The 55,465-nt window shown below is 57.5% G+C and carries 55 protein-coding genes, 1 tRNA gene and 1 pseudogene (1 of these 57 only partly in view); 12 read left to right on the top strand and 45 right to left on the bottom strand.

The window, feature by feature from the left end:
• The 3 genes from AUC43_RS15380 to AUC43_RS15370 form a co-directional block, all read right to left on the bottom strand.
• On the bottom strand, positions 1–651 hold the 5' portion of the coding sequence (locus tag AUC43_RS15380) for a VRR-NUC domain-containing protein (protein ID WP_068195564.1). Its footprint begins 96 nt before the window's first position; the window shows 651 of its 747 coding nt (coding positions 1–651); the start codon lies at positions 649–651; the stop codon falls past the left edge of the window.
• Between the two features lie 190 nt (positions 652–841).
• On the bottom strand, positions 842–1,216 hold the full coding sequence (locus AUC43_RS15375) for a hypothetical protein (RefSeq protein ID WP_068195562.1): 375 nt from the start codon (positions 1,214–1,216) through the stop codon (positions 842–844).
• Positions 1,217–1,218: 2 nt separating this feature from the next.
• A complete protein-coding gene (locus AUC43_RS15370) occupies positions 1,219–1,719 on the bottom strand; it encodes a hypothetical protein (RefSeq protein ID WP_199243459.1) in 501 nt (166 codons plus the stop codon).
• Between the two features lie 116 nt (positions 1,720–1,835).
• On the opposite strand from AUC43_RS15370, the gene AUC43_RS15365 reads away from it, so the two are divergent.
• Positions 1,836–2,021: a hypothetical protein gene (locus tag AUC43_RS15365; protein ID WP_068195556.1), complete on the top strand. Its 186-nt coding sequence runs from the start codon at positions 1,836–1,838 to the stop codon at positions 2,019–2,021.
• A gap of 39 nt (positions 2,022–2,060) precedes the next feature.
• Here the strand turns inward: AUC43_RS15365 and AUC43_RS15360 are convergent, their stop codons facing one another.
• The 20 genes from AUC43_RS15360 to AUC43_RS15265 all read right to left on the bottom strand — a co-directional run bounded on the left by AUC43_RS15360 (position 2,061) and on the right by AUC43_RS15265 (position 25,274).
• The gene (locus AUC43_RS15360) at positions 2,061–3,239 is read right to left on the bottom strand and encodes a hypothetical protein (protein WP_068195553.1); all 1,179 of its coding nucleotides are present in this window, start codon (positions 3,237–3,239) and stop codon (positions 2,061–2,063) included.
• A gap of 40 nt (positions 3,240–3,279) precedes the next feature.
• Entirely contained in the window at positions 3,280–3,837 is a 558-nt protein-coding gene (locus AUC43_RS15355) for a hypothetical protein (protein WP_068195549.1), read from the bottom strand.
• Positions 3,838–3,846: 9 nt separating this feature from the next.
• Positions 3,847–8,394, bottom strand: coding sequence for a beta strand repeat-containing protein (locus tag AUC43_RS15350; protein WP_068195546.1), 4,548 nt, complete (start codon positions 8,392–8,394; stop codon positions 3,847–3,849).
• 102 nt (positions 8,395–8,496) lie between these two features.
• Positions 8,497–12,141 (bottom strand): hypothetical protein, encoded by a 3,645-nt coding sequence (locus AUC43_RS15345; RefSeq protein ID WP_068195544.1) that lies wholly within the window; start codon positions 12,139–12,141, stop codon positions 8,497–8,499.
• Positions 12,142–12,237: 96 nt separating this feature from the next.
• Positions 12,238–15,498, bottom strand: coding sequence for a tape measure protein (locus AUC43_RS15340; protein WP_068195542.1), 3,261 nt, complete (start codon positions 15,496–15,498; stop codon positions 12,238–12,240).
• Positions 15,499–15,515: 17 nt separating this feature from the next.
• The gene (locus AUC43_RS15335) at positions 15,516–15,749 is read right to left on the bottom strand and encodes a hypothetical protein (RefSeq protein ID WP_068195540.1); all 234 of its coding nucleotides are present in this window, start codon (positions 15,747–15,749) and stop codon (positions 15,516–15,518) included.
• 125 nt (positions 15,750–15,874) lie between these two features.
• Positions 15,875–16,222 carry a hypothetical protein gene (locus AUC43_RS15330; protein WP_068195537.1) on the bottom strand — a complete coding sequence of 116 codons (348 nt, stop codon included), beginning with the start codon at positions 16,220–16,222 and terminating at the stop codon, positions 15,875–15,877.
• A gap of 34 nt (positions 16,223–16,256) precedes the next feature.
• Entirely contained in the window at positions 16,257–16,676 is a 420-nt protein-coding gene (locus tag AUC43_RS15325) for a hypothetical protein (protein WP_068195534.1), read from the bottom strand.
• Positions 16,677–16,681: 5 nt separating this feature from the next.
• Positions 16,682–17,128 (bottom strand): tail completion protein gp17, encoded by a 447-nt coding sequence (gene gp17, locus AUC43_RS15320; RefSeq protein WP_068195530.1) that lies wholly within the window; start codon positions 17,126–17,128, stop codon positions 16,682–16,684.
• Between the two features lie 3 nt (positions 17,129–17,131).
• A complete protein-coding gene (locus AUC43_RS15315) occupies positions 17,132–17,476 on the bottom strand; it encodes an HK97-gp10 family putative phage morphogenesis protein (RefSeq protein WP_068195527.1) in 345 nt (114 codons plus the stop codon).
• Positions 17,466–17,792 carry a phage head closure protein gene (locus AUC43_RS15310; RefSeq protein WP_068195524.1) on the bottom strand — a complete coding sequence of 109 codons (327 nt, stop codon included), beginning with the start codon at positions 17,790–17,792 and terminating at the stop codon, positions 17,466–17,468. Before AUC43_RS15310 ends, AUC43_RS15315 begins: the two co-directional genes overlap by 11 nt.
• Positions 17,793–17,794: 2 nt before the next feature.
• Positions 17,795–18,298: a head-tail connector protein gene (locus AUC43_RS15305; RefSeq protein WP_068195518.1), complete on the bottom strand. Its 504-nt coding sequence runs from the start codon at positions 18,296–18,298 to the stop codon at positions 17,795–17,797.
• A 78-nt stretch (positions 18,299–18,376) separates the two neighbouring features.
• The gene (locus AUC43_RS15300; RefSeq protein WP_068195515.1) at positions 18,377–18,592 is read right to left on the bottom strand and encodes a hypothetical protein; all 216 of its coding nucleotides are present in this window, start codon (positions 18,590–18,592) and stop codon (positions 18,377–18,379) included.
• 10 nt (positions 18,593–18,602) lie between these two features.
• Positions 18,603–19,745 carry a phage major capsid protein gene (locus tag AUC43_RS15295; protein WP_068195512.1) on the bottom strand — a complete coding sequence of 381 codons (1,143 nt, stop codon included), beginning with the start codon at positions 19,743–19,745 and terminating at the stop codon, positions 18,603–18,605.
• A gap of 12 nt (positions 19,746–19,757) precedes the next feature.
• Complete coding sequence (locus AUC43_RS15290) at positions 19,758–20,486, bottom strand: HK97 family phage prohead protease (RefSeq protein WP_068195508.1); 729 nt, start codon at positions 20,484–20,486, stop codon at positions 19,758–19,760.
• Positions 20,487–20,590: 104 nt separating this feature from the next.
• On the bottom strand, positions 20,591–21,352 hold the full coding sequence (locus AUC43_RS15285; RefSeq protein WP_068195505.1) for a phage minor head protein: 762 nt from the start codon (positions 21,350–21,352) through the stop codon (positions 20,591–20,593).
• A gap of 16 nt (positions 21,353–21,368) precedes the next feature.
• Positions 21,369–22,673 (bottom strand): phage portal protein, encoded by a 1,305-nt coding sequence (locus AUC43_RS15280; protein WP_068195502.1) that lies wholly within the window; start codon positions 22,671–22,673, stop codon positions 21,369–21,371.
• A gap of 125 nt (positions 22,674–22,798) precedes the next feature.
• Positions 22,799–23,251 (bottom strand): hypothetical protein, encoded by a 453-nt coding sequence (locus tag AUC43_RS15275; protein ID WP_068195499.1) that lies wholly within the window; start codon positions 23,249–23,251, stop codon positions 22,799–22,801.
• A gap of 77 nt (positions 23,252–23,328) precedes the next feature.
• A complete protein-coding gene (gene terL / locus AUC43_RS15270) occupies positions 23,329–24,780 on the bottom strand; it encodes a phage terminase large subunit (RefSeq protein WP_068195496.1) in 1,452 nt (483 codons plus the stop codon).
• Positions 24,780–25,274, bottom strand: a complete 495-nt coding sequence (locus AUC43_RS15265; protein ID WP_068195493.1) for a terminase small subunit-like protein — start codon at positions 25,272–25,274, stop codon at positions 24,780–24,782. The genes terL and AUC43_RS15265 overlap by 1 nt, the downstream gene beginning before the upstream one ends.
• 372 nt (positions 25,275–25,646) lie before the next feature.
• Here AUC43_RS15265 and AUC43_RS15260 point away from each other — a divergent pair, with 372 nt between their 5' ends.
• Both AUC43_RS15260 and AUC43_RS15255 read left to right on the top strand, forming a co-directional pair.
• Positions 25,647–26,132 (top strand): hypothetical protein, encoded by a 486-nt coding sequence (locus AUC43_RS15260; RefSeq protein WP_157781115.1) that lies wholly within the window; start codon positions 25,647–25,649, stop codon positions 26,130–26,132.
• Between the two features lie 63 nt (positions 26,133–26,195).
• Positions 26,196–26,711 (top strand): hypothetical protein, encoded by a 516-nt coding sequence (locus tag AUC43_RS15255; RefSeq protein WP_157781114.1) that lies wholly within the window; start codon positions 26,196–26,198, stop codon positions 26,709–26,711.
• Between the two features lie 66 nt (positions 26,712–26,777).
• Here the strand turns inward: AUC43_RS15255 and AUC43_RS15250 are convergent, their stop codons facing one another.
• The 8 genes from AUC43_RS15250 to AUC43_RS15215 all read right to left on the bottom strand — a co-directional run bounded on the left by AUC43_RS15250 (position 26,778) and on the right by AUC43_RS15215 (position 33,041).
• The gene (locus tag AUC43_RS15250) at positions 26,778–27,005 is read right to left on the bottom strand and encodes a hypothetical protein (protein ID WP_068195481.1); all 228 of its coding nucleotides are present in this window, start codon (positions 27,003–27,005) and stop codon (positions 26,778–26,780) included.
• Positions 27,006–27,118: 113 nt separating this feature from the next.
• Positions 27,119–28,165, bottom strand: coding sequence for a hypothetical protein (locus tag AUC43_RS15245; RefSeq protein WP_157781113.1), 1,047 nt, complete (start codon positions 28,163–28,165; stop codon positions 27,119–27,121).
• 199 nt (positions 28,166–28,364) lie between these two features.
• Positions 28,365–28,871, bottom strand: a complete 507-nt coding sequence (locus AUC43_RS15240) for a hypothetical protein (protein WP_068195476.1) — start codon at positions 28,869–28,871, stop codon at positions 28,365–28,367.
• A gap of 18 nt (positions 28,872–28,889) precedes the next feature.
• Positions 28,890–29,510: a hypothetical protein gene (locus tag AUC43_RS15235; RefSeq protein ID WP_068195473.1), complete on the bottom strand. Its 621-nt coding sequence runs from the start codon at positions 29,508–29,510 to the stop codon at positions 28,890–28,892.
• Positions 29,511–29,759: 249 nt separating this feature from the next.
• Complete coding sequence (locus tag AUC43_RS15230; protein WP_157781112.1) at positions 29,760–31,211, bottom strand: hypothetical protein; 1,452 nt, start codon at positions 31,209–31,211, stop codon at positions 29,760–29,762.
• Positions 31,212–31,693: 482 nt separating this feature from the next.
• Positions 31,694–32,338 carry an HNH endonuclease gene (locus AUC43_RS15225; RefSeq protein ID WP_157781111.1) on the bottom strand — a complete coding sequence of 215 codons (645 nt, stop codon included), beginning with the start codon at positions 32,336–32,338 and terminating at the stop codon, positions 31,694–31,696.
• Between the two features lie 56 nt (positions 32,339–32,394).
• Positions 32,395–32,775 carry a hypothetical protein gene (locus tag AUC43_RS15220; protein ID WP_068195465.1) on the bottom strand — a complete coding sequence of 127 codons (381 nt, stop codon included), beginning with the start codon at positions 32,773–32,775 and terminating at the stop codon, positions 32,395–32,397.
• A gap of 53 nt (positions 32,776–32,828) precedes the next feature.
• Positions 32,829–33,041 (bottom strand): hypothetical protein, encoded by a 213-nt coding sequence (locus tag AUC43_RS15215; protein WP_157781110.1) that lies wholly within the window; start codon positions 33,039–33,041, stop codon positions 32,829–32,831.
• 53 nt (positions 33,042–33,094) lie between these two features.
• Between AUC43_RS15215 and AUC43_RS21615 the strand changes: the two are divergent.
• Positions 33,095–33,864: pseudogene (locus tag AUC43_RS21615) on the top strand (IS5 family transposase).
• Here the strand turns inward: AUC43_RS21615 and AUC43_RS21045 are convergent.
• The 8 genes from AUC43_RS21045 to AUC43_RS20155 all read right to left on the bottom strand — a co-directional run bounded on the left by AUC43_RS21045 (position 33,861) and on the right by AUC43_RS20155 (position 40,619).
• Positions 33,861–34,037, bottom strand: a complete 177-nt coding sequence (locus tag AUC43_RS21045) for a hypothetical protein (RefSeq protein ID WP_157781109.1) — start codon at positions 34,035–34,037, stop codon at positions 33,861–33,863. The pseudogene AUC43_RS21615 and the gene AUC43_RS21045 overlap by 4 nt on opposite strands.
• 18 nt (positions 34,038–34,055) lie before the next feature.
• Entirely contained in the window at positions 34,056–35,111 is a 1,056-nt protein-coding gene (locus AUC43_RS15200) for a hypothetical protein (protein ID WP_157781108.1), read from the bottom strand.
• Between the two features lie 445 nt (positions 35,112–35,556).
• Positions 35,557–35,907, bottom strand: coding sequence for a hypothetical protein (locus AUC43_RS15195; RefSeq protein WP_068195456.1), 351 nt, complete (start codon positions 35,905–35,907; stop codon positions 35,557–35,559).
• Positions 35,908–36,502: 595 nt separating this feature from the next.
• Complete coding sequence (locus AUC43_RS20160) at positions 36,503–36,652, bottom strand: Arm DNA-binding domain-containing protein (RefSeq protein WP_082685119.1); 150 nt, start codon at positions 36,650–36,652, stop codon at positions 36,503–36,505.
• Positions 36,653–37,789 (bottom strand): hypothetical protein, encoded by a 1,137-nt coding sequence (locus AUC43_RS21040; protein ID WP_157781107.1) that lies wholly within the window; start codon positions 37,787–37,789, stop codon positions 36,653–36,655. It lies immediately after the preceding gene.
• A gap of 131 nt (positions 37,790–37,920) precedes the next feature.
• Positions 37,921–39,363, bottom strand: a complete 1,443-nt coding sequence (locus tag AUC43_RS15185) for a hypothetical protein (protein WP_068195450.1) — start codon at positions 39,361–39,363, stop codon at positions 37,921–37,923.
• A complete protein-coding gene (locus tag AUC43_RS15180; protein ID WP_068195447.1) occupies positions 39,360–39,641 on the bottom strand; it encodes a hypothetical protein in 282 nt (93 codons plus the stop codon). Before AUC43_RS15180 ends, AUC43_RS15185 begins: the two co-directional genes overlap by 4 nt.
• Positions 39,642–39,845: 204 nt before the next feature.
• On the bottom strand, positions 39,846–40,619 hold the full coding sequence (locus tag AUC43_RS20155; RefSeq protein WP_157781106.1) for an abortive infection system antitoxin AbiGi family protein: 774 nt from the start codon (positions 40,617–40,619) through the stop codon (positions 39,846–39,848).
• Positions 40,620–41,111: 492 nt separating this feature from the next.
• Here AUC43_RS20155 and AUC43_RS15170 point away from each other — a divergent pair, with 492 nt between their 5' ends.
• Positions 41,112–41,855 carry a helix-turn-helix domain-containing protein gene (locus tag AUC43_RS15170; RefSeq protein ID WP_199243458.1) on the top strand — a complete coding sequence of 248 codons (744 nt, stop codon included), beginning with the start codon at positions 41,112–41,114 and terminating at the stop codon, positions 41,853–41,855.
• 136 nt (positions 41,856–41,991) lie between these two features.
• On the opposite strand, the gene AUC43_RS15165 is transcribed toward AUC43_RS15170, so the two are convergent.
• Positions 41,992–42,065 (bottom strand) — tRNA-Asp (locus tag AUC43_RS15165).
• A 305-nt stretch (positions 42,066–42,370) separates the two neighbouring features.
• On the opposite strand from AUC43_RS15165, the gene AUC43_RS15160 reads away from it, so the two are divergent.
• From AUC43_RS15160 to AUC43_RS15140, 5 genes are all read left to right on the top strand, one after another.
• On the top strand, positions 42,371–43,318 hold the full coding sequence (locus AUC43_RS15160) for an acetyl-CoA carboxylase carboxyltransferase subunit alpha (RefSeq protein WP_068195438.1): 948 nt from the start codon (positions 42,371–42,373) through the stop codon (positions 43,316–43,318).
• A 114-nt stretch (positions 43,319–43,432) separates the two neighbouring features.
• Positions 43,433–44,281, top strand: coding sequence for an MBL fold metallo-hydrolase (locus AUC43_RS15155; protein WP_068195436.1), 849 nt, complete (start codon positions 43,433–43,435; stop codon positions 44,279–44,281).
• A 110-nt stretch (positions 44,282–44,391) separates the two neighbouring features.
• On the top strand, positions 44,392–45,156 hold the full coding sequence (locus tag AUC43_RS15150; protein WP_068195434.1) for a patatin-like phospholipase family protein: 765 nt from the start codon (positions 44,392–44,394) through the stop codon (positions 45,154–45,156).
• A 108-nt stretch (positions 45,157–45,264) separates the two neighbouring features.
• On the top strand, positions 45,265–45,837 hold the full coding sequence (locus tag AUC43_RS15145) for a 1-acyl-sn-glycerol-3-phosphate acyltransferase (protein ID WP_068195430.1): 573 nt from the start codon (positions 45,265–45,267) through the stop codon (positions 45,835–45,837).
• A gap of 38 nt (positions 45,838–45,875) precedes the next feature.
• Complete coding sequence (locus AUC43_RS15140) at positions 45,876–46,430, top strand: hypothetical protein (protein WP_068195426.1); 555 nt, start codon at positions 45,876–45,878, stop codon at positions 46,428–46,430.
• A 6-nt stretch (positions 46,431–46,436) separates the two neighbouring features.
• Here AUC43_RS15140 and AUC43_RS15135 read toward each other — a convergent pair whose 3' ends face one another.
• The 3 genes from AUC43_RS15135 to AUC43_RS21610 all read right to left on the bottom strand — a co-directional run bounded on the left by AUC43_RS15135 (position 46,437) and on the right by AUC43_RS21610 (position 49,856).
• The gene (locus tag AUC43_RS15135) at positions 46,437–47,099 is read right to left on the bottom strand and encodes a DUF4159 domain-containing protein (protein WP_068198726.1); all 663 of its coding nucleotides are present in this window, start codon (positions 47,097–47,099) and stop codon (positions 46,437–46,439) included.
• A 148-nt stretch (positions 47,100–47,247) separates the two neighbouring features.
• Complete coding sequence (locus AUC43_RS15130) at positions 47,248–47,634, bottom strand: response regulator (RefSeq protein WP_068195423.1); 387 nt, start codon at positions 47,632–47,634, stop codon at positions 47,248–47,250.
• A gap of 2 nt (positions 47,635–47,636) precedes the next feature.
• Positions 47,637–49,856 carry a sensor histidine kinase gene (locus AUC43_RS21610; protein ID WP_068195420.1) on the bottom strand — a complete coding sequence of 740 codons (2,220 nt, stop codon included), beginning with the start codon at positions 49,854–49,856 and terminating at the stop codon, positions 47,637–47,639.
• A gap of 256 nt (positions 49,857–50,112) precedes the next feature.
• On the opposite strand from AUC43_RS21610, the gene AUC43_RS15120 reads away from it, so the two are divergent.
• Positions 50,113–51,588, top strand: a complete 1,476-nt coding sequence (locus AUC43_RS15120; RefSeq protein WP_233254023.1) for a sensor histidine kinase — start codon at positions 50,113–50,115, stop codon at positions 51,586–51,588.
• A 79-nt stretch (positions 51,589–51,667) separates the two neighbouring features.
• On the opposite strand, the gene AUC43_RS15115 is transcribed toward AUC43_RS15120, so the two are convergent.
• On the bottom strand, positions 51,668–52,384 hold the full coding sequence (locus AUC43_RS15115) for a 16S rRNA (uracil(1498)-N(3))-methyltransferase (protein ID WP_233254022.1): 717 nt from the start codon (positions 52,382–52,384) through the stop codon (positions 51,668–51,670).
• Positions 52,385–52,499: 115 nt separating this feature from the next.
• On the opposite strand from AUC43_RS15115, the gene AUC43_RS15110 reads away from it, so the two are divergent.
• On the top strand, positions 52,500–53,594 hold the full coding sequence (locus AUC43_RS15110; RefSeq protein ID WP_068195416.1) for an SDR family oxidoreductase: 1,095 nt from the start codon (positions 52,500–52,502) through the stop codon (positions 53,592–53,594).
• Between the two features lie 109 nt (positions 53,595–53,703).
• On the opposite strand, the gene pckA is transcribed toward AUC43_RS15110, so the two are convergent.
• Positions 53,704–55,338 (bottom strand): phosphoenolpyruvate carboxykinase (ATP), encoded by a 1,635-nt coding sequence (gene pckA, locus AUC43_RS15105; protein ID WP_068195413.1) that lies wholly within the window; start codon positions 55,336–55,338, stop codon positions 53,704–53,706.
• Between the last annotated feature and the right edge of the window lie 127 nt (positions 55,339–55,465).

The following is a 55,465-nucleotide window of genomic DNA, read 5'->3' as shown; positions in this document are numbered from 1 at the left end:
GACTTGTGAGTCCCGGAGGGTATTGCCCTTGATTTTGAATTCGACCCACGTAGCGGAGCCGTTTGGCCCCAGGATGCAGCAATCCGCCACGCCGGCCACCACGCCGCTTTTTACATGCCTGGCCCAGGTCGGGTGGGCCAACTCGACGGGAATGCTGAACATGAGCAGGTCGGGCCGTACACGCCGCAGGTAATCCACGCAAACCGCTTGCAGTTCGTATTCCGACCATTTCGATTCCGGGACGACCGCGTGGTTGGCCAGGCCCCGGGGGATGTTGACGACCTCGGCCGACACAAACTCTTCCAGCTCTTTGGAATAGACCGACTGCACCACCACGTTCTTGTGGTCGGGGTGCTTCAGGTCCAGGGCCGTTAAGGGCAGCAGCTCCACGTTCAGCCCCAGGTTATCTACTACGGCATAGGAGAGGGCCGCGTGGGCTTTGGCCGCGGCATCAAAAAGGGTATTCCAGACTTCTACTGTAAAAGTGACGTGGAACGGTTTGACGTTGGCAACTGCGGTAGTAATGAGCTGGGTTTGACCATTGGCGGTCAGCAGCACCCCGAAGCGATGGTTGGTAATCGTGGCGCCGGAAACGGTGCGGCGGAGCAGGGACGTGAGCTTTTTCTTATCGGCTGCAGGGACGGTGGGCAAAGTGAACGGTGGGCGGTGTTTACCTATTTATTATTTTCAGGAACAAGTAAAAGGTGGTAGGGTAGTACAGCGCTTGACCAAAACGGGGATGGCAAATGGCTGATTTAGCGCACGCCGTGAATACCCGACCTGCGCCGGCCGACTACTTAAGGAAAGGCTCTCTGTCACTGGAGGGCCTTTTTAGTAGCGGTTACTGGTCCGCCAGCTCTCCTTCGGTGGGGGTAGTAAGCTGGGTGACATTGGCAGGGGAGACCGGAGGGGCCGCGACCACGGGCTCCGACGGGGCGACCGCGGTGCCCTCCTGGAGCAGGGGAGCGCCCGTGCTGTCCGCTGTTTTCCGTTGCAGCCAGGCTTCGCCGATCCGCAGGCCCGCAATGCCAAAGGCCAGGCTCCAGGCCAGCACTGCCGGGTCCAGTCGGATGACTACGCCCATGAAATCACCAACGACGGCAGCGGTCGCGAAACAACAGCCCAGTACGAACACCACGGCCCGCATGACCGCGTTCGAGCTATACTTTTTCTTGTCGTTGGTTAAGACGTCTTCCCAAAACTTACTAGCATTCATGCCTACTTGTCGCGGCGTTCTTTTAGGAGGTAAAGCACCTCGTTGAACTGGGCCTTGCTCTCGGATTTCATTTCAGAAATCTTGGCGTCCATCGTCGTGATGAGGGCGTTCTGCACCTCCTGACGCGTCTTCACGCCGTTGATTTCCACCACCAGCGTGTCCACCTGGCTGACCTTGTGCTCCATCACGCGGAACCGCACGTCCATGGCGTCCATGTTCTTCTCGCGTTCCAGTTGGGCGGCCATGTGCTTATTGGTGTTGTTGTGAATCTCTTCTTCCATCTTTTTCAGCCGAGCCAATAGGTCGGCTTTTTCTTTGACCGTCGTGTCTTCCTGAAGCTTGTGAGCGGCCGTCTTTTTATCCAGGTGGATTTTGTACACGGTCAGAATCGCGCCGGTAAAGAGGGTAATCACCAGCCAGAGTTCTTTGAGCAATCCGGCCAGGATGGGGAATTGCATGGCCGTGGCCGTTGCAGTGGCGAGGAGTAGGGTAGGGAAGAGCAAGGGTGGAGCACCATCTTTTTGGCGGTAAGGCTATGGTATGTATTCACCGAAGCGGATTGAAAAAAGACGCTTGGCTGCCCGGAAACAGGGCGATATATAGCGGAAAGCCTTCTGTTATGAAGTTCCTCAAACGCCTCAGCCCTTTCTTCGTGCTGCTGCTCCTGCTACTGGTGCCGCCGCTTGTCGATTACCGCTTCACGGGTGGCTTTGGCCCGCTCACGTACACCTGCGAGAGCATCGGGGCCCTGGCCGTATTTGCCCTTATTATCCGTGGCATTGCCAACCAGGCCAAGGACAAGTAAAACAAAAGACCACTCCAATCGGAGTGGTCTTTTTTCAGCTTAAGCCAGGGACGTTTCCAGGTTGCCCGCGTCGCTGATGGTGAGTTTGTAGCGGGTGCCGTTGGGCGACTTCAGAATGAAGGACCCGGAGGCTTCGATGTTTCCCTCGACCTGCAACCGTTCCGTGGGGGCGCTGGGGCCGATGCCGACGTTGTAGGTATCCCCACCGGCCCCGCCCAGGCACATGACGCCGTTGGCCGTGGGAACGACGTTGTTGCCCAGGGCCACGGTGTTGTTGAGCACCGACCGGGGGCCGGCCATGTAGCCGAAGGCGATGTTGCGGATGCCGCTTATAAAACTGGTGCCCACGTAGCGGCCGATCAGCAGGTTGTCGTCGCCCGTGGTGTGATTGAGGCAGGCGTTCTGGCCGATGAAGATGCCCCCGGCCGGGTTGCTCTTGTACCCCGCCCCGGTGCCGATGAACACGCTGCCGAAGCCGCCCGTGGTGCCCGCGCCCGCGTTGTTGCCCAGGTTCGTGCAATAGCCGCCCGGGGTGTAGGCGCCCACGCCCAGGGCCACGCTGACCCCGGTGGGCTTGTCGTATTTCAGCGCCAGGCCGTTGGTGACCGCGTCCACGGAAGGGGCCGCCGTGGCGCTGGCCGGGCTCAGGCTGTTCTGTATGCTGCCCCCGCCGGTCACGAGCTGCGCGTTGCGCAGGTAGGTCACGTTTTGCGGGGAAGTGGGCGGGGTGAAGTTGGTGCAGTCAATCAGCGTCACCCCGGCATGGTTGGCGGTGAGCGTATTGCCCGAGCCGCCGTCAATGACGCAATTGGAGCCGGCGATGCTGTTGTTGCTGCCCGTGCCCAGGATGCGGGAATCGCTGGTGTACAGGCCGGAAATGCTGTTGTTGCTGCCCGTGCCGGAAATCAGGTTGCGCTGGCCCACGGGGGTCGCAATCACGTTGCCGCTGCCCGTGGAATGGAGGAAGCAGGTGGCGCCGCCCGATACGTCGTTGGTGTTGTTGGCGAGGCCCAGCACCAGCGTGCCGCTGCCGCCGCTGCCGGTCTTGAGGTAAGCGCTGGAAAGCGTGCCGTCGCCCTGTACGGCCAGCCCGGCGCCGATTTTCACCACGCCGGTTTTGGCAGTGGTGGCGATCGGCAGGCTCCCTGCCGGTTCGGCGGGCGTGGTGACGGTCAAGGCCGGGAGGCTGTAGCTCTCATTGGCTTGGAGGTTCTTCATGAAGAAGGCGGGGGTTCTTTTTTGAGGGTACTGCTGCGGCTTAAAAGAAGCAGAAGAAGGCCCCGGTGTTTTTCACGTTGTAATTGACCGTGATGGCGATGTTGCGCACCCCGATGATGACCTTGGCCGTGTTGCTGGCGCCGGTGTTGGGCTGAACGTAGAGGTAATAATTCATGACCGTGGCCGGGTCGGTGTAGAGGCCGGTGGGCGTCCACGTGTTGGACGCCGTCGTGAGGAAGGTGGCGTTGGCGGCTGCCAGACCGGTGACGTTGCTGAAGCCCTGCAAGGAGGTCAAGCCATCGGCCGAAATGGCGCTGGCCCCCACGGAAGAGGAAGCCCCGGTGGTGTAGGTCGGTACGTGGTACTGGAACGTCAGGGTGACGCTGGTCATCGTGGCCCCGGCCGGCACCCCCAAGGACACGTGGTCGGTGGTGAGCTTGAAGAAGGTGGTGCCGTTGGTCAGTGCCCGGCCCGAGCGTTGCACGCCGGGGTTGGTGCCGTCCACGACCTGGGTGATGCCGGTGCTGCTGTTGCTGACGAAAACCCAGGGCGCGATGGCCGTGGTCCCGACAAAATGGTTACTGGTAATACTGGGCATAAGGAGCGATTACAGGTTTTGGGTGATGGCCACGCAGTCCCAGAACCCCGTGCCGGCGTTCCAGGTGAAGCCGTAATAATCCGTCTTGCTGAGGGCCTGGGTCATGGCCGGGGCGGTGCCGCCGGGGAAGCGGAAGGCCGACGACCACGTGACCGAATACAGGGACCCCGCGCCTTGCTGGGCGATGCGGAAGATGACCTTCTGGCCGTCGTTCTTGAACGTAGTGTTGTCGTTGATCAGGATGCTGCCCGCCAGCAAGTAGCCGAACTGGTCCTGGTTGTCCATCGAGGCCGTCAGGGTGCCCGAAACGCCCACGTAATTGGTGCGGGGCAGGACCCGGTACACCCCGATGGTGCCGTCGGGGTTGGCGATGAGGTTCTGCCCGATCTTGACGCCGCCGAGCGTGTCCGGGGTGGCCAACGGTAAGGTGTAGGCCGTGCCCCCGGTGCCGTTGGTGGCCAGAGTGCCGTCGGGCTGAACGAGGAGGCCGTTGCCCACTTTGATGCCGCCCAGGGTGGTCGTGGTGGCCGGGACAATGGATCCTCCCGAAGCGTTCAGCGTGCCGTCCGCGGCGACGGTCAAATTGGTGCCGGGCTTGATGGCGCCCAGGCTCGTGGTCGTGGCGATGGGCAGCAAGGACGCATAAATCTGGGCGCTGGCGTCCAATTGGGGAATGCCCCCGGCCACGTTCTTCATCAGGTTGATGCGCCCGTCCGCGGCCGTATTGAAGTCCGTAACCTGGGAAGCCGTGTGGGTGTGGCCCACGTCGGATTTGTTGGCCAAGCTGGCAATGGCGTCGTCGGCTTTCTTCTCCAATTTGCCCAGGGCCAACGGGGTGGTGTCCGTGGTGGCGATGGCCGTCTGGGTGGCTGCCTTCGAATACGTGCCCAGGGTCACGGCGCGAATCGTGGCCGTGATGTTGGTGATGAAGTTGGTCACCTTGTTCCAGGCCGCCAGCATGGTGTCGGCGGCCACGGGGGTGCCGCTCGTGGTGGTCACCAGTCCGGTCAGTGCCGTGTTGAGCACGCGGGTCGTGGTGAAGTACTGGTTGGTGCCTTCGCCGATGGCCGTGGTGGTCGTGGTCGGACCCAGCTTGCCGTTGAACGTAGTCCAGTCGGCCGAGGTCAGGTAACCCGAGACCGTGCCGGAGGCCGCCGATAAAGCGTTCTGCTTGCCGTTAAAAGTCGTCCAGTCCGTCGAGGTCAAGTAGCCGTTGGTGGTGCCGTTGGCGGCCGCCAGCGTGTTTTGCTTGCTGTTGAACGTCGTCCAGTCCGTGTTGCTCAGGTAGCCCGACGCCGTGGTGGTGGCCACGGGCAGCGAGAAGACCCCGGTGCCGGTGTTGTAGGTGAGGGCACTGCCCGCCGTTGCCGAAACCGAAGCGCGGGCGCGGGCATCCGTGTAGTACTTGTTCGTGGTGCCTTCAGTCAGCGCATCGGTGTTGACGATGGCGTTCTGCTTGTTGTTGAAGGTATTCCAGTTGGCCGACGTCAGGTAGCCCGAGACCGTGCCGGAAGCGGCGGGCATCGTGTTGCTGATGATGGTGCTGCCCGGGGTCGTGGTGGTGTCCAAGCCGATGTTGGTTCCGGCAGCTACCGTGGTCAGGCCGTTGAGCTTGTTCTTCTCTGCCGTCGTGTAGTCGTTGGTGGACAGGCCCATGCCCGCTACCTTGTCCACTTTGGTGGTCAGGGCGTTGGTGTTGCTGGTGATCTGGTTTTGTAGGCCGGTGTCCTGGGCATCGACATAGCTCTTGTCGGCTTTGGTAGCCAAGCCGTTGGTGTTGCTCGTGATTTGGTTTTGGAGCGCCGAATCCTGGCTGTCCACATACGTCTTGTCGGCTTTGGCAGCCAGACCGGCGTTCACGGCGTCCACGCTCGGCGGCACGGTGGCGCTGGCCGGAGACAATCCATTCTGCGCGGCTTCGCCACCGGTGCCACCGGCATAGGTGACACTGCCTTTCTTGTAGTTGCGCACCCATACCAGCGTACCCAGGTCGCCGGGCATGTACTCGTAGTCGTAGGTCTGGTACGTGAAGCGCATGCCGCTCACCGAGCCGGTAACGGCCGTGGTCAACTCGTTGGAATCGTTGAACGTGCCCTGCACCACGGCTTCGCGGAGGGCCTGCGACACGTTGTAGACATCCACTGCGGCGGTGTTTTGCAACGCAGTGAGCTGGCTTTGCAGGGCCGCGTCGGCGGTGTCCACGTAGCTCTTGGTTACGTCGGCGTTAGTGAGGCCCGCCAGCTTGGTCTTTTCTGCGGTGGTATAATCGTTCGTGCTGAGGCCTTTTCCGGCCACGGCATCCACTTTCAGGGCGAGGCCCGCCGTGGTCGCGTCGACGGAAGGCGCCAGCGAGGTACTGGCCGGGGTCAAGGCGTTCTGTACTTTGCCAACGGTGGAAGGCTTGCTGCCGCCCTGGTAGGAGCCGACCCAGTTGGTGGACGCGCTGCTGCGGTGCACCAGCATCAGGGTTTCCCCGGGGCTCAGGAGCGCCGTGCTCACGCTGGTGTTGTTCACCAAAATGGTGTTGGGGGCCGTCGTGGCAATGGTCAAATCGCCCGTGCCGATGTTTTCCACCCAAAAGGTCTGGTAGGTCGAACCCGATAGCTGCGGCAAGGTGAGCGTGTGCCCGCCCGTGCCGGTGTACATCTGGTGCTGGCCCGTGTTGTCGTGGGTCTTCGAGGCGTTGAAGTCCGTGGTGCGCAAGTCCATGCGGCCGCTCATGCGCAGCGTGTTGCCCGAGTTCAACCACAAGGTGGCCGATCCGCTCAGGTTGAGGTCACCGCTGAAGGTCTTGCTGCCCGTGAGGGTTTCGGTGCCCGCCAGGTGAACCACGGCGTTGTCGGCCGCCTTGGCGTTGATGTTCGTTTGCAAGGTGGCGGTGGCGGCATCGACGTACGCCTTGTTCACGTCGGCGTTGGCCAACCCGGCCAGTTTGATCTTTTCCGTCGTCGTGTAATCCTCGGTGCTGAGCTGCTTGCCCGCCACCTTGTCCACCTTGCCGCTCAAGCCACCGGTCACCGCGTCCACGGTGGGAGCGAGGGTGGTGCTGGCGGGCGTCAGGCTGTTCTGGTTAGCAGGCGCATTGTTCAGCCCAGCCAGCTTGGTCTGCTCGGCGGTGGTGTAATCGTTCGTGGACAGCCCTTTTCCGGCTATTTTATCCACTTTCAGCGCCAGGCCGGTGTTTACGGCGTCCACGGTCGGGGATACCGTTGCCGAAGCCGGGGCCAAGCTGTTTTGATTGGGCACGTCGCTCACCAGCCCGGCCAGCTTGGCTTTCTCCGCGCTGGTGTAGTCCTCGGTGCTGAGTTGCTTGCCGGTCACCTTGTCCACTTTCAGCACGTTTTGGCTGTCCACGTACGTCTTATCCGCCTTGGGTACCAGGGCGTCGGCCGTGGCCTTGATGCTGGGAACGCTGGTGGTGCTGTTGCTGCCCAGGGTCTGCTCGACCACGGTCGCGGGGCCGCTGCCACCGCCGAGTTGCAGCCAGTACACGTTGGTCGCGGTGGGCGCCGCGGTGCTGTTGGCGATGTTCTGCTTGGCGATGTACACGTTGCCCGCGTTGGTCACGAACTGGCCCTTTACATAACTACCGGGCACGTAGTCCGGGGCCGTGCTGACCAGCGCGTTCAGGCGGTTGTTCAGCTCGGTGTAGTGCGCCTGCTCAGTAGTCGTGAGGGCGTCGAGGGCATTCTCTGTGCCCAGGACACGGGCGGTCAGGGCGGTGTCGTCGTAGCTTACGCCGCCACCGCTGTTAAGCGGCTGCCAGTAGTCCAGATCCGGGAAGTTGTCGTAGGTGCCGGCCTGGTTGACGAAATCGCCGATCACCAGGTCCTGCTTGGCGCGGTACTGCGTGCCGTTGAACACCACCACCTGGTCCTTCTTGTAGGAACCGGGCAGGAAGTCGCGGACAACCGACGTGGCGCCCGCGTTGATCTCCTGCCAGTTGGCATCGGTGTTCAAGCCGGTCGGTGCCGGAATCTGGGAAGGGGTGAACGTGGCTTTCACCAGCTCCTGCTTGGCCGTGAACAGGCGCAACTGGCCGTTGAGGGTGTACTTGACGGTGGCGTCCTGCGCGTACGAGAAGGCAAAGGGGCTGAAGTCCACGATGCCCTGCACCTGCGCGTCGATGGAGCCCACGGGCACCCACTTGGCGCCGATCTTCTGGCCGGTGAAATCGCCGTCGCGCCACACCTGCAAGGGGGCGCCGGGGGTGCCGTCGTAGACCAGGAGGTATTCGGTCGAGGGGTGGGGGAACTCCACGCGGCAGGTGGTGAACAGGCACAAAAAGTCCGGGTTCAGGCCCACCAGGGTCTCGTCGCCCGGGGAATAGTTGACCGCGGTCGCATCGTAGCAGCGGGCCGTCTTGATGGCCACTTTGGCGTTGTTGCCGCCGGGCAGGTTGTTGGCCACGGTCTGCACCACCGTCGGGAAGGATACCTTGAAGCTCTGGTCCGTGCCGCTGCCGGATTCGACCTCGAAGATTTTGTTGATTAGGTCCGCCTCCTGCGTCAGCGCCAGGAGGTCTTTGATACGGTACTTGTTCAGCGATACGGGCATGGAAAAGGGGGCTGTTGTCCCTTATATATCCCGCCCCAATAGCGCAGAAAGGCACGGTCCACCGAAGCGAACCGTGCCTTTTATCTGGATCCGGCCAGCCGGTTAGGGCTGGGCCGTGCGAAAGCCTTCCGCGCCGTTTACTACGCTGATGCGGTAGCCCAACCGGCCGTTTTTGTAGCCGATACGGGCATCGTCCGGGACGTCGGGCTGGGCGTTGCCGTAGTAGCCATCGCCGAGCTTGCGCACCGTGATGCGGGCCGTGCCCATCCGCTCGTTCTTGAAGCAGCTCAGCACCAAAAACTTGCCTTCCAGGTCTTCGGGCATGTCCAGCATCAGGCCGATGCGCAGGAAGTGGATACCAGGACCGGCCACTTCGCCGGTTACCTCGCTGGAAGGCACCGAGCGTAGGGCCATGCGGTCCTGGGCCGCGTTGTCCAGCAGGGGCGCCGTGTTGGGATAGCCGGGGCGCTTCCAGGCCGTGGTGGCCGTGAAGTCTGCGAGCGAAACGGCGTGGCGCCAGGCGTACACGTCCATTTTCTTTGGCGCCATGGCTTTGCTGTTGAAGGCGGGCAGCAAGGGCAGGTCGGCATGGGCCAGCTCGACGTCGTCCAGTCGGATGCCGGTGGTGATGCCTTCGTTGTTCTCAACTTCCACGAAATCCTGCTTCACGTCGCTCCAGTCTACCAACCCTGGCTGGATGGCCAGGGCCACGTAGCTCACGCTCAGGGTGCTGGCCAGGCTGGCCACATCGGTCGCCACGGGCTTGATCAGGCGTACCCGCACCGATGTACCGGGCAGGCCCATTGGCAGGTTCAGGGTGTGCTTCTTCCACTTGTCCTTGCTGGAAATCAGTACAGGCAGCAAAGGACCCACGGGAGCCCCGTCGCAGACCACCTGGAAGTTCAGGGTCGCCGTCAGCTCGGCCGGGTTCTGGGTCGTGGGCGTGAGCTGGGCCTTGAACTCGACTACCATGCCGTCCTCATCCTGGCCCTCGAGGTGAGGGGCAGCCGGTGACAACAGGTAATTGCTTGGGCTCAGGGTAGTCGAGTAACCGGCAAACTGTACCGCATACTCTTTAGCCTTTTCGCCCTTGGCGCGTGTTACCCCCGGCGTGCCCTGGGTGCTCCAGTACAGGGGGCGGGTGTTGGCGGCGTCCCACTCCGCAAACTCGCCGTTGCGCAGTAGGTTGGCTTCGAGCTTGAGGTCAATCGTGGCTTTCAGAATCTGGGCCGCGGCCACCGTGGTACGGCTTTGGGTGCTGTTAATCCAGTACAGCTCGCGGGGTCCGGTGGCGTCCTGATCCGGGAGGATGCGCAGGGGCGGCATTGTGGTATCCATGCCCGTTAACAACGTACCAGCCGGGGAGAAGACCCGCGTGGCAAACACGTCGTGCACCTCGTTGAGGGCGATGATGCGCCAGGATCCATCGGCCTGAAACAGCTGGGCGTTGAACACGCGCAGGATGGCATCAAGTACCGTGCGGCAGTCAATGATGTCCTCGTCCTTAATGACTTCGCCGTCCTTTTGGTCGTAGGTGCTGCGGTTCACGTAGGCCTCCAGGTATGGATCGCCGTTGGCCGTCATCAACTCGTCGCGCAGGTTGTTGCCGCAGTAGAGGGGTAGGTTGACGTCGCAGAAGCTCAGGCACTTCAGCAGGATGCTGAGCATGCTTGTGCGGCCCACCTGGCGCTCGCGGCGGTGGTTGATGAACTTGGTGTTCTTGAGCTGGCCCAGGCCGTCGGTGGCCGTGAGGGTTACGGTCTGACCGGGACTTAAAAGGGCCTCCTGGTAGGTGGTGGCGTCGATGTAGCCGCGGAAGTGTAGCTTGCCGCCGCGGTAGTAGTCGATGCGGTGGTTACGGTCATCCTTCAGAATGGTGTCCACGAACTGCTGGGCCACTTCCGTGCGCACGTTGAATTGCAGGTTCGCACCCACTGCTTCGGGCAGGTAACCGGCCGGGTCGCCGCCGTGGTCCCAGGACAGGATTACGGGCGTATCGGTGCCGCACACGTCGGTTACGGGGCCGGTCCAGTCGCGCTCAAAGAACTGAATCTCCAGCGGCTCGGCATCGACGTCGTCAAAGGTGAGTTTCCAGCGCGCCTGGTAGCGGTCCTCGATGTCGAATTCCACGCTGGCGTAGCGGTTGTTGGCGTCGGTGATGTCCACCGCGTAGCGCCCGGGCGATAAGCGTTCGTAAATGCCCGTGGTGTTGTCCTGCACGTAGCCGGTGCGCACGCCGTTGCGCAAATGGTACTGGATGGGCATACTCGGGCTGGTGGCCAGGATGGCCACGCTGCCGTTCTCGGCCCCGCGCTCGTCGATGTCGTTCTTGATGACGTCAAGCACCACCAGGTCGCCGAGCTGGGTTTCCACACCGGGCGTGGTGTCGTCAAACAGCACGAAGTCGAACCCGTCCACGCGCTGGAAGTCGGTGCTGGTGGGCACGTACATCAGCTGCTGGGGATTAAACAGGTGGTAGCGCACGGTGCGCGCCAGGGTGCCGATGGTGTACTGGTCGATGGCTTGTTGTTCGGGGATGGCGTAGTAAAACGTGTCGTAGTTGTTCACCTTTTCCCAGAGGTCGGGGCGGGTGGGCGGCGCGTCCATGAGGTGGTTGGTGAAGTACTTGCTCTCGATGCGCTTCTTGGCGCGGTAGAAGCTGTCCCAGCCGTAGCGGGTCACGCTGTTTTCCTCGTAGTACCACCAGCCGCCCGAGGTAGCGGGGGTGCGGTAGCCGGTGAAGTAGGGCTCGGACACGGGCACCCCGGCAAAGCCTGCCCCAGTGGTGTAGTAAATGGTGCCCCCGTAAAAGGTGCCCACGTTTTCCCACTCGGCGGTGCTCTGCCCGTAGCGGTTGGGCGCGGGCACGGCGTTGGTGGGCGGGAAGTCGGCGGGCTTCAGGTCCCGCGTGGCGCGGAAGAACGCCTGCTGCCAGTTAGTGCTCACGCCCTGGTTGGAGTACCAGACGATGTCGCCCTTTTGGTAGGTGGCTTGCTGGTAAAAATTAGGGTAGGTGATGGGTACGCCAGTGACCTGGTAAGGCACCTTGGTGGCCTTGCTCCAGGCCCAGCCTTGAAGCTGGAAGGGCGTGCCCTTGGCGAAGCCGTTACCCGTCAGCTCGTACTTAAACCAGTCATAGTGCTGGCCGCTGCCGGTGCCCGGGGCGCTGCCGACCGCGACCACAACCGGGGCAGTGGTGAAGCGGCAGTTGTTGTTGTCCTGGATGGCAAAGGCATAAGTGCCCGGGGCCACGTTGTCGTAGTTGACAATGTAGGTGGCCGGGGTGATGCCAGGAGCGCTGTACAGGGTATTGGTGGTAGGGCTGCCGAGTGTGGCGTTGTACACCACAATCGGGGGATAGGTGGTGGTGACGTCGAGGCGAATCTTGCCGTCGGTGCTGGTGGGGGTCGTGGTGGGCGTGGCCGACACGTAAGGGCTGTTCAGGTCGCAGGTGAAGTCACAGGCCGAGTCGGCTACTTCCTCGGTGCTTTGCCAGTTCAGGAACTGGATGTCGATGAACTTGATGATGCGGCGCACGCCTGCTCCGTTGCTATCCAGGGTGCAGAAGCTCTCGAGCTGGGTGCCCGCGGGCATGGTGAACACGCTGCACGAAATGGCGGGCTCGGTGACCGTGGTAATGGGGTCGAGACCGCGTGCCAGCAGGCCGGTGGTGTAGTAAATCGACGTCTTGGAGTACGAGTTGTCCGGCTGGAGGTCGCAGGTCGTCTTGATGAGGGTTTTCGCCATAAACTGTGGGGGTTGTGGCTTATATATCCCCGGCCGAAGGCAATGAAAAAGGCCCTCTCGGGTAGGAGAGAGCCTTGTTCTGAAGCATAAAGCGTATTAGCGGTTTTGCGTGAGGCGGTAGTTATCTACCCGCATGACCGAGCGCAAAGCAGCGCCTTCGGCCCGCAACTCTACCGGGGCAAAAGTGACGGTGATGTTCACGTTCTGCTTGTCCTTGCTGGACGTACCAGATCCAGGGGTCGCCGACGCCGACGTTTGGGGTGTGCTGGCCTTGCTGCTGCTGGGTGCGGCTGCCGAACCAATGGCACTCATGATGGTGCCGCCCAAGTAGAGGGCACCACCGGCTGCCAGCTCCAGGCCACCGGCCGTGACCATTGCGGGGTTGGCCGTAGCCAGGCCCATCGCGACGTGACCAGCGCCGAGCAACAGGAGTTGCTTACCGAAGTCCTTCATGAAGTTGCCCACGATGCCGAGGGTCTTCGAGAAGATGCTGGCCAGTCCATCCGTGAGGGACATCTGACCGGTAATGATGCCGCCAATGCCGCCAAGGATGACGGTGGCGATTTCACCGAGTGATTCACTCGCCTGCTGGGCCGCTCCGGCGTAGACGTCGGTCAAATCCAGCTGGCCTTTTAAGCCCGCCACCGCGTCCTGGGCCTGCTTGATACGTACATCATCAGCACCGTCCTTTTGAAGGTCGTGGACAGCGTCCTGGGCCTTGCGAATTCGTTCTTCCAGCTCGTCCTGGGCCTTGCCGCTGGCCAAGTCCTTAAAATTGGTGCTGGCCTTGCTGCCCGTGCCGCCGTTGAGCGATTCGAGCAAATCGTCCGTATCCGCGTCACGCTTGGCCTGGGCGGCGGCTTTGCGGGCCTTCTCCAGTTCAGCGGTCAGTTCCTTCGCGTGCTGGCGCTCGGCCAACAGGAACTCGTCGTTTTCCCCGGCACCTGCTTTTTGCAGGGACTCCACGCCGTTGAGCGAAGCACGAAGCTGGGATTCCAGCACCTTTACCCGCTCTTTCGCATCGTCGGCCGTCATGCCCAGGGCCAGGATGGCTTCGCCGTTGGCCTTGATGGTGGCTTCGGTGTTCTCGAAGATGCCTTTCAGTTTCGCGGTTTCCTGGAAGCGCTCGCTGGCAATGGTGAGCAGCTGATACTCTTCCATCGCCTTTTTGAACTTGGGCGAATCCTCCACCTTGCCGGTCTTATCCAGCTGAATCAGCTTGTCGAGGTAGGTTTTGTACACCTGGGCCTTTGCGGCACCCACGTCGAAGGTCTCGCCCTGAATCTTGTACTCCAGGTTCATCTGACGCAGGCCGTCGCGGAACGCCTCGTTGGCGCGGGCCAGCTCGGAAATCTCTTTTGCCTTCTTTTTGGCGTCGGACTTGGAGCCTACGCCCAACTCGTCAATGGCCTTGATTTGCTTGTCAATGGAGGCCACATCGAGGTTGATTTCCGCAATGCGGGCATCGCCTTTCCTGGTGATGCTGGCCTTGAGGGCCGCAATCTCCTGCAGCAGCACTTTTTTAGTATCCGGGTTGAGCCGGACGTCCAAAAGCTGGGTTTCCCTTTTGGTAATCTCCTTGGTGATTTTCGACACTTCGGCCTTGTTGGTCACGGTGCTGCCGGTGGCTTTGCGGTCCACCAAATCACGCTCGGCCAGCAACGCTTTCTTGCGTTCCTCCAGGCCCTCGCGGGTCAGCTTGTTCTCTACTTCTTTCTTCTGGTTGAGCGCATCCTGGCTCTTGTTGAGCTTTTGAGCGTAGCCTTCGCGCACCACAAAGTTGTCGTCCAGGCTCTGCTGGGTAATGCCCAGGCGCTTGGCCATGTCGTTGCGCTTTTGCAGCTCCTCTTCCAGGATGGTGCCCAGGGTGGCTTGCTGCTTGCGGTAAGCCGCTTCTTCCTCCTGGCCCACTTTAATCAGTGCCGGCTTGGTGCCGTTGGCGCCGCCCGTGTAAAAACCACCAAACTTCTTGATTTGGTTGAGGCGGTCCACGTAAAACTTCACTGCGTCGGCCGCCTCGCGCACCTTCTTGTTTTGCTCGGGCAGGGCCGCGATGGCGTCGTCCACCACCACTTGCTGCTTGGCTTTTTGCAGGGCAACCAGCTTGGTTCGGCTCAACTCAATGGCGTTGCCGTATTTGTCAAACGCCGTGGCGGCACCCGGCAGGAGCGCGGCCAGCTGCTTGACGGTCCCGGCCAGGGTCTCTTGCTCGGCAGATGTGAGCTTGCTCTTGGCCGTCAGGTCGTCGTAGGTCTTCAGCAAGGGCGTTAGCTGGGCGTCCAGGTCGTCGGCCGCCTTCGCGCTCTTGTTGAATTTGTCTTCTACCGTTTCGTAGGTCGCGATGAAGTACACTGCGGCCGCTGTAACCGCGGCAATGGCGATTCCAACTGGACCCAAACTGGTAACTAACAGTTTTCCAACCGATGCGAAGGCTTCAAAGCCTTTGATGGCAATCGGCAGTGCCTGTCCCAATGCCCCAACCGTCAGCAATACGGGACCGGTGGCCGCCGCTACACCACCCAATCCCAGGATGGTCTTCTGCGTGGCCGGGTCGAGCTGGCTGAACGAATCGGCCATGCCCGTGAGGGTGTTGCCCAGGCGCTCGGCGACGCTTTCCAGGTTGAACGACTTGTTGAGGGAATCCCCCAGCTTGGCCAGGGCAATGGTGCCCGAATCGCTCAGGTTTTCCAGCGCGTTCTTGATGCCGCCGGTTACTTTCGGGAGCTTGGCCAGCTCCCCGGTCAGGTCAGTTATGAAGTCCTGGGCGCTCTTGCCTTGCTTTTGCAGGGAAGCCGAAATGGCTTCGGAATCGACGGTGCCGTAGAGGCGCTGCAAAGCACTGGCCGCGGCAGGTGCTGCTTCAATAATGGGACGCAGGTCCTGGGCCAGTAGCTTTCCCTTAGCGCTCAATTGCGCCAGCTGCACGGTTACCCGGTCCAGCTCGTTCTTGCCGCCGCCCGTGGTGGCAATCGCGTTGCCAAAGGCCATGAGCGCCTTGCGGGCCTCCTCGGCGCTGAAGCCCACGGCCTGCAAGCGGATGGAGCCCTGTTCGGCTTCCTTGATGCCCAGACCCGGGAGCTTCGCCACTTCCTGGAGCTTCTTGAGTTCCAGGCCTACGTCGCCCGCGCCTTTATAGACCGCGGCAAAGCCCTTCTCGAGGGCCTGCAAGTCACCGGCTGTTTTAATGGCGGCACCGGCCAGCAAACTCAGTGGCAGGGTGACGTATTTGCTCAGACTTTCGCCCGTTTCCTTCGCGTAGCTGCTGAGGCGGCCCAGGCCTTTTTCGGCCTGCTTGATGCCGTATTCGAAGTCGTCAATCTTGCAATCAATCGCAACCTTTAGGTATTCTAAATCCACACATTGTCATGCGATTTTTATATCCGACCCTTGGCTTTCATTTCTTCAAAAAAGGCCAGGTCAGCGGCTAGCTTGGCTTTGGCTTCGCCCTCCAGGTCGTCGGTCGGCAGGGTGATGTATTTCCGGTAGTCCACCGGCTTCTCATTCATGTTGTTGTACACCTCGCAGGCAATGCGGCGGGTCCGGTCCCACTCATGCCATTGCCGCTGGTTGTAGCCGTTGACGCGGCGTTGGTACTCGTTCCACGTCATGAGCCAGAAGTCTTCTGCGCGTATCCCAACCTCACCACAGGCATAATCCAAAAGAGCGCACCAGGTGCCAGCGTAGTCGTCTGGTTCTGGTGCGCTCTGGTCGGTTGTTGTGGTGACTACGCAGCCTACTTTTTTGGCGTATCGCGGCGCATTTCCGCCATGACGACGAATAGTTTGGCTACCTCGTCGGGGCTGGCCATGTCGGCCCAGAAGGTTACCTTGACGGGCGTGAAATCAATCGGCTCGTCGTGGAAGGTGGCATAGGCTACCAATGCCGAATACAGCAAATCGCACACGAACTGGTTGTTGGCCATGCTGTTCGTGAAGTTGAACTTGTTCAGCTCCTCAAAGTAGTCGTCCAGCTTAATGCCGCGGGTATCGCAAAACACCTTGGACTGGTACGTGCCGATGTGGAAGCCGCGGTCTTTGCCACCAATGGTCATGGTGCCAAAGCCTCTCTCTTTAATCTCCATTAGATAAATACAGGGGGTTATTTATCCGTGAGGATTAGGCGCCAAGCAGCAAGGGCTCAGCACCTACGAGGTTGGCCGTCCAGGTAACAGCACCGGAACCCTCGGGAACCGAGATGTCCACGTTGCTCAGGTAAGCCTTCGAGGAGAAGATGAAACCATCCACGCCGCCCAGCTCATACTCCACGTCCACGAGGGTCTTCTCGCGCAGGGAGGTGTACATCTCACGCAGGGTCACGTTCGAAGCGACTTCGGCGGTAGGGAACGTGCGCACGATGGCGGTCAGCGAACCGTCCCACGACTCCATGCCGGGCACCTGCTTCTTGAAACCGCCCGTAGCGGAGCAGACGACGCCGGTCATTTCGACTTTGGTCGAGAACGACGCGCTCTGGGCGCAGCCAAAGACCTTGTCGTTGATTTTGATTACAACATTCGTTGCGAGGATTTCACTAGCCATGTGTGCTATTCATCTCTATTTTTTTCTTGATAGACTCTCATCTTCAAGGTTATATATCTCAGCACTTCGACCGAGTTTTGGGTAAAGCGGCTGAGTTTCCGGGTCTGGGAAACCTGGATGGGGTGCATCTGGAAGCCGTCGGTCAGCGGGAGGTACTGGTCATCCAATGCGGCCATGATTTGGCCCTGGATGTCGAGACCGGGGAGGTCCGAAACCTGTCCGGCCACCTCGAAAGCCGTCAGCACGGTAAGCTGAAACACGCTTTCCCAGTGCTTGCAGGCCACATTGCCATTCAGGGGCACCGTGGATATTTGGTCAAGCACCACGTAAGGCGCGCCAGCAGTTGGGGGCACGTTGGCGTACACCGAAACCGGGTTGCCGTTGAAGGTCAGGCCCGCGGTGCTCAGGGTCCCGTAGAGGGCTTTTTGGAGGACTAAATCGACACTTGGCACGCGTTAGAATCTGAATTTTAGGGCCTCCTTGAGGTTGGCCAGGAACGCGGCCTTGTTCTTGTGGTAGGCCGGGTAGAGGAAGGGCTGCGGCTTGTTGCGGCCGTTGCCGAATTCCACCCATTTGGCGTAGTTGACGCTCACCGTGACGCTGCCCGCGAGCCGCCCACTCAGGTTGGCGTGGATGGAGCCACGAAGCAGGCCGGTATCGACCGGGGCCAGGTCCTTGGCATCAGACTCAATCTGGAGCAAAGAGGCCGCCACGGTCTGCTGTACCCGCTTGGAAGCGCCCGTGGCGTACACCCGGAGCTTGCCCAGGAAGCTTTCGGCGCCCTCGAGCTTAACTGTCACACTCAACGCCGTAGAGGTAGATTTCTGTGGTCCGCTCGTTGCTCACGATACTGGTGACGCTGATGTGCTTGCCGTTGCACTCCATGCGGGTGCTGTTGCTCAGGCTGCTGGCGTAGCGGATGGTCACCTTGTAAGGCTGGCGAGGGACGATTTTGCCGCTGATAAGGTCTTCCTTGGCCGGTAGGGCCTGGACTCTTGCCCAAAGGGTGAGGCTGGTTTCGGGGCCTGCGGGCAACTGACCCCCGGCACCGTCGGAGACCGTAGCACCCGGGGTGTAGAAAGTGACCCGCTCGCGGTATTTTCCTGCGTTACTCAAGGCTACGAATTGATGATTTTGTAGGGCGCCAGCAGGCTTTTGAAGCCGATGCTCAGTTCCTGGTTACCAATAGAGGTGCTGTGCTCGCGGTTCTCGTAGAGGTCAGCCGCGATCTTGGCAATGGCCACTTTCACGGAAGCGGGCACGTCGCTGGGGTCGATGGTGACCTGGTAGCGCACGGTGTAAGTGGGCAGGTTGTCGTAGTCGATGGGGTAGTCGCGGTTGACGATGATGCCCTTCTGGTATTCCACCCAGTACCAGTAAGCCTGCGCCACTTGTTCGGCGCTGGTGTAGTAGCCGGTAACGGAAAGGATGTCTTCGGCCGGAATGGTGCTGGACACGTTCACCGGGAAGGTCTTCTCGGCCACCTTGCTCACGAAATGGCGGTTGCAGTAGGCTTCGGCCTTCTCCCGGGCGGCGGCGATGAACAGCTCAAGCACCGCGTCTTCGATGTCATTCGAGAGGCGGGCGTAGGTTTTGAAAAAGGCGAGGGTAACGGGTTCCATGCCTTATATACCCCGTTTCAGCAGCAACCTTTTGGGCAGTAAAAAGCCCCGCACCTTAATGGGTGTGGGGCTTTGGGTTTACTTGGTTTCCAGCTTTAGGCGCTTGGGCTTGGTGCTGCGCTTGGTAGGAGGAACTTCGGCAACTTGCGTTACCTCCGTTCCCCCCGCTTCAGCGACCAGGCCCGCCTTCAGCAATTCGTCCGCCAGGTGCTGGCTGACTTCCTTGCGTTCTCCTGGGAGCCACAGTTCCCGATTACTCAGGAAGGTGGTCAGGGCAATGACGGTCTTCGTCATGGCTTAGCGCTTACGCTTTGTTGAGGCTGGTAATGGCCGATGCGAACGAGCCCTTGATGAAGGCCTCGGGGCGGTTGACCAACTGCACGTGGCGCGACTCAAGCACGACGAGGATCATGTTGTGCATGGCGTCGTCTTCGTTCTGGTCGTACACGCGCAGGGTCAGGCCGTCGCGGGTGTAGAGCTTGGCGCCGCGGTCGAACGAGCCCACCAGGAACTGGCCGGTGGGCATGGCGTCCATCTCGACAATCTTCACGCGGCCAATGGTGGACAGCGTGCCGGAGAGGATGGTCGGCAGCAGGTAGTTGCCGTTGGCGTCCTTTTGCAGCTCCAGGTCGGCCACGTCCACGGGGTTCATCACCACGTGCGAGGGGGTGTAGAGCGCAATGCGGGCCTGGGCAATGGCCACGCGAATGACGTCGATCTTCTGGGCATTTGAGATGGTGGACGCGAAATAGCCGGCGTCGAAGGACTTGGCCAGGGGCATGATGCCCTGCAGGTCGTTGCCGGTGCCCGAGCCCAGCAGGGACTGCTCGTCGAGGTACTCGTTGTGCAGGCGCACCATTTCGCTCTGCACGAGGCTCACGAACGTGGTGGCGTCCTTGGTGGCCTCTTCCGAGAACTTGGCGGTGACGGCTATCTTCTTGACGGTCGCGTCGATCAGCTCGGTGGTGAGCGAGAACTTCGGCTTCAGGCCGCCTTCGGCCACCATCTGGGGGCCGCCCTCGTAGCCCGTGATGCGGACGTAGGAAAGGCTGGGGGTATTGATGGTGCCCCCGGCGACGATGTCGCTGATGGAGGTCGGCGCCGCGGGGGCCGCCTGGTAGCCCAGCTCGGTCTTGCCCACGAAATTGGCGCCGGCGGCGGTGAACATGTTCACGGCTGCTTTCTCATCCAATTGGAAAGTGACCGTCTTGCGCTCGGCCAGGTTCTTCAGGTCTTCCGACTTGGCTTCGACCACCGCCAGGAATGACGAGGCGGTCTCGCGCTTCTCGGCGCCAATCTTGGCGTTCTTCTGCTCGGCCGCAATGGCGTCGAGCGAGGCCTGTACCGCTAGCAGGTCGGCGGCATGCTTGGCCTCGAGCGAGGCGAGGTCGGTCTTTACAACATTGGCAACTTCTTGTAGTTGTGCTTTGAATTCATTGATTTCCACGGTTAGGGTGAATCACTTTTTATAAGCGTCTTGGAAGACGCGGAGCGCATTGAATTCCAGCTTCACCTGCACCGGCTCGACCACCAGCGCCTGAGTGGCTTGCACCGGCTCGGCTGGAAGAGGGAGTGATGGGGACAGTAAATCCGAAATCGCCTGCTGTATTTGCAGCGCCTTGATTTCCAGAAGCGCGCACGTTTCGTCCGAGATATTCCCGTGGCGAAGCGATTTTTGTAGGAGGGTGAGCTGCTTGAAGAGCTCGGCCTGCTGGTCGGCCGGGGTCAGGGACTTGATGCCCACGATGCCCGCGTTCTCGTTGGCGCCCCAGGTCACGGTGCTGTACTCGTAGAGCTTGATTTCCTGCAGGGTGCGCGTGCCGGTCGATTCGTCGCGGCTGGACTTCACGGCCGTGTAGCCGATGGAGTTCTCGGTAAGCACCCCATCGGCTACCAGCGTGAGCAGGTCGCGGCCGAGCTGGGTGTCGCTGATGATGGAGGTTACCAACAGGCCCTTCATGTCTTCCACGATGGACTCGGGGCGGCCCACTACCTGTTCGGTGTTGTGGTGCATCAGGTGCTTGATGCGGGCCCGATTCTCTTGAATCGTCTTCGCGAAGGCACCCGGCTTGATGACGTCCTGGTAAGAATCCAGGGAATTGAAGTCCGCCGCGTACAGCACGATGCGGCGCCCCGTCGTATCGACGTCGGTGATGATTCCGGTGGCAGCCTTTTTGGTTTCGAACATGGGGGGAGGTGGTGTTTTGCTGCTTTATATATTCAGCGCTTCCCCTCGCTTTTTGCCATAAAAAAACCCGCTTTTACGCGAGGTTCTGCTTGATGCTTTGGTGGTTATAAGTCCAATGAGCCGGTGCGTAGTGCGCCTTTTGGCTTGTAGCCGATGGCACACCGGCAGTTGATGCGCTCCCGCGCGCTGAGGGCCGGATCTGCTGGAAAACGGCAGGGCTCCCCGCCAATCAGAAAGGGCTGGTTGATGTCCACCTGCTGCCCACCAGCCGCCAAATGCGTGGGGCGGGTCCTGGCGTCGGCCGTGGTAATCCAGTACTTGTCGAGGGCCAAGCCAGTCGAGAGGGCGCCAACGTAGGAACCCGCCGACGAGGCACCAATCAGCTCGGTTCTCGCGATTCTACGAGCTCTTTTGGTGTTGAACTCGGTGATCTGGCTGCGCATGCTGCGGGCCGTATCGGCAATGCTCTTGCCAGTAGCCGCAGCCTCTTTGAGCACCTGGCGCACCTCTTTTCTCGTCGTTTCGGCGATTTTGACGATGGCCTTGGACGATTCGAGGGCGATAAAATTCTTTGCACGCCGCAGCCAATCCGTGACCGGTAGGCCAGTAGCCGCTTTTTGCTCCCGGACGAGGTGGCGGTACTCAAAACGCGCTTCCTGGACCATCACGGTCAGGTAGAGCTCGTGCAGTACCGCCTTCAGGTGCTTGGTGCTGACGCTGGCCGCGATTAATTCGGGCATCGCGCCCGCGGCCGCCAGGGCCAGGGCTCTTTCCAGGTCACGTAGCAGGGCCAGCCGGATACGGCGGGTGTACCGGTCCTCCAGCGCATCGATGCGCTGGAAGCGGTCAGTAAGATGTTGGTTCAAGCAGGGGAGGGGTGCGTTATTCTTCCGGCACGGCAGCGTCTCCCGTGGCGTAGGCATCGGCCGGGGTCTGGTCCTGCTCGTCAATGGTGGACACGTAGCCAATGGCCGCACTTCTCAGGAATCCGTCGCCGCCGTCGATGCTCTGGTAGCCCGCCAGCTTGCGCTTCTCGTTGACGGTGAGGAAGTCGGCGCTGTTGGCCGCGGTGATTAGGGCCGTGGTGTTGGGCTTTAGTACCTCCACGCCGGACAAGTCCAGATCGATGTACACCTGGTCTTTGTAGGCACCGCCAAACTTGTAGTTCAGGCCTTCCTGGAGCAACCGCAGGTGGGGAATCAGGCAGTTGTTGTACAAGGCCTTCTGCGCCTCGGCCACGTTGTTGTAGGTGTTCGATTTGGTGCCGCTGAGCAGAATGTCCGGGTAGTTCAACAGGTCAGCCACCATGCCTTTGTCGGCCTGGATGGAGTTCAGTACATCCAGTTCTGCCGGGCTTAGGCCGAGCTGCGCGGTGCCGATCTTGCTGGGCACGTAGGTGGCCTGGGAGCCGCGGCGGTTGAGCTTGGCGTAGAGGTCGCGTTCCTGGGCTTCGGTCAAATCGCCTTCCACCTCTTCGCTGGCGTTGAAGAACACCGTCTTGGGGCCCCCGTTAGCCAGTTGCTGGATGCGTTCGCGCATGGCGTAGTCCAGGCTGGTCAACGCCAGGAGGCCAGTGCTCAGCGGGCTGAGGCCGTAGTTCTTTTTTTCAGGGTTAAAGGTTTTCAGGTGCAGTACTTCTTCGGCCGAAAACGTGTCGTAGCCGCCGTCCTGGCGCAGCAAGCGGTAGCCCTGGACCGGAGACATCCAGTTCACGCCAGGTACTACTTCCGTGTGCTTAGGCATCAGCCACAATTGGGTGATCTGGCCGTAATTCAACCCGGACGCGTTAGTGCGGGCCAGAATGAAGGCATTGCCGGTGCTGATAAAGGTGCCCAGGTAGTCGGTGACAAAATCACCCCACGTTTGGGTGGGGTTGGGGCGGTACAGCACGTTGCCCAAGGGGTGGTTTGGGACTTTTTCCGCGGTCTCGTCTTTGCTCAGCTTGTACACATTCCACGGAATGGACCGAGAGGCAATCAGAATCGCGTTGAGGATGGTCGCGAAAACAATGTTGAGCTGCGCGTCGTTGCGGCCCAGGTTGATGGCCGGGGCGGCGTTGAGTACACTAAAGCTGACCGGATTGGTCCGGCCGATGCCATCCACGCCCACCAGGGCTTTTTGTTCAACAGCGAAAGGCGCTGCGTCCTGTGTGATGAACAGGTTCTTTAGGTTGGTCAGGATAGACATTCATGCCGTCGTAATTTTTGGTAGCCTGACTATATATGGACTGGCGTCAAGGCATAAAAAAACCGCCTCAGTAACTGAGGCGGCTCTGGTAGGGGCTATTAATTAGGTGATAAAAGAGAGCGTTCTTAGGCCTCTTCAATGTGAATCGATTTAATATCAATACGCAATGATTCTCTTATCAATTCGGTCTGTTCAGAAAATGTCCCATTGCTTATAGCTTTGTTGAAATAAGCAGCACTTTCACTTGGTAGCACGTAGACAGTTCCCTCAATTGGGTCCATCTCCCTACGAGCCCATCGATTTGGAGCATTCCCGGCTAACTGTAAAAACTGGGATTCTGTAAGTGTTTCGGTGCTGTGCTGTAAGGCAAGCAGGAGAAATTGTTGGTACTGTTTAGGATATGCTAACAAAGCTTTTAGAAGGACTTCTTCATGACGGGCGCTCTCCATCCAGTGTTCGTCACTAAGCAAATCCTCTGTGAAATTTTGATTACGCCCCCATACGCGGCGCAAAAAGTCAGGGGTGATTTCAACATCCTGCTCTACTTCAGCTTCGAATACCAATCGTATTTTTTTCATGCCGCCAAATTACATGGCAGCCGAATCTGAAGCTACTCTTTGGCACGCGGCAAGCACGTTTACTAGTTATCGTTGTTTTAGTACACCCGCATTTTGCGCTTGGCCTTGTTGGTGAGGCCCATCACGCGGGCTAAGCACTGGGTGAGCGTATCGACCCGGTCATCGTGCGCCGCGTTGGGGAAGCCGGTCAGCTCCGTGAGGAAGGGGACCACCCAACTGCCGTCGATCAGCTTGACTTTGTTCTGGTAGATGTAAGGCAGCACGTTGTGGGCCCGCTGCACCTTGTCGGTACTCGGGGCGGGCGCTTCCTCAACCAGCACTTTGCCCCGCTTTTGCATGGACTGGAAGACGCTTTTGCCGTTGGCCTTGGGCTCGATGTAGAGGGTGCTGCCGCTGGTGTAGCCGTTGCGGCCCAGGAACACGGGCAGGTAGTCCAGCAGCGTTTCGTATTCCATCCAGTCGCAGTAGGACTCGCGGATGTAGGTGATACCGTCGATGGTGCACGAAGCCAAAAGCGCCGTGGGGTCGTTGCTGGTGTTTTCGGTCAGGGCCGTGTCGGCATCGTAATTCCACAGCACGTTCTGGCCCTTCGTCACGGCTTGGAATTGCTCCCACGTGATGATTTCGAAGTTGGGCTTCTTGAAGATGCCGGTGCTGTCATCGGCTGGGTTCTGCATGACCTGGGCCGCGAAGGCATAGGGTCCCAGCTCGACCTTATAGGAGTCGATGACCGCATCGTTAAAGCGGTTCGGGTCCAGCAGGCCGCCGTTGGCGTCGTAGTAGGGCAGGGCCGACTGCGGCTGTACCAGGTGGCGATTGTCTGCTGTCACACGCGCCGGCAAGCAGATGTGCTGGAGCTTCTTCTTGGCCAACAGGTAGCCGCTGGGGTCGTCCAGGTGCAAACGCTGCATGACCGTAATCGTCACCGTGCGGCTCTTGTCGGTCTTTCGCGAGGAAAGAGTCGTCGAGATGTAATCGTTGGCGCTGGTGCGTTTTAAGAGGCTATTGGCCTGCTTCGCGCTCAGCGGGTCGTCGTTGATGATGAAGTCACTGTGCAGGCCCGTGGCCGTGCCGCCCGTCGAGCTGGTGTAATACACGCCTTTCTCCTGGTTGGCGAACTTGCTCTTGCCGTCGTTGTCGCGGTCAAAGACGATGCGCTTGGGGTAGGCCTTTTGAAACCGCTGCGACTTGAGGCACTCGCGCACCTTGCCCGCGTTCTTGATGCTGATTTCCCGTGAATAGCTGGTGCCGAGAATCTTGGCGCTAGGAGTACGTAAGGTTATCCAGGCTTCGAGCAACTGGAGGATGGTGGACTTGCTCAGGCCGAACACGATGTTGATCAAGACATCGTCCTGGGCCTCCTTGCGCTCCCAGCGTTCCACCACGCCTTGCAGGAAGTCACAGAGGAATTGAATGTGCCAGTTGAGCTGTAATTCGGCCGCTTCAATCTCGGGCCAGTAGGTACAGAAGAACGTGAAGAAGTTGCGGCGGCAGTCCTCGGCGACAATCGCCTCTTGCACGCTGCGCATTATTCATTTGGGTCCTTTTTTGGGGGCGTCGCGGCCGCAATGAGCTTCTTGTAAGTGGCGTACTCTTCGTCGGTGAACTGCGACAAGTCCAACTCATGGGCCGATTCGGCTTCGCGGGGCTCGGGGCGCTCACCAAACTTCTTCGGCTCCTGAATTTTCAACAGCCACTGGCGCAACTTCAGCTGCTCCCGAACCTTGGCAATCTCCACCACGTCGCACTCGTCCACGATGTCCTTCAGCTCGTCAAAGATTACCAGCATCTGGACCTTATAAGCGGCCTCGTACTGGCGAAGAAACTCGGGGTAGGTGGTCATCCAATTGAGGATGGTGCGGCGGGAAGGCAGGTCGTCGTCTTGACAGATTTTGCGCAGGGAATTGCCCTCGGCCACCAAATCACAGATTTGCCGGGCCAGTTCGGGGGTGTAGAGCGTGGGGCGTCCGCCCGCGTGCTTGGGTTTGGGTGCCTGGTTGTACAGGTCTTCAAAAGCATCCATTCAATAGGTGGTAAAAGCCTTTTGGAGCGCTTTACCACCTGTATTTATTGGATTGGAATAGACATAAAAAAGCCCTGTCAGTATCTCTGACAGGGCTTTTGTGCTAGTTAATTGGTTTTGCTGCTGCGCTGCACCACGGGCAACTTGTTGAGTTGTTCTGCGCCAAAGTCCACGGCGGGATGGTGGTGATGGCCATCTACGCCAACGACCCGTTGACCGCCTACCAACTGATCGACGAAGTAGTCAGCGCCTCAGTGTGATTTTACGGTGCTCCTTTTTTTCTTAAAAAGCTCATATGAATATGAGGTTTTTTTTATGAGTAGTCAGCTACATTAGCAACACATTCCTTCAATCTCCAAAATAGATACAGCCATGCTGAACGCAGAGATCCGCACGAATAAAAAAGGCAGAAGAGTAATAAAAATATTTGGTAGTGCAGGCGGAAAAACGACTTTAATGAAGTCCGGAGAATACAAATGCGTTTTTGAGAGCGGAGACGAATTAGTGCCCAATCCCGAGGGAGGTTGGAAATTAGTTTATAACGAGAATGAAATAGATCTTCCTGTCGGCAGTAGATGGAAAATTGTATTTACTGACGGCACGAAACTGTTTTCATTGCCTTATAAGAAAGTCGCGGTAGGGGAGTGGGCAAGAATCGATGGCACAGGCTTTTTGAAAGGCGATCTTGTGGTCTACATGGGTGGTGGGTTAAGCAAGCCTATTGGAATGCTTAATGTAGAAAAAGCACTACTGAAAAGGCAGTTCAATACTACAGTCCAAAAAAGAGATGATTACGACGATGAAGATAACGTGATGCGTGCCTTAAGCAGTGGCAATGGTGACAGGCTTGGGTTCTAATTGTGTACTCTAATTGTGATTAAATCAAAGTATTAACAACCCAGCTAAAAAAACTAATACAGCATGAATGACGCAAATATTATCAACATAGACAAAAAGGGCCGAAGAGTACTTAAAGTCAATGGTGATGCCCGGGGCCAAATGGTTCTAATAGAATCCGGGAAATACAAAAAAGTCTTTACAAGCGGCGATGAACTGGTTCCCACTCCTGAGGGAGGATGGAAATTAGTTGACAATCAAAACGAGGTTGACTTACCTGAGGGGAGTAAATGGAAAATCGTATTTACTGACGGCTCTAAAATATTTCCTGTGCCCTATAAGTCCATAACAGAAGGCCAGTGGGTCCTTTTGATGGGGTCTGGTCTTTTAACAGGAGAAATTATGGTCCATGATGGCGGCAGCCTATTTGTACCAGGCGGCTTTTTTGAAATGAAACCAAAACATGTTAAAAACCGAAAGAAGGCGTTTGATGCATTACCGAAGCTGCGCAAAGCGTATAAAATCGATGATGACGATGACGATGAAGACAAAACCATGCGTTCATTTGACAGCGGTGATGGCGATAATTATGGGTTTTAGAACTGAGAATAAGTGCAATAAGCCCTGCCCTCACCGGCAGGGCTTATTGTAATGTCTTTATAGCGGTTAGGCTACGTAGGTTTTGCCCTCGCAGAGTTCAGAAGAGCGCGTGTAATCCCACAGAAAAGCGTCGTCGTCGATGCTGTGGTAGAAAGCTTCGGCCTCGTCGTAGCGCAGGAATTTCTTCGCTTTTTCCTCCGGGGCAGAACCTTCGGTACGTTCGGTATACCTAACCGTAAACTTACCCTCGTTGTAGTCTGGGGCGCCTTGGCCACCGTAATTGCTGGTCGGCATAATTGAAATGGGTTTGTAACGCCAAAGTAAAACCGTCCACACTTAAACGCGGATTCAACGAGTGCACAAAAGCCCGGCCGCTCAAGGCAGGGCTTTTGTTGTGGTGAAAGAAACTAACGCGGCAGTACGGTTACAATCACATTGTTTTCCAGGTGTACGCGATGGGTATTGCTGACCATGTACCGGCCGCTGCTGCTGGTCTGGTAAGTCTGCAACAGCTCCGGGTCGTCCGAGCCAATCACTTGCCGCTTCATCTGTTCGATGTCCATGCCCATCACCCGCTCGAAGTAGCGAACCAATGCGTGGTCGGTCACCGCCGGTAACTTCGGCGTCAGCTCCTCTACTTTCTGCTCCAGCTGCGCCAGTTCCGTGTGGAGGTGGCTTAACCGGGAAGTAATCAGGGAGCGCCGCTGGTCTATGGCAGACTGTTCTTCCCGCAAGGCTTCTTTCTCTTTTGCGTGCTCGTCCCTCATGGCCACCACCTGTTTTAGGGTTAAGCCGTCCAGGGCCAACCCGTTCCGTGGCTCTTTGGGCGCAGGCACCGGTTCCAGGACGCAGAGGGACTTAAGCTGGGGATTGTCGGCTAATGACGTGCTGGCCGGAACGACATGAGCTTTGTTGGCCGAATCGTAGTACGCCTGCAAGCTTTTGTACACGATTTCCTGTACGCAAGGAAAATCGTTGTAGAGCTTGTTGATGTTAACCAGCAACTTCATGCCTGCCTCGTCACAGCTTTCCACGAGCTTGCGGCGCATCCATTCCACGTAGGAGGGTTCTGTTTGCAGCACGTGGGCCAGCGTGCGGCCCTGGTATTTGCGAAAGGTCACGTAGACGTTTTTGGCAATGTCCAACGCCCGCTGGAATTCTGCGGTGTCCTCGGGCTCCATTACTTCCGGCGTTTCAGGGTCGGCTTCCTCTACTACTTCCACCTTTACCACTTCGGAAGCGGATACTGCACCCGGAGGCGTTACGGGTTGACCACTTGGTTCCAGGCTTTCCTCTAACGTCAGTCCGCTTTTAATGCGCTGGAAGTAGCGCTGGTAGTATTTCTTTACTTCCGCGGGGGTAGCATCGGGGTGGTGCAGCTTTACTATTTTGTTGAGGTTTAGATTTTCACCTTCGTAGAAGTAAAGATTCTTTTGATATTCTGGTGCTCTCATGATGTGGGGGTTAAAGGCGTATAAGCCCTTGTGATTAGTAGAAATTACATGGATTATAAGGCCAATCCAGGGATTGGTTTGGCCGTAAAGACTTCAAAGTGATGCCGTTATTCGTTTTGGTGTTGGGCATGAAAAAACCCAGTCGTGGTGACCGGGTTTTTCAATGATTTACTACCCAAAGGCACGTAAGACAACTTGCTTACTTAGCCAACAGGAGCTGGCAGTTGCGATAGTAGCGGATGCCCTGCACCACTTCCCGGCCTTCGCGCAGCTCGACAATGGCGCCGTGCACGTATTGCAAGAGGTCTTCGGCTTTCTGGGCGTAGGGCTCGCCCACGGTGACCATGCCCCGAAACCGGGAAATGTCCTCGTCCAGGTTCTCGATCAGGTCGTCCTCTACCCGCTGCACAAAGGCTTCCACGGCCATGAACTTGCTGTCCTCGCGGTTCAGGTAGAACTGCATGATTTGGTTGAGGCTGCGGTTCGCAATGAATCGGTCCACCTCTTCCTCGTACACCGGCAGCGATTCCCGCAGCGACGCGAGGGCCAGCGCGTTCTGGTCGGCCAGTTGTTCGGGCGTCAGCTCCGTGCTGGTGTAGTACAGGGCGCCGGTCACCAGCTCGTACTTGTGCTGCTTGGGCACCAGCTTGCGGGTGTTGTAATCGGTCACGGCTTCTTCCAGGCCGTCAAAATATGAATCTTCCATATGGGGGTTGGGGGGTGGTTATTTGGCAAGCGGTCGCAAAAACAGCTTGTTGAGGTAGGTCTTTTGAAAGCTCTCGTGCACGTGGATCATCGAGGTGGCTTCCAGCACAAAGTCGTGGTCGTTGGGCCGCTGGTGGTAGAGGTCGATGGCGAGGGCGGTCTTGACGCTCCACTCATTCACGACGATGGCCTTGCGGGGCGCCCAACGCAGCTCGTGCTGGTCGTTCGTGACAGTGTACTTGGCGTTTTTAACCCCGCTGGCGTGGTTCACAAAGTTTTCCATCGACGTCATGAAATCTTGCACCCCAGCATGAGCAGCTTGTGTCAGTTCTGGGTCTTCAAACCGCGGCACCCAGATGCTGATCACGTCGTTGGCCAGCGTCATCAAGTTCAGGTCGCCCAACGCCTTGTCGCGGCGCAACACCTCGTCGTTGAACTCCAGCTCGTGGTATTCGATGGGATGCGGAAAACCCAGCTCGTCGCGTTCCTCGGCGGTGTAGAAGTCGTTTTCACCCAGCAGGTCGCGTTTGGTTTCTTCGAGCTCGTCGGCGTATTCGGCCTCGGGCAAGAGTTCTTCCATCGTCTTGAACATGTGCTGGACCCAGGTAATCGGGTCCTGGGTGATGGTTACCTTTTGCAAGGGAGGTTTAGAGGCAGCAGCCTTTTTGGGGGCCTTGTTTGTCGCTTTGCGACGGGTTTTACTCTTGGGCATGATGAAGGTGGTTGTTTTAATTTTTTTGTAAAAGTTGTATCACAGAATCAGCTGAAAGACTGGCCATTAGGGCTTATAATCCCCGACTCTGGTGGACACACTGGTGCCATTCGCATAGCTGGTGCCAGCGAAGGGGGAGCAGGTACGGAAAGTGTTCTATAAAGGAGGGTATCCTTCCTATCCCTTGACCCTCGGTTCGGTTTGGGCTCCCGATTCCTGGACAACCTCGAGGAACAGCTCTTTGGCGAACGCGAGGTCGGCCTGTTTCACCAGTGCCCCGTCGTAAATGGGCACGATGTCGTTGATGCCGTTCTCCAGGCACTTGATCAGAAAGGCTTGCATGATGCTGGACTCGATGCGCTGCATGAGCAAGGCCAGGTTGGAGTGGGCTCCTTCTTTCTTGCTGTTGTTGCAAGTCAGTCGGGTCTTCTTAATGGCTGCGAAAAACTGCCATACCGATGGCCACTCGGCTTTGAATGCATCGTTGAGGATGCTGAAATTCTCAGGCAGTTTAGCGGTCTTGCCGTTCTTCATGACAGTGCCTTCCTGCTTGGCGAAAATCACGCGGAAGAACAGGATCTTGGATAGGCTGCGGTCATCGATTTCGACGTCCTGGGCATCGCTGTCCTCGTAATTATACTCAGCGTCAAGGGCGATGATCTGGGCTCGCCAGTCGTCGCCTATATGCTCCACAAGCAACTCCATCCAACGCTCGTACACCGTGCCGTTGGCGCAGAGCAACCGGTAGGCGTTGAAATCCGCGGCCTTGGTGTAGGCACTGTTCAGGATGTGCTTTACTTCCTCGTAGGCTTCGGGCACATATTTCTTGACCAGTGCCTCGTCCACGATGGAAGTGATCCAGGGCTGGCTGTTGACGATGTCGAGCTCGGCCATTACCTCGTTGCAGCCGGGAAAGCGCAAGAGCTGGCGCAGCTCTTTCTTGAGGCTTGTGTACTGGCTGTGAAAGCGGCGGCCGAAGTTGCAAGCGAAGTAGTACTCGGTTTCTCTTGACTTAATGGCTTCGAGTTGGGCGTCGAATTCGTACTTGTCCTTGTACTTGGGGTTGTTGTGGAGCGCATCCAGAATGGCCCGGGCCTCGGGCGCGTCGTTGACCACCTCGATGTGGCGCATGAGTGGGGCCAGCACGTTGTAGGGAGCGGGGAGGCGGCTGAGCATCTCCTCGAACTTGAATTGCTTGTACGCCTGGTTGGCCCGGATGGCACGCGGGGAAGTCACGGCCACGCGGGTATAGGCGGGGGCCGAGAAGTCGAACAGGTCGAGCGGGCGGGTGCAGCGGGGGTGCACCCGGTAGCGGGTAGACGTCTTGGAAAAGGCGTGGGCGTTCTGTACCTCGATCAGCTCGTGCTCCACCATGAAATCGCGGTAGGCTTTGATCTTGTTGGCGCTGAACAGCTCTTCCATGTGCTGCCAGTGCATCTGGACGAAGGCGTCGGCATTGATGCGGCCGTCGCTGATGCCGCGGGTGCGGTTGTAAAGGAACTTGAAGAACACCACGATGCGGTCTGCATCGAAGGGGAGTCCATGGCACAGGTCGTGCAGTTCGGTGGCTCGCAGGCCACGGGGTAGATACCCTTCGCAGGTGGGTGGTTTTGTTTTCTTACGGGGCATTGTCTTCAGAGGCAACAGTTGATTTATTCGTGAAGGCGTTGGGGAGGCTTTCGAACTCCTCCCCAACTTCACCGAGCTGTTGCCCTCGGTGCACGTAGCCTTGCTTGCTTTACTTGGCCAAGAGGAAGGCGATTACCTCATGCATCGGAATGCTGCGCTCTTGCTCGAAGCTCAAACGACGCTGTAGCTGTAGCAGCTCTTGGTGTTGGGAGGCAGTAGTGGCGATAACGCGCTGATTAACTCTTGATTTGGCGAGTGATTGGATGCGGGCCATGATGATGTATGTGCTATATTTTTATTATAGTTTATATATCACTTGTATCAGCCTCGCTTGAGATAGTTTGCACTAAATCTTCAGATTCTTTTTCAAGGGGTTTCAGGTACGTAAAGTGTTCTATAAAGGAGGGTATCCTTCCTTCTCTCCATTCCTCACACCCCCCCGCCAGCGCGGCCCAGGGAGTGGGGCCATCGCCGTGGTGTGGTTAGTTTCGAAACCGATGCGTATCGCCGCGCAATAGGCTTAGAATGGTAGTGCGGCTTACCCCGAACTCCCGGGCAAGCACGTAAGATGAAACCCCGGCCGCGTTCCCTTCACGAATGAACTGCACGTCTTCTTTGCTCAAATGAAAAGGAGAATCACCGGGGCCCATTTTTAGCCTTTTATCGGTTACTGCCTGTAATTCCAAGGTCAGTTCAGACCGGTGCGCCCAACGCAAATTGGCGGCGCGGTTATCGGTGCGTACGCCGTTGATGTGGACCACATAGGAGTTACGCAAATTGGCATTAGGGACAAAGCAGCTGGCAATGAGTTTAGGCACGACCATCCAAGTTTGGTCATATCCGTTTACAAGTTTGACCATGTTCCCTCCTTTTTTGTCGGAGTATAAATGGCACAAGGTCTCGGCGTCGTTGCTCCAGACTAACCCGCCGCTTGATGCCTGGTAATTCGGGAAGCCAGGTACGTCTTTCCATTCATGTTCCGGCCACAGCGCACGCGGTCCGTAAATGGAATTTATGGATTCATGTACTTCGGAAGGGAAGGGTTCCAACAGGGGCGACAGCGTCCCCAACGCGACTTTGTTCGGATCGGAAAGTTGGTTGTAAGCGGAGTGTGTTTTTGTTGACATGTCAATAGGTGGTTATGAAGCCGGGGCATCGTTGCTCCCGGCTTCAGGTTGGGTGATTAAAAAGACGGGGCTACAAAAGGCTCGCCCGCGCTGAGCACGGTGTTCACGATGTCGGCCCAACCGGAATCGTCGGGTTTGAGGTACTCCAGGTACTGGGTGGCCGTCATTTCCAGCTCCAGGAACTGCTGCGTGGCCTCGCTCCACACCTGGGCCACCACGCGCTTGGTATCCGGGTTGACGTGCACCAGCAGTCCCGTGGGCACGATGTAGGTATCGTACAGCACGGAGTGGTGCTGTGTCATGCCCTTCGGGCCGCGGTGGTGAAAGGTGATAACATCGAACAGGGCCCAGGCCTCGGGGTTGATGCATTCGTAGTCTTTGTCGTGTTCGATTTGTATCATCGGCACGGCGAGCTGGTCATATTTATGGTTGTTCATATTTTGATTATTAGATGTTAAAGGGCCGGAAAATCCCGGCCCTTTTTGGTTGATTAAGCCTTCGCGGTGCTCGGTGGTGAAAGGGTTATCGTCCACAGCTCGTAGAACCACGGGTCGGTAAGGTCTTCCAGCCCCAGTCGCTCCATGGTTTCCTCGAATTGGGCGTAGGTGTACCCGAGGTATCGCGTTCCGCCCTCCTCGTAGCCCCGCAAGACAATTACTACGTCGGCCCGCTTGAGGTCTTGGACGGCTGGCGCGGTGGGCACCAACTGCAGGTAAGCAACTAGGGAGTGTTTACAGTTAAGGTCGACCTTTGAGCATGAATAAAGACCGGAGTTTATTGACCGATGCGCAGTGGGCGAAGCTTTCGCCGTTGCTGCCGGGCCAAGAAAGTTCGCCGGGCACGACGGCCAAAGACACGCGCTTGTTCGTGGAAGCCGTGCTCTGGCGGGCCCGTTGCGGCGTCTCGTGGCGTGATTTGCCGGCCGAGCGGTTTGGGCCCTGGCACACGGTGTACGCCCGGTTTCGCCGCTGGCGGCAAGCCGGGGTATGGCCCCGGGTGCTGGCCCAAGTGCAACAGGAAGCCGGCTTGCACCGCCTGCTGGTCGATTCCACCACCGTACGGGCGCACCAGGTGGCCGCCGGCGCGAAAAAAAAGACAGCCCTTGCGGGCAGGCGCTCGGCCGCAGCCGCGGCGGCTTCACGACCAAACTCCACCTGAGTTGCGACGCGCAGGGCCGCATTTGCGCCCTGGCCCTGACCGGGGGCCACGCGGGGGATTGCCCGCAAGCGCTCGGGTTGCTGGTGCAGCACTTGCGCCCGGGGCAGGCGGTGCTGGCCGACCGGGCCTACGACGCGGGCTACGTGCGCGCCCAAATCCAGCAGGCAGGGGCCACGGCCGTGATTCCCGGCAAGAAAAACCGCACGGTCCCGTTGGCGCATGACGCTGAAAGCTACAAAGAGCGCAACCACATCGAACGGGCTATTAATGGCTTAAAACGCTTTCGGGCCGTAGCTACCCGATTCGACAAACGCGCCGCCAACTACTTTGCTACTTGCTGCTTAGTTGCAGCTTTAACCTGGCTCTAACTGTAAACACTCCCTAGTTCGTCCACGCCTGCTGGCCCAACCGCGATGGCTGCAACGATGTGGTCGATGTCACGGCCGGAAATTGGCGTGAAGTAAGAGGTGGCGTTGAACTTGCAAGCCGGGAGGTACCGCTGAATGTTCGCGGGAATGATTGTGGTGGTACTGGTTTTCATGATGGTGTGTGGGGAGAATTAGTCCATGTCTTCGATGCCGTCGAAGAAATCTTCAGGGATGTTTTGCGGATTGGCGTAGTAGGCATCCGGCAAAGGAGCCGGTGTGCTCGCTGGCGCTGACTGGGCGTTTGTCAGCTCTTTGGCCACGGCCACCAAGTCGAGCCCCATCTCCAGCATGAGCCGGTAGGCCTTCACCTTTTCCGCATTCTGTGCCTGCGTGATGCGGTATTGCTTGCGCCGTTCCACTTCACAACGCGCATCTTCACGTTCTTCCTTGGTAATCACCCGCCTCTTGCCGCGATAAAACGCCTTCGGCACCTCGGCCGCAGCAATCGGGGTAGCCGGAACGCGGCGCACCACGACGTCCAGGAATTCCGCGCTCGCCACCTCATCGTCTTCGGTTATGAAGCACAGCACGCGCTCGGCGAACTTGGTTTTAAAAGGCGCAAAGAAGACGGCGCCTTTCACGTGCTCATCGGTATAGCCGCATTGAAACAGCATCGACCGAAAGAAGTACCCGTTAGTCCCTTGTATCAGCTCAAAGTCTTCGTAGGTGTCGGCGATGCTTTTGGCATAATACAGCAAGTCCTTCCGCGAGTAGAAAGTCATTCTTCCGATTCTACTGCGCAGCAAACCGTTGGCTGTTTGCGTTTTGATGATGTGCTTCCGCGGGGTCTCTTCGCCGGGTAGTTCGGTTTCCGGCCGCACCCCCGCAAACAACTTGTTGGCGATGTTCCGCTCCTGGCGCACGTTAAGTCCAGCCATGCGGGCGTATGCTTCACGCAGCCAGTTTGACCGGGTACCCGGCACGTAGGCCGAGGGCTTTACAGGTTCCTCCCGCAGCGGCGAAGGAGCGTAATTGTCATCGAATTCATCATCGTAATAGTCATCGTCGTGCAGGCCACCGTACCGCTCTTCATAGGATAAGGCTTCGTAATCGACGTAGCTGCTGTGAACTCCTGCTGCCAGCAGTTCGGTATTTTGTGTTACTTTCGTGTCCATAAAAAATGCATGTGCATGCGTTTTGGTGTGTTGCGGTGCCTGTTTTTTAGGCAAAGCGATGCCGTTCAGCACCCCGGCAAGGGTGCTGGCCAGCGGTAATTTTCAACTGCTTTAGTGCTCCATAGGCCTGTCGGTCAAAGGGTTGGGATAATGGCCTTGCCTAATTTTTAGGCAAGGGGGTGCCCGCACGTGCTTCTTCAAGGCACGTTCGGTAAGTACTCATACAAGTGCGCTGCCTTTACCAGAGGCTTTTGTTCGCTCAATGCGAGGGCACACTACTACTTTCAACGGTGGTTTAAGTTGCTGCTCGCGTTTGAGGTCAGCGCCGACTAGATGTTATTGAGATAGCAACCAGCGTTGCCATTTGCACCCTCTCAATGACATCAAGACAAAACTTCATTTGCCCTTTCGTGCCGTAAAGATGGGGGTTTCATTTTAATCCACCAAATAATTTGCAAAAAATAACCCGACTGCAATAAACAGCCGGGCTTGATTTCATTGCTTAAAAATGGCTATCCTACTTCTGCTCAGGCAGTAACCCTGCGGCGGCTAGTTCTTCCTGTAAACGTAAAAATTGGGCCACCCGCGGGTCTACGGTGTTGCGGCGGGCGTACGCAACCAGTTCGTCTTGGTGCCGCATCGCCATTTCGACGGCAAAATCCATCACCATTTGGGTGCTAAGGGCGGGTTGCATCTCTTTTAGCGCTATCTCCTTGAGCTGCGCAATCTTGGGCAACGCGGTCTTGGAGATGCTGACGCTGGTGTAATTGACTTCGCGCTTGGCTACAGAACGTTCAGGGATAGCGCGTACCGTCGGATTGACCTTCGTGAGACGGGGGCTGGAATTATCGGTTTCGGACTTGGCCATGAGAAGAGGAGGCGTGTTTGTTTGCTTGTCTCCTCAAAGGTAGCGCATGCAAATGAGAACCTGCCCGGTCTCGAATCAAAATTTACATTGAATGAATTTCATTTAATGGGTCACATTTAAATTGCTCCATTTGAAAGCGGGCAGTTTCCATCTGGGCCACTCCTTACGACGGTATGCCCTTCGTAGGGATAAACTTGGCGCAGCTCGAAAAGCTGCAAAACCCGAAATGCCACTGACCTTTGCAACTCCTACACGAACTGCTTCCGCATGAACGCTACCCTCTATCTGCCACACCAGTCACCGCAAGCCGTACCCACCGTAGGGTTGGTAATGCCAAATCCTTCTACTGGGCAGGTGGGTGTGCCGGCTACGGTGCCGCCTTTGTTAGGCTGTGCTCCTGCGTTAGTAGACGCACTGGCTTGCGGCCCGGCGTACGTTGCCTAATCTTCAACTGCAATGGCGGAGTGAACCCGGCCGCGCAATTCCAGCAAGCCGCTACGGGTGGCAGCAGCCTGGGCATTGAAGGATGCTTTAGTGGCGCGGTTCAGGGGTGGATTGATGGTGCGTCGTATGGTGTGCCGCGCTGCACTTTTACCTAGTGGTGCTTCTCGTCCCAGTGCTCGGGCCGCACCACGGCCCCGGTGCCCACACGCAGGCGGTTGCCTTCCCAGGTGATGGTAAGTTGAATGGGGGCCGTGCCGTCAGCGGCCAGGGCATCGAGGCGCAGCTGGCGCGTAATTTTCATCTAGTTAGCGGTTGCTTTCTCGATAAATTCAATTGCCTTGTTAACGCTTGCGTAACTCAGTTCCGCTTCGGCTTTGGTTACAAAGTGTTTCCTGCCGTGCACAATATGATTGCGCAGAGTAATCGTTTTGGTTTTTAAGGCCTCGTATTCATCGCTTCCATCGAAATTGAAACCGAGTGCATCCGGAATTAAGGTAACTAGAATGTCCCCTAGAGAAATAGGCAAGTGAAGCTCACCGGTCTTGAATCTCTCCTTTATTTCTCTGTTTTTTAGGCCTTTGGCTGTATAAGCCGCTTTCAGCTTCGGTGTAAGCCACGTTTCTAGCAGTATTGCGGAATCAATGGCTGCACTTCTCCAGTCTTTTAAATCTAAACTGTTTCGTATTTGTGAGTGCAAGGCATCCAGTAGGGCAGGTGGTTCACCACTTGCTATTAATTCTTTTAGCGTAACAGCGTCTGCTTCTGGTAGTTCACCAATGATTTGTCCATTTAAGTCAAAGTATTCTTCGACATCGTAAGCAAAATCATCAAAATCAGTTAAAACAGTGAACGCCATTATCATATATGAGGTCAGTCTTTGATAATGAAATCGGTCGAATCCAGGGATTCTGGTAACTACGGCATAATGCTCAACAAAAAGGTTTACAGCATCAACGACTAAATCACAATAAAGACCATTGTCCCACTTGAAATCATCATTTATTGATTCCAAGGGAATATTTGCAAGAACCTTGGTGTGGCTAAACTTTCCTAGCCTATCACCACCAAAGGAAACCGTTCCACCAAACTGTATCGGCGAAGTTTTGGGAACCGTGCTCTGATAGCAGAATCTTAATTGGATGGCAATGAATTCTCCTTTGCACTTGCGGCCGTAGTTGTCAGTTCCAATCTTTACTTCAAATACAGTGTTGGGATGCGGATTTAGCCGTAATGGAAACCTTGATGCATCAATTGTTTCTTTATTATTTAAACGAAAGCCCTCTGGGGTGCGAAGCGAAAAAGGCAAATTAAAGAGGAGCTGCTTAACGGTTGGATTTGCCCAAGCTTTCCGCTGTTTTATTAGATTTTCTTCACTTTCTCTAGCACCAACCGTCATAGGAGCATCGCGCCGTACAAAAACCTTCTTTTGGCCATCCATTTGGTATTTCGTTAAGAATTTAGCTTAGACTATTCACTGTCATAATCAGGACTACCCACTTCTTTCGGATGGGGCCGTGCCGTCAGCGGCCAGGGCATCGAGCCGCAGCTGGTGTGTGATTTTCATGATGATTAGCTAAGCAAGTCGGCGAGAGCATCAAGTATTCGCCCTTCTTTTTCACTGCGCAGGCCTTCGCCCCGCTGCCGGTCTTCTAGGTTGCGCTGAAGTCGGGTAAAAAGTATGCGCAGCTGTATGTGAAAAGCAGCCATTGCCGCACGGGCATTGGTGCCCAATTCTGCAATGTCGAGCGGTGGGTAACTGGCTTGAAAGAAATCCCCAACTCTCGAAACATTAACTTCAATGGGCTCCGAAAACTCAATAAGTTGGTTCTCAGATGACCTAAAATTAGAAACGATAATAGAGGTCTGATTGCCCGTATTTACCGCAAGCAGGGCCCGTCGTAGTTGAGCCATGGAAATGGTGGACGGGTCTTGACCTTCTTTTAACTCAAGCAATAAGCTGGTCAACTCAGTCCGAATGGCTTCATCCTCCTCTGGCTGAGGAGGAACGGGAAGGATGCGCTTGCGAACGGCTGCCGAGACGGGCGCCAACCGCTTGTATGCCTTCTCTCCCTCGATTTGGGTTTCGACGTAATAATTCTGGTTGTTAGCAATCTGCACAATAGGCAGAAAAATTGCCCGCATCTGTAAGTCGTCAGCGCTGCTCAAGCTATTAGGCCGCCGGACATCTCCGTAAAAGCTGAAATCAAAGACATCCCGCTTGTAGTCCTGTAGAATTTGCTGTTGCCAAGTAATTAGCTCTACCGGCAGGTTCTGCTCGCCTTGTGGCAACGGGTCAATGGCTACGTCTATTTCGAAGCTGCCAAATTGGTTGTTCACCCCACGCGGCTCAACACCTTTCAACACCTTGGCCAGGTCTGTCAGGGCATACTCTATGCGGCTGTATGTTTCCCGATAATCGGCGAGGAAGCGAACTTCAACGTAGCTTTTGAGCGAACGGGTGACGCGTTGCAGAAAGCCTCCGATGTCGTTAATGCCGAGCGTGGAAGCAAAGCGTGCTTCGAAGGGGGCGAGTCGAAAGCGAACTGCGGCTGCTCGCAGGTTTTGCAGATGCTGAGCATAAGAAATTTCTGACCCTTCTGCAGCAAAAAGCTGCTCGTAGCGGGCAGGCATTGCCAATTCGTAAAAGGAATCTGCCTCAGGTATGTAATCCGCAATGAGGTCTTCACACTCAACCAAAAGCGCATTAGAGCAGATACCGGCCGTGTCCGTGCTTAGAACAATTACTTTGCTATTGTAAGGTTCTTCAAAAATGTCGGCCAATGATTTCGCATCCGTGAGGTAATCGTATAGGTGCCGGTAGCTCACCTCCAGCACTAACCACCGGTTGGATGTGTCGTCGTAGTCAATCCAGGAAAATAAGTAGTGCTTGGCTCGTGGGTACGAGACATAATGCGATAGCAATGGGCCATCGTAAGCAACTAGGTCACCATACTTCACGAGGTTACTTACGAAGCTCTCAGCGCTCAGCGCCCAGCCATGTTGCGCTTTCATACTGAGAAGATGGTTTGCACGTTTTTGCTTAGACAGATGTCGGCAAATTCATGCAGGTTGAAGTGCTGTTTATGGTCGGTAGGAGTGCAGTTGCCGTCGTCGGGCGTGACACGGAGTTCTGCGATATAATTCTGAGTGAGTTTTTTGTATTTCCTTCTGACTTTGCGAGCAGCGTTAGGGCACTCAAATAATGAAATGGCCCACTGGTCACAAACGGCATGCTCCTCATCTAGAATTTGTTGCAGCGTCGGGTTTACCGGAATGTTAATGGCCCGCATCGGCGGGGGATTCGCGTCTAGTGGCCGGGGTAGAAAGTCGTCAGGATGGGGTTGCGACAAGTAGGCTAACCGATAAGCAACGCAATCCCGTGGCACTGCTGCTAAGCAAGGACAACAAGATTCCTTAAGATTCGCAGATACAGCAGCCAGCTGGGTAGAGTATTTGTAGACCATAGGGTAGAAGAATCTGTACAGGAGACTAAATTAAAAATCGTTGTTTATCTGATTGACAGATATGATTTTGGTGTACAGCTTTTGTAATTCAGTCATAGGAATTTCGCTCCTATAGCGTGCATCTAGACAATCGGCAATTACTGGAATATCCTTGTCGGTTTTTACTATGATGTACGATATATCATTAGAGTCAAATATTAGCCTTTTATCTTTTAGCGCTTCATTATAGCGGTTTCTGTCTTTATCATAGTGTTCGCCATAAACCATGGATCTAGCTTCTCCAAGTTCAGACTGTCTAGCCAAATAGCGCCATTCTCGTTCATCGTAGAAAACATAGTTTTCCTCTACAATTTTTCCTTTTCGCGTTAATGGACCTGCATGATTCTTGCAAAAACCTAATACCTGACTTAGCCTAAAGAAATTTTCCTCCTCTTTGGTAGCATCCATTTGTGCATCTCTCAATTTGGTAAATGAGGCTGCAACAGATAAGGAATGGACATTTAAATATTGACTAAGTGTGGATTCAGGCTCGAGGTATAGTACTGGATTTAGTTGATTCTTTTTTGCCCATGATTTAGAGAAACCGATGCCATATGAGCCATACTTTACGATATGCTCTTTGGCGAGTGTTAATGGCAAGTCGCAAAAGCAAACCATTGGGAAAGCAATAGATGCTCTACTAGTACTTGAAAAATGTATTGTTTCATTACAGTACTTTATCCGCAGACCTTTGTCCGTGATAATACCCTTTAAGTTTTTTAAACTGCCTGTGTAGTGGATGATTGATTTACTACTGACTGCCATGGTTATTTTATCTGATTTTAAGTGCAAAAAGTCGGTTGCAAGCCACCCGCATACCTTTTGCAGCAACTATATTGGGCTCTGAGTCGGTAAATTGACTCGGAAGTAAGAAATGATTAGTTAGGTCGGTTGAAGCAATCGGACCGATGCTTAAGCCTTATGCTCCTGCAGGTACAGGTACACATCTATAACCTTGCCGCCGACCGCCGCCACGGCAACGCGCAGCTGGTCTTCGGTGCACATGAGCACGTGGCTCAGCTACGCACCTTGCTGTCTTGGGTGGCATCGATATGAACTTCTTCTGGCTGGTTGGCCGAGGTAGAAATTCCGGACATAGTGGGCAGAAATAGGAGAGAAGGAGCATTACTGTGCATTTAGCTTAGCGAAGCGATCGGGGCTACAGTAATACAAGAGCTTGCAAGTTATGGCAAATCGTCAGGCTGAATTTACAAGTTGTGAAAAGGAAAAGACAAATAATATATTTTATGAATGTTTATGGCGGTTATTAGCCACAAAATCATCATTATAAATAATTCCTTAGCGCCCCCAAACTTTCGTCCTGGCCCGCCCTATAAGGGCATGCAAAAGCAAAACGAAATATGGAGGGACTGTGAGGGGTTCGCAGGCCACCAAGTGAGCAACCACGGCAACCTCACTAAAAACGGTGAAATACTCCCTTTGACCAACAGCAATGGGTATTTAACTGCCACCTTAGAAGGTGTGACCAAACTCATGCACCGGTTAGTAGCTTCAGCCTTTTGCCCTAAACCGGCTGGCGCCAGTATTGTCAATCACCTTGACGGTAGCCGGAACAACAACCACGCGACTAACCTAGAATGGACTACTGTTAAGGGGAATGCCGTCCACGCGGCCGAAAACAACATGCTGCCAACCGGTGAGCAACATATTCGCTCAGAGCTAACCGAGACAGTAGTGCTCGAAATTGATGCCCTGTTACGCGCAGGCAAGGCCAACGGTGAGATAGCCGATGCGTATGGAATCAGCCGAGAAGTCGTCAGCAAAATCAAAGCGGGTCGGACCTGGGCCAAGGTAACAGGCCGAGAATTGGCGCCAATCACTCGAATTAAGGCCGTAGGCAAACGCAAATTGTCCAACGACCAAGTAACTGCCATCCGGCAGCGGGTGGCCGCAGGGGAGTCCATGCGGTCCGTCGCCGCATCCTACAGCATGTCCCACACCACCATCGGGGCCATCATAAACGGCGAAACCTGGAAGTAGGAGCAGGGGCTGTTTGCGATACAAAACGCGCTACAGCTAAGCATTGTGCAAAACGTTAAAAGCAAAAAACCCTCATAATCGACTGATTATGAGGGTTTTCTTACAAACGGTACCTGCGAAAAGTACTATTGTTCCGCGGTCTGGACGGGACTCGAACCCGCGACCTCCGCCGTGACAGGGCGGCATTCTAACCAACTGAACTACCAAACCGTTTGCCGGACGAAAAACGCGACTGTTTTCCGTTTTGGTGATGCAAAGGTAGGGGATAAAAACAACGGCCTGCAAGCCTAGGGCTAAAGTTTTTCAAAAAACAGGGGGTCGGCGAAGGTTGTAGGTTGTTTTTCAGGCTCATTAATTTTTGTGGGTTGCCGCTGCGACGGATGTTTTACCTTTGCCATCCGCCCGGTGAACAGCATTTGCCAACGGCGAGGTTGCAGGTTTGTGCCCGGGCCAGCCCGCAACCCGCATTCACCGGTCATTCTTTCTGTCTTTCCATTCGAAATATTCCTAAGTCCATGCTCCTCGATTTTGAACAACCCATTGCTGCCCTCGAAGGCAAGCTCCTCGAAATGCAAAAGCTGGCCGACGAGAGCGACGTCGACGTGAGCGAAGCCGTGGTGGCACTGCAAGCCAAAATCAAGGCCCTTAAGAAGGAAACCTACGCCAACCTCACCCGCTGGCAGCGCGTGCAGCTCTCGAGACACCCCGACCGCCCGCAAATGCTGGACTACATCGGTGGGATGGTCGACAAGTTTGTAGAGCTGCACGGCGACCGCACCGTCGGCGACGATAAGGCCATGGTAGGTGGCCTGGGCGAGTTGGATGGGCACTCCGTGATGTTTATCGGCCAGCAGAAGGGGCACAATACCAAGGAGCGGCAGTTCCGCAACTTCGGCATGGCCAACCCCGAGGGCTACCGTAAAGCACTGCGCCTGATGAAGCTGGCCGAGAAATTCAACGTGCCCATCGTGACGTTGATTGACACCATGGGGGCGTTCCCGGGCCTGGAAGCGGAGGAGCGGGGCCAGGGCGAAGCCATTGCCCGCAATCTCAAGGAAATGTTCATGCTCAAGGTGCCGGTTATCTGCATCATCATTGGCGAAGGCGCCTCGGGCGGTGCGTTGGGCATCGCTATCGGCGACCGGGTACTGATGCTGGAAAACACCTGGTATTCAGTTATTTCGCCTGAATCATGCAGCAGCATTCTGTGGCGCACCTGGGATTACAAGGAGCAGGCCGCCGAGGCGCTCAAGCTCACGGCCATCGACATGCACAAGGCGGGCTTGGTCGATGGTATTGTGAAGGAGCCGCTGGGCGGGGCCCATACGGCGCCTGAGCAGATGATTGAAATCCTGAAAAGCACGCTGCTCAAGACCATGAAGGAATTGAGCGCTATTCCTGCAGAAGACCGTATTAGCCAGCGCATTGATAAGTTCTCGGCGATGGGCGTAGTGGTGGAATAGCCCATCTTCATTTAACAATTATCAATTAACAGTTAACAGCGCTTGCCACGTTTGACGGAACAAGCGCGCTAAATGGCTTTATTTGATTGTTAAATGTTGATTGATAATTGTTAAATGAACATTCATACCCTCGACACCGGCTTATTCAAACTCGACGGCGGCGCCATGTTTGGCGTGGTGCCTAAGAGCATGTGGCAGAAGCTCAACCCGCCCGATGCCAACAACATGTGCACTTGGGCCATGCGATGCCTGCTCATTGAGGATGGCAACCGGCTGCTGCTGATTGATAACGGTATAGGGGAGAAGCAGGACGAGAAGTTTCGCGGCCACTTCTACCTGCACGGCGACGATACGCTGGAGAAATCATTGCGCAAGCTGGGCTACACCAGCACCGATATTACTGACGTTTTCCTGACGCACCTACACTTCGACCACTGCGGCGGGTCGGTGCAGCGCCGGCCCGATGGCGCCCTGCAACTGGCCTTTCCTAATGCTACCCATTGGAGCAACGAGGCGCACTGGAACTGGGCCGTGACGCCCAACCCCCGTGAAAAGGCCAGCTTCCTGAAGGAGAACATTCTGCCGATTCAGGAAAGCGGGCACTTGAAATTTGTGGACTTGCAAGGTGGCGTGCCCCACACGCTGCCGCAGTTCCGCGAAATCATCATGGCCGACGGGCACACCGAGAAAATGATGGTGCCGGTGATGGAGTATAAAGGCCGCACGCTGGCTTTCATGGCCGATTTGCTGCCCAGCGCGGGCCATGTGCCGCTGCCCTACGTGATGAGCTACGACGTGCGCCCACTCATCACCATGACCGAGAAGGAAGCCGTGCTGCGCCGCGCCGCCGAAGAAAACTGGGTATTGCTGCTCGAGCATGACCCCACTCACGAAGCCTGCACCGTGCAGCTTACCGAAAAAGGCCTGCGCCTGGGCGATACCCTGCGGCTGGCGGATTTATAAGGCCGTAATTAGTTGTTGGCGGCTGGTATTGCGTAACGCGCAGCAGCGGCAGTGGCAGCCCGGTGGCGGTGCGGACGCCAAGCGCTTATTAATCACACATAAACAACACGATGGCCCAGTTGGGTTTGGCTTTCTCGGGGGGCGGGGCGCGCGGGATTGCGCATTTGGGCGTGCTGGCGGCCCTTGATGAACTGCAGCTGCCGGTGGCCCAGCTGGCCGGGGTGAGCTCCGGGGCCATTGCCAGCGTGTTTTATGCAGCCGGTTTTGCGCCCCGGGAGATACTGCGGCTGCTGCTGGCCACTAATGTCTTTCGGCTGACGCGGCCGGCCTTCAGTCGCTACGGTTTGCTGCACCTCGATGCGGTGTCGCAGCTGATAGCCCGCAAATTGGGCGCCACCGTCAATTTTGAGGACCTGAGCCGGCCCCTCACCCTGGTAGCCACCGACCTCATGGCGGGCGAGTCGGTTTACTTTAATACGGGACCGCTACTGCCGCCGCTGCTGGCTTCGTCGGCGGTGCCCATAGTGTACCGGCCGGTAGAATACCAGGGGCGGCAATTGGTGGACGGCGGCCTGCTCAACAACCTGCCGGTGGAGCCGCTGCTGGGCAAAGACGACCTGCGCGTGGTGGGTGTGCACTGCAACCCCATCAACACCGAAGCCCACATTCCCAACTTCCGCCGACTGGTGGAACGCACCCTGCACCTGGCCATCAATGCCAACACGGCCTCGCGCAAGGGACTGTGCGATTTGCTTTTAGAGCCACCCGAGCTTCGGCATTTCCGGCCCTTGAGCTACAAGCGCGGGCCGGAGCTTTTCGAAATAGGGTACCGCTACACCCTGAACCAAGCCGAGGCCCTGCAGGCGCTGCTGTAAGGTTAGCGCCACGCTTGGGGCCCGATAACCCATATTTGCAGCCCGGTAGGGCGTAATGCCGCCACTGCTCCGGCTGCTGATTTCTTCATTCACCTCCACCATATCCCAATGCCCGCCCGCAAAAGCTCTACATTCTGGTATTACGCCGCCAAATTCGTGTTTTGGGTTTCGGGCTGGAAATTGGGCCAAATCGCCAACCCGGAAATCAAGAAAAGCATGATGATTGCGGCCCCGCACACCAGCAACTGGGACCTCATTCTGGCACGGGCGGCGTTTTACCTCATGGACGTGGATGTGCGCTTTACCGTGAAAAAGGAGTGGACCGAGCACTGGTTGCTGGGGGGGATGGTGCGGGCCGTGGGCGCCCTGCCCGTAGACCGCAGCAAGAATAATAGCCTCGTAGATAGCATGATAAAGCTGTTTGACGAGCACAGCGAGTTGGTCATCCTCATCACGCCGGAAGGAACCCGCAGCTACCAGCCGCGCTGGCGCAAGGGCTACTATTTCGCGGCGCTGGGCGCCCATGTTCCCATTCGGTTGGGCTACCTCGATTATGGGAAAAAAGAGGCCGGCATTGGCGAAGCCGTTTACCCAACGGGCGACTACGAGGCCGACGAAGAAAAAATCAAAGCGTTTTACCGGACCAAAACCGGCCGCTTTCCGGAGAAGGGCGTGCGGTAGCCCCTGCCTGATTTGGCGCCGTTGCTTACCTTCCGGCCATGGACAAGGTCGTCACGCTGCTCTGGATACTTTTTGCCATCGGGGCCTTTGTGTTCCGGCTGATAATGAAGGCGCAGGAGACCAGCGCCCGGGAAAGCCGCGAACGGCCCACTCGCCCCGGTGGGGCCGTGCCCGAGCTGCCCACGGCCACGTTCCAAGAGATGCTGCGGCAGATGCAGGCGCGCAACGCTGCTGAGCCAGGTAGCCAGCCCACGCCGGCTACACCCCAGCCCACCGTGCTTCGCACGCCCGGCGGGCGCCTGATGCCGCGCGAACTGGCGCGGCCCACCCGGTCGCAGGAGCGGACCGAGATTCGGCCAGCGTCGTTGGAAGCGCCCGCTACGGCCCGGCCGCGCAATGCGCCCGCTCCGGTTGCCCGCCGGTCTTCCTCGCTGCCCCGGGCTTCGGCCCAAGCTCCACTGGAGGCCAGCCGGCCCACTATGGTCGTGCTGCCTGAGCAGCCACTCAATGAAACCGTGCGCCAAATGCTGCGCCAGCCCGATGGGGTGCGCACGGCTTTTGTGCTCAGCGAAATCTTTCAGCGCAAGTATTAGCGCGGGTTAGTCTTGGGTGAGGGCATATGCCACCAGGTTGGCGCCCATGCGCAGGGCTGCATCGTGAATGGCGGGGGAGTCTTCGGGGTAGGTGCCCACGTCTTCCCAGCCGTTGCCCAGGTCGCACTCGTAGCTGTAGAAGCACACCAGGCGGCCTTTGTAAATCAAGCCGAAGCCCTGGGCCCGCTTGCCGTCGTGCTCGTGCACTTTGGGTAGGCCGCGGGGGAAGGCAAACTTCTGGTGGTAAATGGGGTGGGAGTACGGCAGCTCCACAAATTCCAGCTCAGGAAACACTTTTTTCATCTCGGGACGGATAAATTTGTCCAGCCCGTAATTGTCGTCGATGTGCAGGAACCCGCCGCCGGTGAGGTAGCGGCGCAGGTTCTTGGCCTCGGCGGCGGTGAAGGTGACGTTGCCGTGCCCGGTCATGTGCACGAAGGGGTATGTGAGCAGCTCGGGCGCATCCAGCTCCACGGTGGCTTCCTCGGGCGCGATGTTGGTTTTCAGGGTCTGGTTACAGAACTGAATCAGGTTCGGCAGGGAGGTTTTGTTGGCATACCAGTCGCCGCCGCCGCCGTAGTGCAGCTTCGCAATTTTGAAGCTGGAGGTAGCAGGGCCAGCCGACGTGCTGAAGAGCAAAGCAGCAAAAAGGAACAGGTTTTTGAGCATGGCGGAGGGCATGGAATAAAATCAGCCTTTGGTAAAGTAAAAGCGGGTGCCGCAAAGTTGGTTCCCAAACCGCGGGGGCTGGCGAAATCCGTATGCCAAGGCTAATTCTGGGCTGCGCATCGCAACGCGTATTTCCAGGGCGCGGCGCTTAGGAATTGCTGAGCGGCATGAGCTTTTGCTTGAGCAGCGTGAAGTCGATGGGCTTCACCAGGAAGTCGCTGGCACCAAGCTGCATGGCTTTCGAGTAGCTTTCGGAGTCGCCGTAAGCCGTAATTATCATCACGGTGGGGGGCGGAATGGGGTGTTCCACTTTGATGTTGCGGAGCAGTTCCAGGCCGCTCATGCCGGGCATGTTAATGTCGGATAGGATGAGCACTACTTCCGAGTAATGCTGCTCCTGCGAGAGGTAATTAAGCGCCTCTTCGCCCGAAAAAGCGAAGGCAAACGAAAGCAACCCGTCGCGGATTTCGCGCCGGAACCGCTGCTCAAACAGCAGCTTGACATCCAATTCGTCGTCGACAACCAGAATCTTCATCATCATACAGCATAGGTTAAGGCCTGAACATTTTCGCCGTTTACGGGCAGGCAAATCGTAAACTCGGTGTATTCCCCCGGCTTGGAATCCACCATAATGGTGCCGTTGTGGCCTTTGGTCACAATATCATAGCTTAACGAGAGGCCCAGGCCCGTGCCTTCGCCGGTGGGCTTGGTGGTGAAGAAGGGCTGGAAGATGCGCTGCCGCACGGCGTCGGTCATGCCTGTGCCGTTGTCCTTCACCCGGATGGCGACCTGACCGTGCGGTAGCTGCTGGGTTTTCACGCAGACCTCGGGCCGGTAGCCATCTTGCCCGAGCTTTTGGCGCTGCTGCACGGCGTAGAAGGCGTTATTGAACAAGTTGAGCAAGACCCGGCCCATGTCCTGGGCCACTACTTCCACAGGTTTCAGGTTGTTGTCGAAGTCGGTGGTGAGGGTGGCGTTGAAGGACTTGTCTTTGGCACGCAGGCCGTGGTAGGAGAGGCGCATGTATTCGTCGGCGAGGCGGTTGAGGTCGGTGGGCTGGCGCTGGCCGGGGTTGGCGCGGCTGTGCTCCAGCATGCCTTTCACAATGCTGTCGGCCCGGTGGCCGTGATAGGTAATCTTGTCCAGGTCCTGGGTGAGCTCGTCCACCAGGTCGTCGGCGGTTTTTTTCTCGGCTTCGGGTAAGGTGAGCAGGGGGCCTTCCTTGAGCTCCGTGAGTAGCTCCACGGCCACGTCGGCGAAGTTGTTGACGAAGTTGAGCGGGTTCTGAATTTCGTGGGCAATGCCCGCGGTGAGCTCGCCCAGGCTGGCCATTTTCTCGCGCTCAATAAGCTGGTGTTGGGTGTTTTGTAGGTTGTCGAGCGTTTGCTGCAGGGCGGCGGTGCGCTGCTGCACTAGCCGCTCCAGGGTTTCATTTTGTTGGGCCAGGAGCTGTTGCTTTTCGTGCTGTTGGGCCAGGGTTTGGCTCGAGAGCCGGCGCACCTGGTCGAGCTTGATGGCCAGCAGCCGCCCGTTGAGGGCAAAGCGGCGGGTGAGGAAAAGCGAAATGGCCAGTACCGGACTCAGAAAGGCCGGGAACGTGAGCAGTGTGTGTAGCGGAATGGACAGGAACTCCACGTGCAGCAGCTTGGCGTGGTATCGGGCCATGTAGGCAAATACCAGCAACAGGCTCAGCGCCACGCCATACCCGGCCGCAATGATGCCCGCCGCGCGCTTGGTGCGGCGCAGGGCCCCCAGCGTGAGGCGCAGCTGCTCGGCCGTGACCAGCACCATGAATATCACCGTGGGGTACCAGCTCAGTTGCGGGCCAAACGTGAGCAGCAGTAGGCTCACCACGTTGGCCACCCACAAAGAATAATAGATGAGGCTGATGCGCACATTAAACAGGCAGTAGAGGGCGCGCACGGCCAGCATCCCGCCCGTCTGGATGCACACGTAGGAGAGGATATCAGCCACAATCCGCAGGTTGAGCCGATGGATTTCGTCCAGAAACCCGGTGAAGCAAAAGCTGCAGGCCGTGAGCAGGGTGTACAGGGCAAAGTAAATGTTGGCGTTCTGGGTCGAGTTGTAGTAGTAGTAGGCAAAGTGCAGCATGCTCAGCAACAGGAAAGCGCCGAAAAGCAACATGTCCGACGTTTTGAAGGTGGCTTCCTGCTCGAAATTCTGCACCAGCTGCGGCAGCCCGGTCAGGTGCGCCTCCACCAGCATGGGCACGAAAAAGGAATTAAATGCCCGGAAGGGCGCCCACTGCGCAAAGCGCACCGCCAGTACCTGTTCGGCCCCGGCGCTGCTGGCGGCCAGCTCAATGGGCTCGCCATCGGGCCAATAGGGCTGTACCTGGGCGGGGTTAGCACTCACGGTGCCGTAACGGCGCAGCAGCCGGCCGTTGAGGTACACTTCCGATGCCGCGTACTGGAAAATGCTCAGTGCCAAGGCCCGGTGCTGCAGCGCGGGGCCCAGCCGAAACCGCAGCCGGAGCCAGCCAATGCCGGCTTGCTTCACCTGGGGCGGAAGCTGCTCCAGGCCCACGGTTGTGTTTAGGGGCTGCCACTGGCTGTCGTCAAGGTCGGGCCGGGCCCAGTCGGGGTTGTCGCCGGCGTGGAAGGTCCAGCCTTTTTCCAGCTCAATTCCGCCGTCCGGCATTTGCTGCAGGGTTACGGCCGGCTGCTGGGCCGGTTGCGCCACCGCCAGCTGCCCAGCACAAACCAGCAGCAGGAATAACAAAGCTTTTTGCGGCAAAGAGCAAGGCATGGCTTTTCGGTCACGAGAGCAGAAATGAATTGTATTAGTCGCCTGATTTATTGAGCTAACCGATGGTCATTCCTGGGCTTTTATTGGGCTAAAACTGACTGTTGGCGTGGATGGCTAAGGCGGCAAGGCCCTCCGGCTTTGTGGCCGGTTGGGCTACTGGGTGGCCTAAATATAATGTTAACATTGTTTGAATAAATTACACATTATTGCTTAACATTACTTGGGTCCTTCTTCTGTTATGCTTATGCCTCAATCGTTTGCCATGGAAAATGCGATTCCGAGCCCGGGGAGTAGGCTGTTGCTGCCGGTGGTGAGGCTCTGGCAGCGTCTCATCAACATCGGAGTTGAGCCGGCGCTCACGGTTTGGCAGCGCAAGCGGGTGCATCTGCTCAATGGCATCAGCCTGGTTACCATTGCCATTTATGCGGGCTACGTCCTGGTTTTTATGAATTCCCCGGATTGGCTCACCTTCCGGATTTGCCTGAGCGGGGTGTTTCTCAACCTGCCGCCACTGTTCTTTAACTACCACCGGCGCTACGATGCGGCCGCTTATTACTGCATTCTGAGCGTGACCATCTTATGCTCGCTGATTGCCATTGCCCGCAAGTACGACGGGGTGGAGTACTACCTGATTTCGAACAGCATCGTGCCCATGCTGTTCTTCCGCAATTTCTGGAAGCTCATCCTGCTTTTTTCGTTGAATGTGGCCGCCTTTTTTGCGGTGCGGCACGCCATTCCGCTGGTGCAGCCCTTGCTCTACGTGCCCAACAGCGCCCACTTTTATGATGTGAACGTGCTGCTGGTTTTCATGTCGCTGTTTGTGGTGGTTTACTTTTTCCGGTCCGAGAATTTCCGTCAGGAGTATTTGCTGACCGTGAAAAACGAGTCGCTGGCCGAATCCCTGCAGCACTTGAAAGACACCCAGACCCAGCTCATCCAGCAGGAAAAGCTGGCCTCGCTGGGAGCTCTCACGGCTGGTATTGCCCACGAAATTCAAAACCCGCTCAACTTCGTCGACAACTTCTCGGAAGTGGGGCTGGAACTGGTGGAAGAGCTGCGCGAGGGGCTGAACCACGAGGCGCTTTCGGAGAAGGGAAAGCAGGCGCTCACTCACGTGCTGGATGATTTGGCCCAAACCCAGCGCAAGGTGAACGAACACTCCGATCGGGCGGGCAGCATCGTGCGCAGCATGCTGCAGCACTCGCGGGCCAGCAGCGGCGAACGAAAGCCCACCGACCTCAATGCACTGGCCGATGAGTACCTGCGCTTGTCTTACCACGGCCTGCGCGCCAAGTACAAAGACTTCAACGCCGCCCTTTCCACCGACTTCAACCTGCGCCTGGGCCCGGTGCCCGTGGTGGTAGAAGACATGGGCCGCGTGCTGCTCAACTTGTTCAATAATGCCTTTTATGCCGTGCGCAAGAAAGCGGAGCAGCTTCCCGCCGGCACCTACAACCCCGCGGTGTCGGTGAGTACCCAGCGCACGGCCCAGGGCGTGATAATCCGGGTGCGGGACAATGGCACCGGCATTCCGCCCGATATTCTGGACAAGATTTTCCACCCGTTCTTCACCACCAAGCCCCCCGGCGAAGGCACGGGCCTGGGCTTGTCGCTGAGCTACGACATCGTCACCAAGGGCCACAGCGGCAGCCTCACCGCGAAGTCGGTGCTGGGAGAGTTTAGCGAGTTTACCGTGTTCCTGCCCACCGCAGCCCACTAGAAATTTCAGCCCAATTCCTGGGTTGAGCTACTGAAAACGCTGCTTCCAGCGCGCATGTGCCAGGGGTAGTTGCTGGCGGTTATTCCCGGGAGAGGTGGGTCGTGAAAACGGCGGCCAGCGCGGCCGTTTCGGTGCGCAGCCGCGATGCCCCGAGCGTAACTGGCCGGATGCCCCGGCTGCGCGCCAGGGCAATTTCAGCCGGGGTAAAATCGCCCTCCGGGCCAATGAGCACGCAGCAGCCCGCGCCCGCGGCGGCTACGCTGGAGAGGGCCGTCCGCTCATCATCGGCCAGGTGGGCAATGAAGGTGGTAGTGGGGTCAATGGCGTTCACAAACTCGGCGTAATCCGTGAGCTCATCAAGCTGCGGCAGCCATGCCTGGCCTGACTGCTTGAGGGCGCTGATGGCAATTTTCTCGAGTCGCTCCAGCTTCAGCTCGCGGCGCTCGGAGCGCGCGCAGCGCAGGAACGTGATGCGCTCCACGCCCACTTCCACGGCTTTCTCCACGAACCACTCCATGCGGTCGAGGTTTTTGGTGGGGGCCACGGCCACGTGGGTGAAGTAGGAGCGGGGCGGTACCGTTTCGTGCTGGGTGATGCGCAGCTGGCAGCGCTTGGGGTTGGCATCGGCTACGGCGGCGGCGTAGCGGCCGCCCCGGCCGTCGAGCAGTTCCACGGCATCGCCGGGGCCGAGGCGCAGCACCCGCACCGCGTGTTTGCTTTCGTCTTCGGGCAGGGTATATGTGGGGCCGCTGAGGTCGGGCGCGTAGAACGTGTACATGGTTGCAAAGAACGGCATTGGGCCAAAATATGGCCGAGCCAAGCCCAGCCTTCCTGCCCAAGCCCGGCCATAACCACTGGGTGCCAGCCGCGTACCCTGTAGCTCCTTACCCACTATTATTCCCTTTCCGCTTATGAAACTTACCCTCAAAAAACTGCACAACCAGGTCATGGTCATCACCGGTGCTTCCTCGGGCATTGGCTTGGTTACGGCCCGCATGGCGGCCAAAGAAGGCGCCCGGCTGGTGCTGGCGGCCCGCACCGAAGAAGCATTGCGCCAGCTCACTTCCGAAATAAACAACGCCGGCGGCGAGGCCATCTACGTGGTGGCCGACGTGAGCCAGCCGGCCGATGTGCACCGCATTGCCCAAGCCGCCATCCAGCGCTTTGGCGGCTTCGATACCTGGGTGAACGACGCCGGGGTGTCGATGTACGGCAAAGTGGAGGAAATGCCCATTGAGGACATGCGCAAGCTGTTTGATACCAACGTGTGGGGCCTGATCTACGGCTCCCTCGAAGCCGTGAAGCACCTCAAGCTGCGGGGCGGTACCCTCATTAATATTGGCAGCGTGCTGTCGGAAGCCACGGCCATCCTCCAAACCGTCTACAGTGCCAGCAAGCACGCCGTGAAAGGCTTCACCGATGGCCTGCGCATGGAGCTGGAAATGGAGGGCGCCCCGGTGGCAGTGTCGCTCATCAAGCCCGCCGCCATCGACACGCCCTACACGCTCCACGCCAAGAACTTCATGGACCGCGAGCCCCAGCACGCCCCGCCGGCCTACGCGCCCGAAATCGTGGCCGATGCCATCCTGCACTGCGCCGAAACCGGCCAGGCCGAGGTGACCGTGGGCGGTGGGGGCAAGGCCATTACCACCATGGCGCACTATGCCCCGCGCCTCACCGACAAGTTCATGGAGAAGGTGTTTTCGCGGCAGTCTAAATCGGCCCGCCGGGCCCGGCCGCGGAGCGACAATGGCCTCGACCAAGCCGCCGCTCAGTTGGAAGAACGCGGCAATTACCCCGGCCACACCCGCGAAACCAGCATCTACACCGCCGCCACCACGCATCCCTTGGTTGCAGCGGCCGTGCTGGCCGGAGCCGGCGTGGGGCTGGCCGCCGTTATGGGCCGCTTAGGTACTGGCAAATCTGGCAACGGAAATGGCCGGAAGGAAAATGCCAGTAACGACAACGCCAACCGGCAACAAGCCAGCACCGGGCAGCCCAGCTAGGGAAAGGCAGAAAGCCCCTCTTGTATCTTCCAAAGCTGATTAAGAAGCACAAAAAAAGCCCCGCTGGCCAGAAGGCCGCGGGGCTTTTGACATCAGAATCGGGAGCAGCTTAGGCAGCCGGTGCCTCAGCGGCTACTTTCGGCGCGCCGGCCAGGATTTCTTCGTTTGCGAAGTCGGCGTACTTCTTGAAGTTTGCCACGAACTTATCGGCCAGCGAAGCGGCGGTTTTGTCGTAGGCTTCCTTATCGGCCCAAGTGTTGCGGGGGTCCAGGATTTCGGCGGGCACGCCGGGCACCGCGCCGGGCACTTCCACCCCAAACACGGCGTGCTTGGTGAACTTCACCTGGTCGAGCTGGCCGTTGAGGGCGGCCGTAATCATGGTGCGGGTATAGCCCAGCTTCATGCGGTGGCCCACGCCGTAGCTGCCGCCGGTCCAGCCGGTGTTGATGAGCCACACGTTGATGTCGGGGTTTTCGTCCATCTTCTTGCCCAGCATCTCGGCGTACTTGGTGGGGTGCAGGGGCAGGAACACGGCGCCGAAGCAGGCCGAGAACGTGGTTTGCGGCTCGGTTACGCCCATTTCGGTGCCTGCCACCTTGGCCGTGTAGCCCGACATGAACAGGTACATGGCGTGGCTCTTGTCGAGCTTGCTGATGGGAGGCAACACGCCGAAGGCATCGGCCGTGAGAAAGAAAATGTTCTTCGGGGCATCGGCCACCGAGGGCTCAATGGCGTTGTCGATGAAGTTGATGGGGTAGGCCGCGCGGGTGTTTTCCGTCACCGACTTGTTGGCGTAGTCCACCGTGTTGGTGCCGGGGATAAAGCGCGTGTTCTCCACAATGGAGCCGAACCGGATGGCGTCCCAAATCTGGGGCTCCTTCTCCTTGCTCAGGTCAATCACCTTGGCGTAGCAGCCGCCTTCAAAGTTGAAGATGCCGGCGTCGGGCGTCCAGCCGTGCTCGTCGTCGCCGATGAGGCCGCGGTTGGGGTCGGCGGAAAGGGTGGTTTTGCCCGTGCCGGAGAGCCCGAAGAAAATGGCCGTGTCGCCGGCTTCGCCCACGTTGGCCGAGCAGTGCATGGGCAGCGTATTGCGCTCATGCGGCAAAATGTAGTTTAGCACGCCAAAAATGCCCTTTTTCATCTCACCGGCGTAGCCCGTGCCGCCAATGAGAATCATCTTCTTGGTGAAGTTGATGATGGCGAAGTTGGGCTGGCGGGTGCCGTCCACGGCGGGGTCTGCTTCGAATCCCGGCGCGCAGATGATGCTGAAATCGGGCGTCCAGCTGGTATCGGCCCCGGCTTCGGGGCGCAGGAACATGTTGTAGCAAAAGAGGTTGTGCCAGGCCTGCTCGTTCACGATGCGCAGCTTGAGCTGGTAGTCGGGGTTAGCGCCGGCGTAGGCTTCGCGCACGTACAGCTCCTTGTCGGCCAGGTACGCTACCATTTTCTGGTGGAGCTGTTCAAACTTGTCGGCGTCGAACGGGATGTTGATGTCGCCCCACCACACGCTGTCTTCGGTGTTGGCATCCTTCACCACAAACCGGTCCTTGGGCGAGCGGCCCGTGAATTTGCCGGTGTCGGCCATCAGTGCGCCGGTGTCGGTGAGGTGGCCTTCGCCATTGCGCAAAGCGTGCTCAATGAGGGCAGCAGGGGACAAATTGAGGTGCACGGAAGCCGTTTCGTGGAAGCCAAGGGGCTGCAAACGATTGCGGGAGGTGTCAGCAAGCGTGGTGGATTCTTGCATGGGGACAAAAGTGTTGGGTGGGAGTTTGCTTGTGTGAGGGTGCAAAGGTAGAAATCTCCGGGCTACGGGCAGTGAAACAATTCGTTTCTTTAACGGGACAAATTAAACCTTGTCTGAGAAATTATTT

It is taken from the genome of Hymenobacter sedentarius (assembly GCF_001507645.1).
Classification (GTDB): domain Bacteria; phylum Bacteroidota; class Bacteroidia; order Cytophagales; family Hymenobacteraceae; genus Hymenobacter; species Hymenobacter sedentarius.
Note: the sequence above shows the minus strand (reverse complement) of the source record. Positions and strands in the feature narration are given on the sequence as shown.

Bases quoted from the DNA above. Each gene is read 5' to 3' on its own strand.
- AUC43_RS15375 (WP_068195562.1), bottom strand. From the start codon at position 1,216: ATGAATGCTAGTAAGTTTTGGGAAGACGTCTTAACCAACGACAAGAAA.
- AUC43_RS15365 (WP_068195556.1), top strand. From the start codon at position 1,836: ATGAAGTTCCTCAAACGCCTCAGCCCTTTCTTCGTGCTGCTGCTCCTG.
- AUC43_RS15360 (WP_068195553.1), bottom strand. From the start codon at position 3,239: ATGAAGAACCTCCAAGCCAATGAGAGCTACAGCCTCCCGGCCTTGACC.
- AUC43_RS15355 (WP_068195549.1), bottom strand. From the start codon at position 3,837: ATGCCCAGTATTACCAGTAACCATTTTGTCGGGACCACGGCCATCGCG.
- AUC43_RS15350 (WP_068195546.1), bottom strand. From the start codon at position 8,394: ATGCCCGTATCGCTGAACAAGTACCGTATCAAAGACCTCCTGGCGCTG.
- AUC43_RS15345 (WP_068195544.1), bottom strand. From the start codon at position 12,141: ATGGCGAAAACCCTCATCAAGACGACCTGCGACCTCCAGCCGGACAAC.
- AUC43_RS15335 (WP_068195540.1), bottom strand. From the start codon at position 15,749: ATGACGTGGAACGAGTACCAACGCCGCGTCAACGGCTACAACCAGCGG.
- AUC43_RS15330 (WP_068195537.1), bottom strand. From the start codon at position 16,222: ATGGAGATTAAAGAGAGAGGCTTTGGCACCATGACCATTGGTGGCAAA.
- AUC43_RS15325 (WP_068195534.1), bottom strand. From the start codon at position 16,676: ATGGCTAGTGAAATCCTCGCAACGAATGTTGTAATCAAAATCAACGAC.
- AUC43_RS15305 (WP_068195518.1), bottom strand. From the start codon at position 18,298: ATGGAACCCGTTACCCTCGCCTTTTTCAAAACCTACGCCCGCCTCTCG.
- AUC43_RS15300 (WP_068195515.1), bottom strand. From the start codon at position 18,592: ATGACGAAGACCGTCATTGCCCTGACCACCTTCCTGAGTAATCGGGAA.
- AUC43_RS15290 (WP_068195508.1), bottom strand. From the start codon at position 20,486: ATGTTCGAAACCAAAAAGGCTGCCACCGGAATCATCACCGACGTCGAT.
- AUC43_RS15280 (WP_068195502.1), bottom strand. From the start codon at position 22,673: ATGTCTATCCTGACCAACCTAAAGAACCTGTTCATCACACAGGACGCA.
- AUC43_RS15275 (WP_068195499.1), bottom strand. From the start codon at position 23,251: ATGAAAAAAATACGATTGGTATTCGAAGCTGAAGTAGAGCAGGATGTT.
- terL (WP_068195496.1), bottom strand. From the start codon at position 24,780: ATGCGCAGCGTGCAAGAGGCGATTGTCGCCGAGGACTGCCGCCGCAAC.
- AUC43_RS15265 (WP_068195493.1), bottom strand. From the start codon at position 25,274: ATGGATGCTTTTGAAGACCTGTACAACCAGGCACCCAAACCCAAGCAC.
- AUC43_RS15260 (WP_157781115.1), top strand. From the start codon at position 25,647: ATGCTGAACGCAGAGATCCGCACGAATAAAAAAGGCAGAAGAGTAATA.
- AUC43_RS15255 (WP_157781114.1), top strand. From the start codon at position 26,196: ATGAATGACGCAAATATTATCAACATAGACAAAAAGGGCCGAAGAGTA.
- AUC43_RS15250 (WP_068195481.1), bottom strand. From the start codon at position 27,005: ATGCCGACCAGCAATTACGGTGGCCAAGGCGCCCCAGACTACAACGAG.
- AUC43_RS15245 (WP_157781113.1), bottom strand. From the start codon at position 28,165: ATGAGAGCACCAGAATATCAAAAGAATCTTTACTTCTACGAAGGTGAA.
- AUC43_RS15240 (WP_068195476.1), bottom strand. From the start codon at position 28,871: ATGGAAGATTCATATTTTGACGGCCTGGAAGAAGCCGTGACCGATTAC.
- AUC43_RS15230 (WP_157781112.1), bottom strand. From the start codon at position 31,211: ATGCCCCGTAAGAAAACAAAACCACCCACCTGCGAAGGGTATCTACCC.
- AUC43_RS15225 (WP_157781111.1), bottom strand. From the start codon at position 32,338: ATGTCAACAAAAACACACTCCGCTTACAACCAACTTTCCGATCCGAAC.
- AUC43_RS15220 (WP_068195465.1), bottom strand. From the start codon at position 32,775: ATGAACAACCATAAATATGACCAGCTCGCCGTGCCGATGATACAAATC.
- AUC43_RS21045 (WP_157781109.1), bottom strand. From the start codon at position 34,037: ATGAAAACCAGTACCACCACAATCATTCCCGCGAACATTCAGCGGTAC.
- AUC43_RS15195 (WP_068195456.1), bottom strand. From the start codon at position 35,907: ATGGCCAAGTCCGAAACCGATAATTCCAGCCCCCGTCTCACGAAGGTC.
- AUC43_RS20160 (WP_082685119.1), bottom strand. From the start codon at position 36,652: ATGAAAATTACGCGCCAGCTGCGCCTCGATGCCCTGGCCGCTGACGGC.
- AUC43_RS21040 (WP_157781107.1), bottom strand. From the start codon at position 37,789: ATGGATGGCCAAAAGAAGGTTTTTGTACGGCGCGATGCTCCTATGACG.
- AUC43_RS15185 (WP_068195450.1), bottom strand. From the start codon at position 39,363: ATGAAAGCGCAACATGGCTGGGCGCTGAGCGCTGAGAGCTTCGTAAGT.
- AUC43_RS15180 (WP_068195447.1), bottom strand. From the start codon at position 39,641: ATGCGGGCCATTAACATTCCGGTAAACCCGACGCTGCAACAAATTCTA.
- AUC43_RS20155 (WP_157781106.1), bottom strand. From the start codon at position 40,619: ATGGCAGTCAGTAGTAAATCAATCATCCACTACACAGGCAGTTTAAAA.
- AUC43_RS15170 (WP_199243458.1), top strand. From the start codon at position 41,112: ATGGCGGTTATTAGCCACAAAATCATCATTATAAATAATTCCTTAGCG.
- AUC43_RS15160 (WP_068195438.1), top strand. From the start codon at position 42,371: ATGCTCCTCGATTTTGAACAACCCATTGCTGCCCTCGAAGGCAAGCTC.
- AUC43_RS15155 (WP_068195436.1), top strand. From the start codon at position 43,433: ATGAACATTCATACCCTCGACACCGGCTTATTCAAACTCGACGGCGGC.
- AUC43_RS15150 (WP_068195434.1), top strand. From the start codon at position 44,392: ATGGCCCAGTTGGGTTTGGCTTTCTCGGGGGGCGGGGCGCGCGGGATT.
- AUC43_RS15145 (WP_068195430.1), top strand. From the start codon at position 45,265: ATGCCCGCCCGCAAAAGCTCTACATTCTGGTATTACGCCGCCAAATTC.
- AUC43_RS15140 (WP_068195426.1), top strand. From the start codon at position 45,876: ATGGACAAGGTCGTCACGCTGCTCTGGATACTTTTTGCCATCGGGGCC.
- AUC43_RS15135 (WP_068198726.1), bottom strand. From the start codon at position 47,099: ATGCTCAAAAACCTGTTCCTTTTTGCTGCTTTGCTCTTCAGCACGTCG.
- AUC43_RS15130 (WP_068195423.1), bottom strand. From the start codon at position 47,634: ATGAAGATTCTGGTTGTCGACGACGAATTGGATGTCAAGCTGCTGTTT.
- AUC43_RS15120 (WP_233254023.1), top strand. From the start codon at position 50,113: ATGCCTCAATCGTTTGCCATGGAAAATGCGATTCCGAGCCCGGGGAGT.
- AUC43_RS15115 (WP_233254022.1), bottom strand. From the start codon at position 52,384: ATGCCGTTCTTTGCAACCATGTACACGTTCTACGCGCCCGACCTCAGC.
- AUC43_RS15110 (WP_068195416.1), top strand. From the start codon at position 52,500: ATGAAACTTACCCTCAAAAAACTGCACAACCAGGTCATGGTCATCACC.
- pckA (WP_068195413.1), bottom strand. From the start codon at position 55,338: ATGCAAGAATCCACCACGCTTGCTGACACCTCCCGCAATCGTTTGCAG.